Below are 57671 nucleotides of genomic sequence, written 5' to 3' on the forward strand. Positions count from 1 at the left end.
CTGCAAAACAACAGCTTTTTTTTCCCCTTTCCAAACTTATGCGTATTCTTTTTTGTTAAAAATAGTGACCTGTTTGTGTCTCAGACTATAAGAAATACAAATTTAGCAAAAAAGCTTCTACCGATAGATCCTAAAATTCGGAAACAGGAATTCAACAGAGCATGAAAAGGTATAAAATTTTCAATAAATTGGCAATGTATATTGTATCTTCGCACAGACAGAGCATAAAACCATCCATTAAAAACGACGAAACGTGACAAAAAACATTGTACTAATTCCCACATACAACGAAATTGAAAATATAGAAGCCATTGTTCATGCGGTAATGAAGCAACCAAATAATCTGCACTTGTTAATTATTGACGATAGTTCTCCAGATGGCACAGCTTCAGTCATAAAAAACATGCAGTCACAATTTCCCGACCGTCTTCACCTGCTTGAAAGAGAAGGAAAACAAGGCTTAGGAACCGCCTATATAGCCGGATTTAAATGGGCCCTGACCAAAGGCTACGATTACATTTTCGAAATGGATGCCGATTTCTCGCACAATCCTGACGATCTGACAAAACTTTATAACGCCTGCACCATTGAAAAAGCTGATTTAGCAATCGGATCCAGATACAAATCGGGCGTTAATGTTGTAAACTGGCCTATGGGGCGTGTGTTGATGTCCTATTTCGCCTCTATCTATGTACGAAAAGTAACAGGTCTGCCAATAATGGACACCACTGCCGGATTCAAATGCTATCACCGTAGCGTGCTTGAAACCATCAACCTTGACAAAATCCACTTCAAAGGATATGCCTTTCAAATTGAAATGAAATTCACCGCATGGAAATATGGCTTCCATATAATAGAAGTCCCCATTGTGTTTACCGACCGAAAGCAAGGCACTTCAAAAATGAGCGGGGGAATTTTCAATGAAGCAGTTTGGGGGGTTATAAAAATGAAATTAAACAGCTTGTTCAAATCTTACAAACGATAGCTATGGCGACTACACTGATCAAAAATGCATTAATTATTAATGAAGGTAAAACACTCAAAGGAGCTGTTCTGATAAATAATTTATTGATTGAAAAAGTCATTCTATCCGGTGAATTGCCAAAAGCGGAAACAACAATTGACGCCAAAGGTCAATATTTAATTCCCGGAGCTATTGACGATCAGGTCCATTTCCGCGAACCGGGTCTCACGCACAAAGCCACCATCGCATCCGAATCACGAGCTGCCGTAGCCGGGGGCGTGACATCGTATATGGAAATGCCCAACACCAACCCACAAACAATAACCATTGAGGCACTGGAAGCCAAATACGCAATTGGGAAAAAAAATTCGTATGCCAATTACTCCTTCTATATGGGGGCCACCAACGATAATTTACCTGAAGTTTTAAAAACAGACCCCAAACAAGTTTGCGGAGTAAAAATCTTCATGGGCTCATCAACAGGAAATATGCTGGTTGATAACGACACCGCATTAAACAATCTTTTCAAGGAAATTCCAATGCTTATAGCGACCCATTGCGAAGATGAACCTACAATACGCAAGAATCTGGAGATCTACAAAAATAAGTATGGCGATAATATGCCATTTAAATACCATCCACTCATACGATCGGCAGAGGCCTGCTACCGATCCTCATCAAAAGCAGTTGAACTGGCCGATAAATACAAGAGTCGCCTGCACATACTGCACCTATCAACAGCCAAAGAAATCGACCTGTTCAGCAATAAATTACCATTGGAAGAAAAAAAGATTACCGCTGAAGTGTGCGTTCACCATTTATGGTTTGAAGCGAAAGACTACGACCACTTAGGGGCCCGCATAAAATGGAACCCAGCCGTAAAAACCCATGAAGACAGAGAAGCACTTCGCCAGGCATTGAAAGACAATATTCTGGATGTGGTGGCAACAGACCATGCGCCCCATACGCTCAGCGAAAAAAACGGTAATTATTTCCAGGTACCGTCAGGCGGCCCACTGGTTCAACACTCAGTACCGGTGATGTTTGAAATGGCCCACAAAGGTATTTTCACAAAAGAGATGGTAATTGAAAAAATGTGTCATGCTCCGGCTACATTATTTAGAATCGAAAAACGAGGTTTCATTCGCGAAGGCTATTATGCTGATTTGGTTTTAGTGGACGCTGATGCGCCACAAAAAGTATCGGATGATAACGTGCTTTACCAATGTGGCTGGTCTCCATTTTCGGGAACAACGTTACAACATTCGGTGACTCATACGTGGGTAAACGGACAGTTAGTCTATAACAATGGCCGGATTAATGATTCGATTCGCGGAAAAAGATTAACCTTTAACATATAAATTACAAGCCATGAAACGAGTCGCAATTTTTATTGCAGCAGTTGCTCTATTGGCTGCATGTGGCACCAAGGAGCAAAAAACAATTATCATTTCACCTACCCCTCTTGATTCCGGCGACATCATTGCCGACACAATTATCTATAGTGTTTTGATTCGAAATTTTGAACCGTCAGACACCTGGACGTCACAACGACTTCAATATGTTAAGCCCGACACATTAATAAACCGCATCTTCGAAAGTGTTTATAAAGGCATAAATACGGCTTATGACTACTATACCAACAAACCGTTAACTTTGGATGAGATAAAAAAAATAGAAGCAACAGAAGGTTTTTCGCGCGACCTGATACAGGAGCTTCAATTTAAAGAAATCTGGTTTACAGCTAAAGATGCCACATGGTTTCACAAAGAAGTTCTTTCCGTCAATATGGGATATGGCATCTTTAATCAAGACGGCAGCCAGAGGGGGTTAAAACCGGTTTTCAGAATAAGGTTTGCCCCAAAGCACCCACTGCCTACTGCAGAATAAAGCGCGCCACTTTTCGTGTCACCTGCGAATCAAGAATCACGCGGCCCGTGGTCATAGAGGCAATTGCTTCGGGCGTATACTGACGTATGGTAATTAATTCTACAGCTTCATTATAACGCACCACAAATTGCGATTTCAAGGCATCAAATAATTCAGGCGTAGACCGATTGGCATCAAAACAAGCGGAAAAATTAAGAGCCGAATTCTGCATCAGATTCATTTTAATGCGATGGTGGTAAAACAGAGAAATAATTTCTATCAGTTTTTCTTCCATGATAAAAGAAAAATCGCGTGGAGAAATGGTCACAAATATTTGATTCGTTTTCCTTATATAGACAGGAATAGGTTGACTGATTCCAAGGCGTGAATGAATAACGGTTCCAACCTCCAATGGTTTAAGAAACGACTTAACCCATAAAGGAATCTCTTTGTTTTGAAGCGGCTTAAGTGTTTTGGGGTGTATAACCTGCGCTCCGTAAAACGACAATTCAATAGCTTCATTATACGACAACTCATCAATTTTAACGGCTTCATCATACCAACGAGGGTCGGCATTCAACACCCCAGGCACATCTTTCCAGATAGTAACCGATTTGGCATCCAAAACATGACCAAAAATAGCCGCCGAATAATCAGAGCCTTCCCGGCCCAATGTTGTAGACTTGTTATTTTCTGTTCCGCCAATAAAACCTTGTACCAAATAACAATCGGCTTCTTCAAAAGTCAACTTTTCATTTATCTTCTGAGTTGTTAAAGCCCAGTCAACATTTGCATCACGATATGTATCGTCTGTTTTTATCAGATCACGACCATCGACCCACTCACACAATAAACCCGACTTATTAATATAAGCAGCAACAATCGACGTTGACAATAATTCACCAAAAGGCACTATCTGATCGTACTCAAAATCGAAATGAGATGATGGGCCACATTTCAAACGCCGCTCAAGTAACGCAATAAAACCATTGAATCCCGGCACGGCATCAGCCTGTCCCATGAGTTCTTTGATCAACGTGCGATGAAACATTTTAATCTCTTCAAACAACTCTGCGACAATTTTTGTATCGCCATTATAATAAGCCTCGGCAAGCGCCTCAAAAGTATTGGTCATTTTTGCCATTGCAGAAACAACAACAATCTTTCGACCTTTACAACGGCTTATAATTGTCGTCACATTTTTAACAGCACTGGCATCTTTGACCGAGGCACCACCAAATTTATAAATCTTCATAATCTACCGGATAAACTCATTGCTCATTTTATATTTCCGACCACAAAAAAACTAAAACCCAACGAAAAGCAATCTTCTTTTCACAAAAAAAACACAAGTAGATGGATAATATCCGATTTTATTTCCTCCTGTAAAACATTTAAGGCTCATATACAGACTTTTATTCACTTTCTAAATTCACTTTGCGCCATGATATAAAAAAAGATGACTCAATATAAACTCAAAACCACTATTTTTGCACAAAAAAAATATGAGCACAACCAGCTCCATTCTCGACAGATATACGAATCACAGCAAAATAAAAGAATTAATACAACGAATTGAGAATGGCCCTGGCGTTATAACTCTGAAAGGCTTATCAGGCTCCGCTGTATCAGTCATTTCCGCTGCTCTTAAAGGAGAAGGTCCACAACTATTAATTGCCAATGACAAAGAAACGTCGGCCTATTTATACCATGACCTCACCCAACTATTCGATGAGACATCCGTTTTCTTTTTACCGTCATCATTTAAACGATCGCCGGAATTCGGGCAACCTGAAAGCAGCCAGTTAATACTCAGAACGGAAAGCCTTCAACAGCTGCGTAATGCCAAAACCGGACAATTCTTCATCAGCTACACCGAAGCATTAATGGAGAAAGTTCCAGGTGAATCGGTCATTAAGAACCAGACACTAACCATCCACCAGAATGAAAAAATTGATCTCTATTTTATTGTTGATTTCCTCAAAGAATTAGGATTCCGTTCCGCCGACTTTGTCTACGAACCCGGTTACTATAGCGTCAGAGGTTCCATACTGGATGTATTCAGCTTTTCGAATGAAGAACCTTTCAGAATAGATTTTTTCGGAAATGAAGTCGACAGCATTCGTTCTTTCGATATAGAAACGCAGCTTTCAAAACAATCCTTTGACGAAATAACCATCATTCCTGAATTGGAAGCCGACAACGAAAATGAATTCATAACGCTTCAGGAAATGATACCGCCACATGTTGTTGTATGGATGGATCAACCGACAGTTATTGCCGATAAAATGAACCAGATTTACAACAAAATAATAGAAAACCAATCGGCGGATAAAAACTTACGACTTCCCAAACCTGAACAACTAACCAATGGCTCTTTATTTCTAAAAAAAATAATAGAACAAACTCTCCTGGTATGGGAAAACGCACAGGGCTTAACGTCTAATTTAAGCATTGAATTCGCCACGGCACCACAACCGCTGTTTCACAAACAGTTTGCGCTGGTGGAACAAAATATAAAAGAACGGACAAACAAAGGCTACGAAATTATTATACTATCGGATAACCAGCGGCAGCTGGATCGGCTGAAGCAGATATTTGCCGACAGGGGTAGTGAACTAAATTACACGACAGCTGACCATGCTCTCCACGAAGGGTTTGTTGACCACGATTTAAAACTTTGCGTATACACCGACCACCAGATTTTTGACCGGTATCACAAATTTTCGCTCAAAACCGATAAAACCAAAGCAGCACGACAAAGCATATCTATAAAAGAATTGACTCGTCTTAACCCGGGCGACTATGTTGTGCATGTAGACCATGGAATTGGGCGCTTCGGCGGGCTTGTGACAGTGGAAGAAAATGGGCGCCGGCAGGAAGCCATCCGGCTGATATATCGTGACAACGATGTATTGCTGGTCAATATTCACTCACTGCACCGAATCAGCAAGTACAAGGGGCAGGAAGGCGAGCCTCCCAAAATCAACAAACTGGGAACCGCCGCCTGGTCGAAACTAAAGGAAAAGACCAAAAAGAAAGTCAAAGATATAGCCCGTGAATTAATCGCCTTATACGCCCAACGCAGGGCCGAACCCGGTTATGCTTTTTCAGCCGACTCATTCATGCAACAAGAATTGGAAGCGTCTTTCATGTATGAGGACACGCCCGACCAATACAAAGCAACACAAGCCGTAAAAGCCGACATGGAAACAAATATTCCTATGGACCGTTTGGTCTGCGGCGATGTAGGGTTCGGAAAAACAGAAGTGGCCATTCGTGCGGCCTTCAAAACCGTAGCCGACAACAAACAAGTGGCTATTCTGGTACCAACAACTATTTTGGCTCTACAACACTACAATACCTTTAAAGAACGTTTGGCCGATTTCCCGGTACGGGTTGAATACATTAGCCGGCTGCGCAAAACAAGTGAAATAAAAGAAACTCTAAAGGCTACAAAAGCCGGGCAGGTCAATATTCTGATCGGGACCCACCGTCTGGTAGGAAAAGATGTGGAATTTAAGGATCTGGGACTTCTCATCATCGATGAAGAACAGCGTTTCGGCGTGTCAGTAAAGGAGAAACTTAAGCGACTTAAAGTCAACGTAGACACCTTAACGCTTACGGCTACGCCCATTCCCCGAACCCTGCAATTTTCGCTCATGGGAGCGCGCGACCTGTCAATTTTGAATACCCCTCCTGTCAACCGTCATCCCATTTTCACAGAGTTACATACCTTTAATGAAGAAATTATTCGCGAAGCCATTCAGTATGAAACAGATCGTAACGGGCAAGTCTTCTTCATCAACAACAGGGTTCAAAACATCATCGAAATAGAGACTTTTATCAATCGTATAATGCCCGATATTAAAACCGTTGTTGCACACGGCCAAATGGAAGGGAACCATCTGGAAAAAATAATGATGGATTTTATTCATGGCGAATACGATGTGCTCATCGCAACCACCATCATTGAATCGGGATTGGATATTGCCAATGCCAATACTATCATTATTAACAATGCACATCAATTTGGCTTGAGTGAGTTACACCAGTTGCGCGGTCGCGTAGGACGTTCCAACAAAAAGGCTTTCTGCTATTTGCTGGCGCCTCCTGTAACCAGTTTAACAAACGAAGCCCGTCGGCGGCTAAAAATTCTGGAAGAATTCTCTGAGCTGGGTAGTGGCTTTAATATAGCCATGCAGGATTTAGATATTCGTGGCGCAGGAAACCTTTTGGGAGCCGAACAAAGTGGGTTCATTGCCGACATTGGTTACGAAACCTATCAACGAATTCTGGAAGAAGCCATGCTCGAATTACGTGAAACAGAATACCCTGAGCTCCTGAAGACCACAAACAACGATGCAATTAAGACCACCCGATTTGTTACGGATTGCCAGATTGAAACCGATCTGGACATTCGAATACCAGAGGCTTATGTGAGCAACGTCGCAGAACGAATGGATCTGTACCGTGAACTGGATAATACCAAAGAGCCCAACAAAATTGATATCTTCAGAAAAAATATGGAAGATCGCTTTGGCGAAATTCCAACTGAAACTGTTGATCTTCTGGAAATGATATTAATTCGTCTGACAGCCGAAGAGTTGGGAATAGAAAAACTGACCTATAAAAACCAAACACTGCGACTTCAATTTGTCAACAATCAGGACTCTCCTTATTATAAAACATCCACCTTTGGAAATATCCTCCAATGGCTGCAAAAACATCCACGCAAAGCAAAAATGGAAGAAAAACAAGGAAAACTATGGCTACTCATCCCCCATATTGATTCACTTAAAACAATTTCAACTATATTTACCGCTATGCAACAAGCACCTGAGAATGTTTAGTATTTCCAATTAATGCATTAATTTTGTATCTCAATTTAATTCAGCATGCTGAACATAGCCATCGATAGGGGCAACAGTTTTACCAAAACAGGATTATTTAAAAACGGAAAGTTGCTTGCATCGAATTTATTTCCAAATACCGAAACCAGCCAATTGATGCAATATCTCGGGAAATATCACCCCGATGCAATTATCATTTCATCGGTGGCTTTGGATGATGATTTGGATGAAATAAAAACCATGGCAGGGCAAGTGATGCAGTTAACCCATCACACAAACCTCCCGTTTAGCAACCTGTACAAAACGCCTGAGACATTAGGCAAAGACCGTATGGCAGCAGTGGCAGGCGCTCAGACATTAATAAAAAATGAAAATATTTTAATTATTGATGCAGGAACTGCTGTAACCTACGATTTTATTACCAAAGATAACCAATATTTAGGGGGAGATATTACACCGGGACTAAACATGCGATTCAAGGCGTTAAACACCTTCACCCACCAATTGCCATTGGTAAAAAAAGAAGAACCTGCCATTTTCCCCGGCCAACAAACAAATGGAGCCATTGCATCAGGTGTTATAAATGGAATGGTTTTTGAAATGGAAGGGTATTGCAGGTTTTGTGAAGAAAAATGGCACTCCGTTCAAACAATTATTACAGGAGGTGATTCAGATTTTTTTGTCAAAAAATTAAAAAGAAGCATCTTTGTAAATCCAAATTTAGTATTAATAGGATTAAACCGAATACTGGAACACAATGTATAAACCACTGAAACACCTGTTTACAGGACTTATTATTTTACTAACCATTAGCTCTGCTAGTGCTCAATCCAGAACGTATTCAACCTTCTCGAGATACGGATTTGGCGAACTCAACACCAGAGGTCTGGGCATTAACGATGCCATGGGAGGTTCCGGAATCGGTATAAGAACAAACGACCGACTTAATATTTTAAACCCGGCATCTTATACTGCCATGGATTCAATGTCATTCTTTTTTGATGTCGGACTCAGCAGTAATACGCAAACAATAAGCAACAGTCTTGAGTCAAACACCTTTTCGGATATAAATTTTGACTATTTTACATTAGGTTTCCCGGTTTCACAAAAAGTAGCCCTTGCTATTGGCGTTCGACCGGCAGCTCAGGCAGGTTACAACTATGAAAGCCCCGGAAAAATCACAGAACCGTCGCTAAACACAGCCATAGGAGCCGGCAATTTCACTAATTTATATGGTGGCATAGGAATAAAAGCAACACCCCAATTATCAATTGGCGCACATGCTTCATTTTGGTTTGGAGATATTTATCACAAATCATATGTCGACTTTATCGAAAGCCAGGCCGGGCCTTCATACGGCATCAAAAATGAACACACAATAAGCACCTTACTGCTTGACTTTGGAATGCAATACACCAAACCATTAGATGAAAACCAATCATTAACCGTTGGCGTTATTTTTTCTCCCCAAATGTCTCTCAACGGACAAACAACTTTGTTAACAGCAAACGGAAACCAATTTGGCACCGAAAAAATACTTTTTACAACCAACGACACCATTCAGGAAAAAACAAAAGAAACTGACTGGGCTGATGCCAATTTTAAAATGCCGACAAAATTCGGATTTGGACTTTCCTATCAAATAAAAGATAAACTTATTTTAGCCGCCGATTATTCAATGACCCAATGGGGTAGCGTTGACTTTCCGGATGACGTGACCGAAACGGCCGACGCTTCGAAGCTGGCTTTTGGAGCTGAATGGATTCCAAACCAAAGAACCGGAACTAAATATTATCAACGTATTCACTACAGAACTGGAATACACTACAACAATGATTACTTAAAATTTGAAGGTAACCAGCTAAAGGATTTCGGCATAAGTTTTGGTTTAGGATTACCATTGGGACGATCAAAAACGTCAATTAACATTGGTTATGAATATGGACAAAAAGGAACTTTTGAAACAGATGCATTAAAAGAAACTTATCAACGCATCTCGTTCAGCATGAACATGCATGAAGCATGGTTCTTTAAACGTAAAATTGAATAAAAAAAACCATTATAATCAACCAAACAAAGGCGTTTGCCTTTACAAAAAACTACAAAGATGAAAATTTATAAACTGATAGCGTTAGGATTGTTTATATCCATAACTGCAGCGGCCCAAACAGGGAGAGAAACCGGAACCAAGTATGGCACCGGGGAGGACAGTCTCGAATGTTTAAAAAATCTATCATTGTATTCGGAGGACCTTCGGAATAAAAACTACGATGCAGCCTATCCGGCTTGGGAGGCAGCTTTTAACAACTGCCCGGCCGCAACTGTAAATCTTTACATTGATGGCGCGACATTGCTCGAACATAAAATTAAAAAAAACAAAGATGCCGCAACATTTGAGGATTTGTATCAAAAACTGATGAAGGTGTATGACCAGCGGATGGAATTTTTTGGAGATAACAGACGTACGCCAACCCCAGAAATAAAAGGATTCAAGGCTCTTGACATGCTTAAATACAAACGCAATGATGCAGAAGTATTAGCTCAGGCCTATGCGCTTTTAGACGAATCGGTAAACTATTCAAAAGAAAAATCGCAGCTCGCCTTTTTGGCAACCTTCATGACAACGTCGGTTAACATGTATAAAATGGGCAAGATAGATGCCATGAAATTAGTGGAAGACTACACCCTGGTAACTGACGGCCTCGACAATCAGTTAAAAAATCCGGCACGCGCAAAATATCATGGACAAATAGAAAAAGTAAAAGGCAGTGTAGAAACGCTTTTTGCCAACAGTGGCGCGGCTAATTGCGAAACCATCGATCAAATATTTGCCCCGCAACTTGAAGACAAAAAATTTGATCTGGCCTGGTTAAAAATGGTCAGTCGTTTATTGGTTCGTGGTTTGTGCGATGACTCCGAACTCCTCTACAAAGTTTCTGAATATCAACACAACATAGAACCATCATCAGCTTCAGCTTATGGTTTGGCTAAAATGTATCTGAAATCAAACGATATGAACAGAGCCATTGACTATTTTAAAGAAGCCATTGATTTATGTGAAGATAACGATCAAAAAGGTGAATTCCTGCAACAGCTGGGGTTAGTATACCTTACACAGGAAAAATACAGTGCAGCCCGCGCCAGTGCTCTCCGGGCTATCGAATTACGGCCTAATTGGGGTGCCCCTTACATTGTAATTGGTAAAGCTTACGCCATATCGGCCAACACCATTGGCACCAAAGAACTTGAAAAGAAAAGTGCTTATTGGGCAGCTGTTGACAAATTTATGAAAGCCAAATCGGTAGACCCATCTGTTGCCAAGGAAGCCGACGAGCTGATTCGCACTTATTCGGTTCACTTTCCCGCCACCGATGAAATATTTTTTGAAGGCTATAAAAATGGTGAAACCTACACCGTTGGTGGCTGGATTAATGAAAAAACAACAATACGTGCAAAATAAATTCACTTGAAAACAGAATATTTTTTCACATCTCTAAAAAAAGTAACAAAGGCAGGCAGTATTGCGATACTGTCTGCCATTGTTGCTTTATCTTCATGCAAGCCCAATAAACCGGAAGAAATTAAAGAGCTCACCAATCGCGAGGAGCTCCCAAGCCTGACCATTGAAGACCTCACCACCACTATTACCGATTCCGGGAGAATCAAATATAGATTCATGACGCCCGAGATGAAGCAATTTGACAAACGCGAAAAACCAGCCATTGAATTCAATAAAGGATTACATCTGATTGTTTTTAACAGAGAAGAAGAAATTGATGCCCAAATAAAATGCAAACAAGCCATATATCACCAATCCGATGAACTTTGGGAACTTAGCAATGATGTAGAAGCCGTAAACACCACAGGCGATGTTATTAATACCGAATTACTTTTTTGGAATATCAAAAAGAAAACGATTTATTCCGACAAATTCATCAAAATTACCACACAAACAGAAATTATAACTGGTTACGGCTTTGAATCGGATGAGAAAATGGAAAACTACAAAATCAAAAACATAAGTGGCATCCTGAGCATCAATGAAACAACAGATTAACCAGCCTCAGTCAAAAAAGTCCAACTTCGCATTAAGTTTGCGCTCAAAATGGCCCTTTACATCAGTAAACTCTCATTTGTCAGGCTTCAAAACAAACCTGCAAAACAACAAATACCAATGAAGTTAAACATGGGAGGTTCAACCGACCTATAAAAAAGACTATTTATGCATGAAAAACCCAAAAATGAAGCCTTCTTAATATAGAACACTGGAATTTTCGGACGAGCATTAACAGTCATCTTTTCACCTCATAAAATAAATTGATGAACCCCAACCCAATAGTAATACCAATAGATTTCAAGGCAAACTGAAATTATTGCTACCTTTAACCTTCAGTTACAAACAGAAATCATACATGGATCAAATAACCATCATATTAATAACACTTATACTTTCAGCCTTTTTTTCGGGTAGTGAGATGGCCTTCCTCTCTACCAACAAGCTGATGATTGAACTCAACCGTACCAAACATCCCAGACTAAGTAAAATTACCGATATATTTCATCGCAACGCAGGAGTTTTCATTGCAACGATCCTCATCGGGAACAATGTTGTATTGGTTATTTATGGCCTTTATATGGGGCAAATCCTGGCATCGGAGATACAAGTTTTCTTTGATTCAGATGTTGCGATACTCCTTATTCAAACCATCATCAGCACCATCATTATTCTAATAACAGCCGAATTTCTCCCCAAAATAATTTTCAGGCTAAACCCCGGTACCAGTTTAAATTTACTGTCGGTGCCACTAATCATTTTCTATACCATTTTTTATCCCTTATCACGATTAACCATCACACTCTCAAATTTTTTGATACACAAAATATCAAGCGGACCAACCCGCCCCAAAAATGAAAACATTCTAATAGGCCGTGTTGATTTAGATTACTTAATTACCGACCAACACGAAAAAGCGCCCACCAACGAACCATTACCCGAAGAAATGAAATTCTTCAAAAATGCGCTCGATTTTTCAAACATAAAAGTGAGGGAATGTACCGTTCCTCGGCCCGAGGTTCAAGCGGTAGAGATAGATGAAGAGCTGGAAATTTTAAAAGACAAATTCATTGAATCCGGCTACTCTAAAATACTGGTTTACAAAGAAAACATTGACAACATAATAGGTTACGTACATGTCTCGGCCATGTTCCGGAATCCGAAAAAGTTACGAAATGTATTAAGCCCTATTTCGGTCGTTCCCGAGTCGATGCCCGCCAGCAAACTCCTTGAAATATTTACGAAGGAACACAAAAGTATCGTATTAGTGGTTGATGAATTTGGCGGCACCTCAGGAATTGTCACCCTCGAAGATGTGCTCGAAGAAATATTTGGAGAAATTGATGATGAACACGATATTTCAGATCTGGTAGAAAAACAAATATCAGACAACACCTATCAATTTTCCGGTCGTTTTGAAATCGATTATCTAAACGATAAATACCATTTGTTGCTTCCTGTATCAGACGAATATGAAACTCTGGCTGGTCTGATCCTCTTCCACAACGAAGCCATACCGGCAATTGACGAAGAAATAGAAATAGAAAACTTCCGTTTCAAAATAATGAATGCCACCAATGCTAAAATCGAGTTGGTTCAAATATCAGTCATTACCGAGTAACCATCGTTAAAAATAATAATCAGCCTATTAACCCTAAAATATATAATCAGAGGGTACCTAATAATGGAATAATACATTTTTTTGTATCTTCGTAACCGTTTTAAAAAGCTAAATATTAAATCTGTATTTCGAATGGCAACTTTAGAGAAAATACGTAGTAAAGGAGGAGTTCTTGCAGCCATCTTCATTGGTTTTGCCCTTTTTGCTTTTATCATGATGGACATGATGAGTTCGGGAAGTTCACTGTTTTCAGGCTCCCGAATGGAGGTCGCTAACATTAACGGTCAATCTGTTAACATTCAGGACTTTCAAAACAAGGTGTCCGAAATTGAAGAATTTAACAAACTGAATCAGGGGAGTAATTCACTGACAGAAGAACAGGTTAACACACTTCGCGATCAGGTGTGGAACCAAATGATCAATCAAACTCTTCTTCAAGAAGTTTATGACGAGTTAGGTCTGACCGTAAGTTCGCAAGAACTTAAAGATATGGTTTCAGGGAACAATATCCATCCAGCCATTCGACAACACCCGTTGTTTGTGAATCAGCAAACAGGTGTTTTTGACAAACAACAGGTTTTAAACTTCCTGATGGCCAAGGCTAAAGATCCAACAGCTAATTTTTATTGGTCGGTGATGGAAGACCAACTCATTAAAGATCAACTTTTCACCAAATATAAAGCCTTATTGAAAAAAGGGATGTATGTACCCACTGCCTGGGTTGATTCAGAAATGGCTTCCCGTTCAAAAAAGGTTGATTTTGACTATGTTGGCGTTCGTTTTAATACCGTATCCGACAGTTTGGTTGAAGTGACTGACAATGAAATAAACACCTACTACAAAGGACATCAAACACTTTTCAAACAAACGGCATCCAGGAGCATCGAATACATCACATTTGATGTCACTCCCACCGAAGGCGATCGTGAAAACGCATTAAAATGGGTCAATGATATGATGACTGATTTTACAAAACCAGACATAGACCCAATCCAGTTTGTTAATCTAAATTCGGATGAACAGTTTAACGAACGAAATTATCGTCCGGCTGAATTAAGCTCTGAATTAGCCAAATTTGTTACCAATGCAAAAGTTGGTGAGGTATATGGTCCCTACTTCGAAAATGAAGCCTACAAAGCGACACGTTTAGTGGCCATAAATGAATTGCCCGACTCGGTTCGTGCACGTCACATATTAATACAAGGAGCTTCAATGGAAGCTGCCAATAAAGAGGCTGACAGCTTAATGACACTCATTAAGAAAGGGGCTGATTTTGCAGAATTGGCCCGCAAATATTCAAAAGATCAGGGCTCAGCCATCAATGGCGGAGATTTGGACTGGTTTCGTGAAGGCATGATGGTTAAACCATTCAACGATGCCGCTTTTCAGGGTAAAAGAGGCGATCTTGTAAAAGTTGAAAGCCAATACGGCGTTCACATTATTGAGATTCAAGACCAAAGCAAACCTTCAGCAAAATATCAGATAGCTACGTTAGCCAGAAATATCACCTACAGCTCACAAACCTATCAGAATATATACACTGAAGCGACACGTTTTGCCTCGCAAAACAATACCGTAGAAAAATTCAATGCTGCAATTGCCGAAAATAACATAACCAAACGTTATGCCCGTAGCATTAAAGAAAACGACCGTAACGTTAACAATCTGGAATCGCCGCGTGAATTGGTTAAGTGGGCATTCGAATCACCAGCAGGTGCATTATCACCCGTATACGAATTCGGTGATCAATTTGTCGTTGCGCATCTCGTATCAATTACAGAAGATGGGGTTATGCCTCTTGAAGCCGTTGAATCAAGAATTAAAAGGGAACTTCTCAACGATAAAAAAGCAACATATCTGATAGCCCAGTTTAATGAAAAATTGGCAGGGAATTCAGACTTAGCCACGATTGCCACGCAAATGAAGAGCACCGTTCAAACGGCCAGCGACATCACCTTCGCTTCATACCAGGTTCCAGGAGCCGGCGTTGAACCAGCATTGGTAGCTTTAGCGGTTAACACCTCCGCCAATAATATTTCGAAACCTGTAAAAGGAAATAATGGCGTTTATGTAGTAAAAGTTAACAACGTAACCGACAACCAACCTAATGCAGAAAATGTAAAAATGGAATTGGCACAAGGTTCAACCATGAAAGTTGACTACCAATTGATAGAAACATTAACCAATCGCTCAGAAATTGTTGACCGAAGATCTCAATTTTATTAATAGAAATTAAGATTTCGAAATACCAAAAAGGCGGTGATTCAAAGATTGAATCACCGCCTTTACTTTTACAAAAAAAATAAAACTAAGCGCTTAACAGTTCCTTAACCACGCGCGAAATTTCCTTTCCTTCAGCTTTTCCGGCCAAAGCAGCCGAAGCCGCACCCATAACCTTACCCATATCTTTCATAGAAGAAGCCCCGGTAGATGCAACAATCTCTTTAACAGCTTTAACAAGCTCTTCAGGCGTCATCATAGCCGGCAAGTATTCCGAAATTATTCCAGCCTCTTTTAATTCATTATCGCCTAAATCGGCACGTCCTTGTCCATTAAAAATATCAGCAGCATCTTTACGTTGCTTCACCATTTTTTGAAGTATTTTCAACTCATCAGCATCAGAAACAACACCGCCAGCATTTTTAGCGGTACGTGCTTCCAGCAACTCTTTTTTGATGGACCGGAGTGTTTCCAGCCGGACATGATCACGAGCTTTCATGGCCAGTTTAATGTCTTCTCCTACTTTATCATATATACTCATAGCGGTAAATTTAGTCTACATTATCGTGAAGAAATCGATTATTGCCTGTAATCTTAGGCTTACCAGATCCATTGTCAGAAATAGTAAAACGTGAGATCTTAGACGCTAAAGGGGCATCCTCATCCTTTGCCCCACCCTTTAATTTCCGTCGCTTATAAGCCGGAACATTTTCCATTTCCTCAATGCGCTTCTCATCATTAAGTTCATCCACATCCACCTGCGGCTGATCATGCCCAATTTCTATTTCGTTGGCAAACACATCAGCCCCCGGCGAAGACAATCCGCCATCGGCATCAAAATCAGACTGTTTATCTTTGGAACCGTACAACAAATCAATTTTACGTTCTTTCTCTTTGCTTACATCATTAAAGGTAACAACGCGTGGCGGCAAATCTGACAAGTCGGCATTTTCCTCTTCAAATTCAAGTTCAATGTCAAAATCTTCTTCAGAAGGATGCACATTACCTTCCACATCCATTTCAAAACGGGTCACGGTATTTTCGGGCTCAGATGCTGCAGCCTCCATAACATTACTATAGGCAAAGCCGGTGGCAATAATTGTGACCACCACCTCGTCGGTCAGTGCTTCATTGGTTCCGGTACCCCAAATAATAGAAGCCGAATGGCCTACAACATCCTGCACATAGTCAGTTATTTTACCCACTTCGTCCATTCTGATTTCATCAACTCCGGAAGTAATATTAAGCAATATATTACGCGCGCCACTAATATTATTACTATTGAGCAAAGGCGACTCCAGTGCCGCCTGAATTGCATCGATAGCACGAAACTCGCCACTTCCTGTTCCTGAACCCATCACTGATACGCCACTGTCCTTCATCACCGTTTCAACATCGGCAAAGTCAACGTTAATATAGCCATGTACCGTAATGATTTCAGCGATACCTTTTGCTGCCGTCGCTAAAACGTTATCAGCTTTAGAAAAAGCATTACTAAGCTTCAGATCGCCGTACATATCACGCAATCTCTCATTATTAATAATCAACAACGAATCGACATACTTTTCCATTTCCGAGATGCCATCAATAGCCTGATTAATGCGCACCAAACCTTCAAATCGAAACGGAATGGTAACTATTCCGACCGTTAAAATACCCATATCCTTTGCGGCTTTGGCAATGACAGGTGCCGCACCGGTACCTGTACCTCCGCCCATCCCGGCTGTGATAAAAACCATTTTGGTATTATCCTCCAACACACGCGTCACATCCTGAATACTCTCGATGGCCGACTGTCGTCCTTTCTCCGGTTTATTACCGGCTCCCCTCCCTTCGGTCAGTGAGCTACCCAGCTGAACCTTTACTGGCACCGGGCTATTGGCCAAAGCCTGCGCATCGGTATTACACACCACAAAATTAACATCCTTAATTCCGAGGCCATACATATAATTGACAGCATTACTTCCGCCACCACCCACACCAATCACTTTTATGATAGATGAGCGAGTGCTCGGAATCTCAAAACTCATTAAATCGTCTGTCATAATTCTATCTTTTAGACACTTTTATATAATTTGTCTATAAAATTCTATTTTACGTTACTATGTGCTCTCAAAATAGTCGTCGACACCTGTAATCTCACTTTTTTTGATTTGCGTGAGCCTTAAATCTAAAATTTCTATCTCATGCTCCCGACTTCTTTATGCACAGCCACTATATCTTACATTTCAACATCCCGTTCCTCAAAAATACCGACAATTTTATTTTTCCAATTGCCAAACAAATCGCCTGTGCTATAGGTGCTATCCTTACTTCCTTTGCCTTTTGAAGCAGCTTTTTTAGTCTTTTTCCTAACCGGGCGCTGACGCGAAATATCATTATCCTCTTCTTCGGGGCTTTCAAACAACTTTTGTTCCACCACTTTTTGGGTTGTAAAAACCGATGAAGCCACAAGTAATCCAATCCCCGACGACAACAAAGGCATTTCGGCGGAAGAAACCTCCTCATTGGACAGAAAATTGACAGGCGACCCTATTTTGACATCCAGTCCCGTTTTTAGCTTTACCAATTGTGCCAAATGGTTTAGCAGAGCCCCGCCACCGGTTAACACAATCCCAGCCCCCAACTTTTCGTAGAAGCCACTTTTCCCGATATGATGTGCGACGTATTCCACAATTTCTTCCATGCGTGCCTGAATAATACAAGCCAGACTACGACATGATATTTCCTTTGGCTCCCAGCCTGGCATTCCCGGAATGGCAACCACCATGTCTTTCCGCGTCATTTCGCCCATAGCAGAGCCAAACTGAACCTTCAATGCCTCAGCTTGCTTCTGAATTACAGAACAACCTTCTTTAATATCAGAGGTAACCACATTCCCTCCAAACGGCACGACACCGGTGTATCGGACGACTCCATCGCAGAACAGAGCCACATCAGTGGTTCCTCCACCAATATCAACCACGACAACACCGGCTTCCATCTCCTCTTCGGATAGCACACCATAAGCCGAAGCCAGCGGCTCCAAAACCAACCCAGCCAAACTTAATCCGGCTCGGACTAAACATTTTTCAATATTCCGGATGGCATTAACGCGTCCAATAATCACATGAAAGATACCTTCCAAACGATGCCCGAACATACCCACAGGCCTCCCTTCTGCCAATTCATTATCCACGATATAATCCTGCGGAATCACATGAATAATTTTTTCGCCCGGCTCTAACGGCAGCCTATAGCTATCCTGACGCAGTTGCTCTATATCGAATGAAGTAATCTCTTTGTCTTCGTCAATAAAACGGTAGCAACGATTGGTAACGCTTTTCATAGAATAAGCAGACAACCCGACATACACTTCCGATATCCTTATCGACAATCGGTTTTCCAGGCTATCAATCACCTTACGAATGGCATTCACCGTCTCCTCAATATTTAATATCACACCATGCCGAACACCGGACGAAGGAGTTCTCTCGATCCCCAACACTTCAATTTGTCCGTCATTATATTTACGGGCCACCGTAGCCACTACTTTTGTTGTGCCAATATCAACTGATGCTAAAAGTCTAAAATTTTGATTCATCGCACTTAAGTTTTTACTTCTATGCTTAATATTTTAAAGAAAGATAACACAACTGTTACCAATTTCGGTTCCGTGAACAAAGAACCTGATTCTTATATTTCAAATTAATCCATTTATAATCATTCCATTCCGTTGGCGACAACCCCTGCTCATATAAAGCTTTTAAGTTTCTGAGCTTTTCAGCTACGCGAACCGGGGGGCCCAGCAAAATCTGATGGTCCCCCACACGGGGCACCAAAATATAATCGTTGTTACGTCGAATATAAATCTGCTCAAACTGCGCATTCCAAAAATCATCTTCGGTAATAATACGCCCCACATTCAGCAAATCATTCAAATCATGAGGTATTGTTCCGTTAACCACTAATGTACGGGCAGCATAACGCTTTGAAACCGGAATACGATCGCCTGCCTTATCAAGATAATAACTTCCATCCGAAGCAAACAACCGCAACATTGGCACATGTTGTTTTACCTCGACATGTACCACTCCTTTCAACGTTTCATAAACCTCGCAAGACTTTACTGCTTTATGTTTAGTCACATAATCCTCAACCTCATTAAAATTAATATGATTAAGCCCAAAGCCAAGCATCTCGGGATATTTCTTGATAAGTGAAGCCCGTATCTCCTCCGAATCAACAAACCGCATTGACAGGCTATCCTTAACCACCACTTTAATATCTGAACAAATTGTGGTCCGACGACTAAACGACACAAACGAAAGCATCACCGGAAAATAAGCCAGTAACAATACCCACTTTAATATGTTTGTCCATCTGTTCATCAATCAATGATCTATTAACAAATTGTAGAATTATGGTATCTGAATGAAAACGATATTTTTTTTGATGTCACCGTTTCAAACTTCACAAGTTCAAATATGAAGCTTTACTATCTACCACAAGCACTAAATATATTCTTTTTTATCCGACTGTTGAAGCCCAAAACAACTTATTTATCAACAGACGTGTTCATTACAATCATTCAATTCATATTTTATTAAACACCTGCCTGTAGCTTCGACCATTGCGTCAACGGGTGCACAAGCCGGTCAATATCACCGGCTCCCATACTTACCAATACCATTGGTGATCTGTATTTCAAATTCGTAATTAACTGATCACGTGAGCCATACCAAACCGGGATATTATGAATATATTGCCCTATCAACTTCGAATCGACACCGGGTATCGGTTCTTCACGCGCCGGATAAATATCCAATAAATACAACTCATCCAGCATGCTCAAAACCTGACCAAATGCCTCTGCAAAATCACGAGTCCGGGAATAAAGGTGTGGTTGAAAAACCCCAACCAACCGAAAATGATGATAAATAGCCCTAATGCTGTTAAGTGTGGCTCTAATTTCTTCGGGATGATGCGCATAATCGTCAATATAAACCAGATTATTGCTCTTAATATGGGTATCGAACCGCCGGGCTATTCCTTTAAACACCGGCAAAGCACGAGTCAGCTCCAAAGGCTTCACCCCCTTTAGTAACGCCAGAGCGCAGGCTCCCACAGCATTTTCAACATTGAGCATACCCGGAATTCCCATATTGAGGTCATTAATTGTCCCTTTAGGCGTTACCAACGAAAAAGAATAAGTCCCATCATTTTTCAGAACGATATTGGTGGCATAAAAATCAGCCTCATCTGTTGCCGAATAGGTAACCAATTCAACCCCGTCGTTCAACTGCCAGGTAATATCCAATCCGGCCTTCGCCACCAAAGTACCGCCTTGAGGAATACGTAAAGCAAAATCGACAAAAGCCTTTCTTACCTCATCACGATCGCCATAAATATCCAAATGGTCAGCGTCAACTGCTGATACCAACGCGATTGATGGTGTTAAATGTAAAAAAGAGCGATCGAATTCATCAGCCTCCAAAACGACAAAAGGCGATTTTTCGTCCAAGAGAAAATTGGTGCCAAAATTTTTCGAAATACCCCCTAAAAAAGCCGTACAACCATTAACACTGTCGCGAAACAAATGCGCGACAAGCGTCGATATAGTTGTTTTACCATGTGTTCCCGCTACACAAATAGCTTCAGAACCCCGTGTTATCAATCCCAATACTTCCGAACGCTTCTGAACAACAAAATTTTGTTCTCGAAAATAAAGTAACTGACGTTGCGAGGCAGGCACTGCTGGTGTATATATAACCAATGTGCCTGCCCTATTTCGAAAAGAATTTTGAATTAATTCCGGGTCATCAGAAAAAAACACTTCTATCCCCTCAGCCACCAAAGCATCAGTCACAACCGAAGGGGTGCGATCGTAACCAGCTACAGGCATCTGCATACGATGAAAATAACGAGCCAGGGCACTCATGCCAATTCCTCCAATACCCACCAGCCAAACACGTTTAAACATATCAGGATGAAACATTTCCGATTCTAATTAGTTTGTTTTTTGTCAATAATTTTCATCACCTCCAGGGCAATATCTCTGTCGGCAGCCGGACGGGCCAATACCCGCACATTCTTCTCCAACTTGGCACGCAAACCGTCATTATTAAGTATCCGCAAGGCTTCAGGCAATAGATTGTCGTCGGTCAAATCATCCTTCACCAACACAGCAGCGTTAACATTCACCAGTGCCATGGCATTTTTTGTCTGATGATCTTCCGATACATTAGGCGAAGGCACCAGCACGGCCGCCTTACCAAGCAGAGCCAACTCACTAATCGTACTAGCTCCGGCACGCGATACCACCACATCAGCAATGGCATAAGCCAGATCCATCCGCTTGACAAAGGCCATCATTTTCACATTTTCAAGCTCTTTTACGGCCATAGCAGCTTCAATATCGTCATAATAATACTTTCCGGTTTGCCATAACACCTGAACAGGTAATCCCTGTAATTCCTCTATACGACAGAGCAATCCCTGATTGATACTTCGGGCGCCAAGGCTACCGCCAACAACAAGAATAGTAGAAAATGCGGGATTCAAGCCAAAATATTTATACCCTTCATTTTTCTCAAGATTAGAAGATAGTATAGAACGCACAGGATTTCCGGTAAATACGATCTTCTCTTTTGGAAAAAAACGATCCATATCGGGATAAGCCACACAAATAGCCGCCGCCTTACGAGCCAAAATTTTATTGGTAACCCCGGGATAACTATTTTGCTCCTGTATCAAAATTGGCACTCCTTTAGCTGATGCGGCCCGCAGTACCGGGCCACTGGCATAACCGCCCACCCCAACTGCCACTAATGGTTTAAAACGACGAATAATACGCCACGATTGCCACATACTGGCCGCCAATTTGAAAAAGAAAGTAATATTTTTTAATGTGATGCGTCGTTGAAACCCGGCCACCGGCAAACCAACAATTTCATAGCCAGCGGCAGGCACCTTCTCCATCTCCATTCTTCCTTTAGCGCCCACAAAAAGAATTTTGCAATCGGGCATCTCCCGCTTCAGCGCATCGGCGATGGCAATAGCAGGAAAAATATGTCCGCCGGTTCCACCGCCGCTAATAATAATATGTGGTTGTTCAATCATCTTCTTAACATTTAAGCTTCCGGATTAATGGTCGCTGTTTCTGTATTTGTTTGTGTTTCCAATTCTTTCTGTTCCATATTATGGCGACTGACACTTAATATCAAACCAAAGGCCACACAGGTAAATAAAACCGAAGTGGTACCGAGGCTAACCAATGGCAATGGCTGTCCGGTAACAGGGAAAACACCAACGGCCACCCCCATGTTAATAAAAGCCTGAGACGCCAGCATGAGCCCTAACCCAAAAGCCATAAAAGCGGGAAAGGTACGCTTACTCGAACTTACCAGCACACCCACTCTGGCCAACAATAATACATAACAAAACATAATAATCAAGGCGCCAAACATGCCATATTCTTCGGCAATAATAGCATAAATAAAATCGCTGTAAGGATGGGGTAAAAAATTACGTTGAACGCTATTACCCGGCCCCTTACCAAAAAAACCACCCGAAGCGATGGCAATTTTACTTTGGTCGGCCTGATACGTAGAAGCGGGTCCGGCTAACTCCGGGTTAAAGAACTGTTCCACGCGTGAAGACCACGTTTTTGCCCGTGGCAGGAAATCAACATGATTGGCAAAAACCAGCACCAAAGCCACCAGACCAATAATGACGAACCCGGTGGCAAACAAATATTTAAAAGGCACACGCCCCACAAACATCATAGCTGCACTAACGGCAACAATGAGCAATGCCGTTGAAAGGTTCTCGGTAAAAATCAGGCCTGCCACCAGCCCCACATGGATCAATACCGGCCAGAAGGCTTCCCTGGCAGGCTCATCATCCTTTTGATAGCGTGACAGTATATTAGCCACATAAACAATTAATGTAAGTTTGGCCATTTCGGAAGGTTGAAATGTAATGCCAATTCCGGGGATGGTTAACCATCGGGATGCTTCATTCAGATTTACTCCCATAACCAACGTTATCAGTAACAAACCCACCGAAACATATAACGCCAAAGCCGATAACCCAGCCACCCAATTCAACTTAACATTCAGCATCAGGATAATAATACCAATACCTACCCCCAGAGATACAAACTGCTTAAAAAGATAATACGACGTATTACCCCCCTGCATTTTATAGGCCAAAAAACCTGTGGCACTGTATACCGACAACAGGGATGCAATGGACAGAATAATGATGATCCACCAAATAGCGGTATCACCCTTCATATATTTCCTGACAAATCCACTCATTTCAATTCTTTTGCATTATTCAACACCCATGTTTTAAACTGTTGTCCACGATGCTCATAATTATTAAACAAATCGAAACTGGCACAGGCCGGAGACAGCAATACCACATCACCTGGTTCCGCCAGACGTGAAGCTTCCTTCATCGCAGCATCCAATGATGCGGTATTTGCAACATACGACACTTCGCCGGAGAAAGCCTTCTCCAATTTTGAGTTATCAACGCCCATGCACACCAACGCCTTCACCTTTTGCCTGACCAACTCAAGTAACGTTGAATAGTCGTTACCCTTATCTGTGCCACCGGCTATCCAAATCACCGGTTTCGTCATGCTCTCCAAAGCATACCAGGTTGAATCAATATTAGTGGCTTTTGAATCGTTAATATAAGTCACCCCATTAACAACACCGGCCGGCTCCAGTCTGTGTTCAACGCCTTCGAAAGACATCAGCCCAGCGCGTACATCTTCCGGTGGAAGTCCCATACTAAAGGCCGCCAAACCAACGGCCATGGCATTATAAAGATTGTGACGACCCTTAAGCGAAATATCAGCCACCGGCATCACCAATGTTAACCCTTTAAAATTAAGCACCATATTTTCGCCCTGAACTTTTGCCGCAGCATCATTGGTCGCCGAAAAAGACAACCATTGAGAAACCGGCTTCACATCTTTTAGGTTAGTTTTAAGCACCGGATCGTCACCTCCAAAAATAAAAACATCATCAGGCGTCTGATTCCGAAGAATCCGTAACTTGGCGTTAATATAATTTTTAAATTTATGATCGTACCGATCCAAATGGTCGGGCGTAATATTTGTTAAGATGGCCGTGTTACAACGGAACCGAAACATAACGTCGAGTTGAAAACTACTCAGCTCAATAACAAAACACTGCGGGTCACGACGGGCCAGCGTTCGACAAGGACTAACACCCACATTTCCGGCCAAAACAGCATCAACACCAGCCTGTTTTAACGTATGATGCAGCCACATAGTGGTGGTGGTTTTGCCGTTGCTTCCAGTTATGCCGATCATCCGGGCCTTTGAATACCGCCCTGCCAGTTCAATGTCAGAAATAATTGGAATACCAATCTCTTTTAATGCCATTATCAACGGCGTACTTTCAGGTATCCCAGGACTTTTAACAACCTCAGCCGCCTTAAGAATTCGCGTCTGAGAGTGACCACCTTCTTCAAAAGGAATCTCATTTTGGGTCAATTCATCGCGATAATGATCAGATAAGGTCCCTTTATCTGACACAAAAACATCAATACCTCTGGCTTTTGCCAACAAAGCGGCGCCAACACCACTTTCCCCTCCTCCTAATATAACCAGTTCGTTTTGCATCATTACCTGATTTTAAGTGTTACAATAGTCAAGACTGCCAAAATGATGCTAACAATCCAAAACCGGGTTACAATTTTCGATTCAGGATAACCTTTCATTTGATAATGGTGATGCAAAGGTGCCATTTTAAATATGCGGCGACCTTCACCATATTTTCGTTTTGTATATTTAAAGTAAGAAACCTGCATCATCACGGAAATATTTTCAACCAAAAAGACACCGCAAAGAATAGGAATCAATAATTCAATACGAATCAAAATGGCAAATACAGCAATAATGCCACCCAAAGTAAGGCTCCCTGTATCGCCCATAAACACCTGTGCCGGGAATGAGTTGTACCATAAAAATCCGATCGTGGCACCAATAAAGGCACTCATAAACACCACCAACTCCTGCGATTCGGGGATAAACATAATTTGCAGGTAATCGGCATACACCACGTGACCCGACAAATAGGCAAAAATTCCCAGTGTCACCCCAATAATTGATGAAACGCCGGTGGCCAGGCCATCCAGACCATCCGTCATATTAGCACCATTGGACACTGCCGTGATAATAAAAATAACCACAAGGACAAAAATTACCCAGCCCCAACTTCTGGCGTGCTCGCCCAAAAATCCTACAATAGAAGTATAATCAAGACGATTATTTTTAAAAAATGGGACATTGGTTACCGGCGCATGAATGGTTTCCGTAACCACTTCCGGCATCTCACCTTCTGCCACTTCCACAATACCCGGGCCTTCTACCGGCGTAGAAATACGGGCAACCACCCCATCGTTAAAATAAAGCGTTAAACCAACAATCAAACCAAGCCCAACCTGACCTAAAATTTTAAATCTGCCCGCCAATCCCTCTTTATTCTTTTTGAAGACTTTAATATAATCATCTACAAAACCAATAATACCAAGCCACAATGTAGAAACAATCATTAAAATGATATACACATTATTAAGACGGCCAAACAACAATACCGGAATTAGAATAGAAACAATAATAATGATCCCCCCCATGGTTGGAGTTCCCTTTTTCTGGTATTGACCTTCCAGCCCCAGATCACGAACCACCTCTCCTACTTGTTGTTTTTGCAACAACCTGATAACACGTTTCCCAATCACCGTTCCTAAAAGAAGCGCAACAATAACGGCCAATCCTGACCGAAATGTGATGTATTGAAACATCCCGGCACCAGGAAAACTAAGTGATTGTAAATATTCAAAAAAAGAAAAAAGCATGGCAAAGAGTATTATTGATGTTCAAAAAAATCCTTAATAATTTCACGGTCGTCAAAATGGGTACGAACGCCTTTTACTTCCTGATAGGTTTCGTGACCTTTCCCGGCAATCAAAACCACATCGCCCTGACGGGCCATAGAACAAGCGGCCCTGATAGCTTCCTTACGGTTGGTAATTGAGATCACACGTGAACGGTCGGTGGGCTGAACGCCCTCAAACATCTGCTGAATGATGGTTTCCGGCTCTTCAAAACGAGGGTTATCGGAGGTCAAAATAACTTTAGAACTGGCTTTGACAGCTTCAGCCGCCATTACTGGTCGCTTAAACGGATCTCTGTTTCCACCGGCCCCCACCACCGTTATCAGTTCATTGTGGGGTTGGCGTATTTGATTCAAAGCTTCCAACACATTTTTTAGAGCATCGGGCGTATGGGCATAATCGACTACCGCGGTCACACCCTCTTTGCTTCTGAAAGTTTCAAACCGGCCATCAACCGGTTTCAGACGGCTCATTTGCGGCAATAAATCCTCGCTGTCCCATCCCAATAAAACAGCAGCCCCATAAACGGCCACCAGATTGGACGCGTTAAAACGACCAATAAAAGGCGTCCACACCTCCTTATTATTCAATTCAAGCTGCATTCCTTCAAACAGATTCTCAATCACCTTCACCCGAAAATCGGCCATTTCGCGAGCCGAATAATATTTCTTAACAGCCTTACAATTTTGCAGCATAACGGCCCCATTTTTATCATCCCGATTGGATAGGGCAAAAGCATCAGCCGGCAATGCATCAAAAAAACATTTTTTTGCTTTCAGATAAGCCTCAAACGTCTTATGATAATCCAGATGATCATGAGTCAGGTTCGTGAAAATTCCGCCGGCAAACTGAATACCATTAATACGTTTCTGAGCCACTGCATGAGAACTCACTTCTATGAAGCAATATTCACAGCCTACGTCAACCATCCTTGCCATCAACTCATTAAGCATCAAGACATCTGGCGTAGTATGCGTTGCTTCAACCTTTTCCTCAGCAATGCAATTAACCACCGTGGAACAAAGACCAGCTTTAAATCCCATATTCATAGCCAACCGATACAACAAAGAGGCAATCGTTGTTTTACCATTGGTTCCGGTAACACCAACCACTTTTAATTTTTCAGAAGGCCGGTTAAAATGACAAGCAGCCAATAAACCCAAAGCCTCAGCCGAATCATCGACCCGCACATAAATCACGTCGGGATCGACCGTTTCCGGTAACTCTTCACAAATCACAGCGCTACAACCTGCGGCCACCGCTTTTGAAATAAACTGATGGCCATCGACGGCTGTCCCCCGCATAGCGACAAAAACTGTATTGGCAGCAGCTTTCCTGGAATCAAAAACAATGGATTCGACCATTGGATTCCCATCTCCTACCATTTCATCCACCTTCAGCAGGTTTAAATACTCATCAAGATGCCTCATAAGCAATATATTTATAGCGACCCTCAGGTTCAACTTACATTAATCCAATTTCAAAAATATAGTGCCACCTCTACGGTATGGCGTCCCCGCTGCCATCGATTGCGAAACAACACGGCCTACCCCCTGTATATAAACATTCAATCCCACATTTTCAAGCACAGCCACCGCATCTTTGGCACCCATCCCTATAACGGAAGGAACAACACCCGACGGAATGGGCTTGGGTCGAAACACGACGCCGGTATCAACAGCCAACGTAGAGACCCATTCTTTGAGTGGACTTTTTTCAATTACAGGAAAATTAAGCGCATCAAAAATAAGTGACAAATCCTCTACCGGTCCGCCCTTTGAATATGGAAAAACACCCGTCGAAACAATCTGAGGGGCGTCACTCTTCTTTCTCAACTCATAATCGGCCGCATAAACACGATCGGCAATTTCACGAAAAACCGTTCCTGCTACTACATTGCCATAATACACATGATTCGACGGCGCATTTACAACAACAATACAAGAATACCGGGGTTTATCAGCGGGAAAATATCCTACAAACGAAGCCTGATATTCGACCCCGCCATTTTTATAACCTGAGCTCCCTTTTGCCACCTGAGCCGTCCCTGTTTTTCCGGCAATTGAATATTTATTGTTTCTGATATTTGTGGCGGTTCCACGTTCTACAACCCCTTCAAGTAACTGTCGTGCCTGTTCGATGGTTGTGAGAGAAGCAATCGATGGATTTAGCACCTTAGGCTGAAAACGATCGACCATTCGACCGTGCTTTGAAAGGCCCTCCACAAACATGGGCTTCACCATTTTACCCTTATTAGCTACCGCATTATAAAGTGTAAGTATTTGTAGCGGCGTCATCTTCACCTCATAACCAATAGACATCCAGGGTAAAGTAACCCCCGACCAGGAATTATCGCCCGGATACTTTATTTCAGGAATCCCTTCTCCCTTTATTTCAATGCCCAGTTTTTCATTGAGCCCCATTGCATATAAACGGTCAACGAAACGTCTGGGCTGACTTTTATACCGATCAACAATCATCCTCGACATACCGATATTCGACGACTTTTCAAACGCCTCTCTAATGGATATTTTTCCATACCCGCCACGATGGCTATCACGCATTACCCGGTCGTAGTATCGATATGCGCCATTCTCTGTGTCAACAGTGTCGGTTAAACGAACCGTGTGATCCTCCAAAGCCGCCATTATTGTAGCCAATTTAAAAGTCGATCCAGGTTCTGTTGACTCGCCAATGGCATAGTTAAAATAATCTTCTATATAAACACCCGATCCATTCCGGTGAAGATTTACAATAGCCCTGACAGCGCCGGTTTTTACTTCCATCAGTACCGCCACACCGTGATCGGCATCATGTTTATGCAACTGCTTACGCAACGCATGTTCAGCCACATCCTGAATGGCAATATCAATAGTTGTAACCACATCCAACCCATCAACGGGCGGAACAACCACTTCAGGTACCCAGCGACCAGAAATCCGCTTCATAGTGCTGGTTCCCGGCGTTCCCATGAGCTCATCATCATAAGCTCTTTCGAGCCCCAACATCCCGCCCTTGGAACTTTCACCATAAAGTTTTCCAATGGTTCGTGCAGCCAGCGAGCCAAAGGGTAACTGACGGGTATCATATTGTTCGGGAATAAATCCTCCTTTATTACGCCCCTCTCTGAATATCGGAAACTGCTTTACTTTTTGCAATTGGGTATAAGATATACGTCGGGGATTCACCCTGTAATAACGCGCCCCTTTCTGACGGGCCAATCGTAACTCCTGCTTATAACCATTCGCACTTTTATCCTTAAAAAAACGAGACAAACAAATGGCCAGAGAATCAACATTACGGTTAAACTTATCGTTGGTAAGCCCCTCGGCCAACATATCCATATAAAGCCTGTAGCTTGGAACCGAGCAGGCCAGTTTCATACCATTTTTATCAAGAATATCACCGCGGTTGGCAGCCACGATATTCTCAGATTGTTCAATGCTACGAACCTGTGACTTCCACTCATCGGCATTAATTACTTTTAGCCGAAACAATTCAACAATTAACCATAAAGCTAGCCCCAGAAAGAAGATATATACAATCCCCACCCTGAAAATAATACTTCGTCTTATGGTCATTTTATTCCTCCGATTTTATTCTTCAACTTTTAAAATTCGTGGCGGCGTTTTTAACACTTCCAACCCCAATCCGGCCTGCTCAACTTTGCTCAGCACTTCCGACTGCCGGCTCATCTGCATCAACTCCGAAGAAGTTGTTATAGCCTCATATTTAAGCTCCTTTAACTCATAATTAAGCGCAACCTGCTCCTTAAGCAATTTCTCAACCGCATAGTGATTATTGATATAAATCATGGCAAGAAACACGGCAAATACAAGAAAAGGCCAGTGATTCGACAAGGAACTTTTACTAAAAAAACTCCCATTAATAATGTCACGAAGTGTTATTTTCTTTTCGTCTAATTCTGTACCTGTTGTATCAAACTCTTTCATACCAGTTAACATTCAACTACCATCGTTCAGCAATTCGCAACCGGGCACTCCGGGCGCGCGGATTACCATTAATCTCCTGTTCTGAAGGAACGATCAACTTTCGTGTTATCACTTTAAAAGGAACCTCCGCATGACCGTAAATATTAGTTTCAGCCTGAGCTTTGGTGACATCGCCCGTTCGCATAAAATTCTTCACCATCCTGTCTTCCAACGAATGATACGACATAATAACCAACCTACCTCGGGGCCGTAAAACCTCGACCGTTTTCTGAAGCATTTCCCGCAAAGCATCCATTTCACCATTTACTTCGATACGCAATGCTTGAAAAACCTGCGACAAAAAACGAGCAGCATCCCTTTTAGGGGCGAACAAACCAGCTATTTCTTTAAGATCACCGGTGGTAGCAAACAAATGCGCCTCCCTGCTTTTCACAATTTGTGCTGCCAAACGGCGAGCCGACGTCACTTCCCCATAAAATTTAAACAATTCGGCCAGTTGTGCTTCGGCATAATTATTCAAAACATCAGCAGCCGTTAGCTTCATATTACGATTCATCCGCATGTCCAGTGCCCCGTCAAAACGGAACGAGAAACCACGTTCAGCCACATCGAAATGATGTGACGAGACTCCCAAATCGGCCAGTATACCATCCACTGGCATTAGATCAAGATATTTCAGAAAATGATACAGATACCGAAAATTATGTCTGACAAAAACCACTCTTTTGTCGTCTAAACGGTTAGCCCAGGCATCCTCATCCTGATCAAACACCACCAAGCGCCCCTTAGGCCCCAACTTTTCAAGAATGGCACGACTGTGTCCTCCACCACCAAAAGTCACATCAACATAAACACCCTGCGGGTTAATATTCAACCCATCAATGCATTGATGCAAAAGCACCGGTATATGATACATTTCACTCATGTCAACTATCTAAATTTTCGTCTGACCTCCCATTTTCACTCAAAAACAATTCAGCCTGTCCTGCCAGACGTTCAGACTCATCGCCCATAGATTGGTATATATCCAACGACCATAATTCAATACAACGATCAACTCCCACCAGAACGACTTCACGTCCGGCTTCCACCGAATCCATTAAACGTTTTGGAATCAGAATCCGCCCGTTGGCATCAAGCATTACTTCTGCCGACCCGCGAAAAAAATCACGCAAAAACTGTTTATGTGCCCGGTTGTATGAATTCAATCGACTGCGCAGCCTAACCAACTCTTCCTCCCAATAAGTATAAGGATAAATCACCAGGCATTTTTCAAATAAATCCTTACGCACCACGAAACGCGCATCATCAACACCCAGCGCTTTTTTAAAAGCAGCAGGCATCACGACACGTCCCTTGACATCGGCTTTACATTCAAAATCACCTATAAATGTGATCATTACCTTTTGTATGGTTTAGTTGGTAAAGGTATAATATTTTTACCCCACAATCAACCACAATGCCCCACTTTATTTTAAATCAAAGCCAATTTCAAAGCAATATAATTTTATTTTATTGGGATTTCTAAAAGAAATCCCAACTATCCAACAAATGGAAAACCAAAAATAAAAGGAAGAATATCCCAACTAATTGAGAAAAATCAATAGCAGAGAAACCATTTCTATAAAAATTCGTAATATTGTTGCCGACGAAAAAACAAAAAAGAAAGTGAATCAAGAAGCGAAAAATGAAGAGCAAGCTTTGCGCATAGACGTAGAAAAAGTGATTGCCGACAAAAACCCAAAACTTCTGAGAACTCTCCCCGGCTTTATTATCCGATATTTAAAACACATTGTTCATCAAAACGACCTAAACGGTTTTCTTGATCGTGCCAAAGGCAAAAAAGGCCTTGAGTTTTCAGAATTCATTTTGTCCGATTTCGAAATCAGTTATCAGACGAAGGGGCTCAATCAGATTCCTCAAAACGGCCGGTATCTTTTTGCCTCCAACCATCCGCTTGGCGGGATGGATGGCATTGCATTATTAACCGCAATTGGCACAAAATTCAAAGACATCAAATTCCCGGTCAACGACATTTTGATGAATGTAAAAGGTCTGAATACTATTTTTCTACCAATTAACAAACACGGTGGTCATTCAAAAAATGCAGCTCTCAAACTTGAAGAAGCTTACGCATCAGAGGCACAAATAATCATGTTTCCGGCCGGTCTGGTCAGTCGAAAACAAAACGGTAAAATTATTGATCTGCAATGGAAAAAGAATTTTGTAAAAAAAGCCATCCAGCACCAACGCGACATTATTCCGGTTCATATAACAGGACGCAACACCAACTTTTTCTATAATCTCGCCAATATACGCAAACGATTAGGCATAAAAATAAATATAGAAATGCTGTACCTCGCAGACGAAATGTACAAACAACGTGGAAAAAGCCTGACCATTCATTTTGGGACACCCATACCATGGCAACAACTTACAAGCAGCGGAACACATACCGAATGGGCTCAAAAAATCAAAGAAACAGCCTACCAATTAGCCAAAAACGATTAAATTTGCGCACTAATACTATAATTAAATGAGCAACATAAAACCTGTCATTCCCCCGGTACCACGTCATCTGCTTGAAGCAGAACTAAGCAAAGAAATATTTGTAAGAAAGACCAATAAGGGGGATAACCGTATTTATGACTTCTCAGTGCAGGAAGCGCCCAACCTCTTAAAAGAAGTGGGACGGTTAAGAGAACTGACATTCAGAGCTGCCGGCGGCGGCACAGGATTGGAAACTGATCTGGATGAATATGACACGTGCGAAGTTCCCTACCGACAATTAATTGTTTGGGATCCAAACGAAAAAGAGATATTGGGAGGCTACCGTTATATCATGGGCGACCAGGTCGGCTTTGACCAACATGGCGAACTGGGACTGGCTACGGCACACATGTTTAATTTTTCACAGGAATTTATAAAAAACTACCTCCCATACACCATTGAGTTGGGACGTTCATTTGTGCAACCCAATTACCAATCGAGCAAAATGGGAGCCAAAAGCCTTTTTGCACTCGACAACCTGTGGGATGGTCTGGGTTCTTTGATGGTCAACAACCCGCAAATGAAATATTTCTTTGGAAAAGTGACCATGTACACCCAATACAATCTGGAGGCCAGAGATTTAATCAGAGCTTTTATGGGCATCTATTTCAGGGATAAAAACAATTTGGTATATCCTAAAATACCGGTAAAATCGACCATCACACCCGAAGAAACTGCGACTATATTCACCGGCACATCCTTTGCCGAAGACTACAAACGCCTGAGTAAAAAAGTTCGCGAATTGGGGGAAAACATTCCTCCGCTGATCAACGCATACATGAATCTGTCTCCATCAATGAAAACTTTTGGAACGGCTGTTAACGATGAATTTGGCGACGTGGAAGAAACCGGCATCATCATCACCATAAAAGAACTCTATCAGGCTAAAATTAACCGACATGTGGATAGTTACAATCCTAACGACACACATGACTAATTAGCACCAGCAAGGAAACTCCATTTTTCTCGTTACGACTGCTTTCAAAATGGCCATTTACAGAAGTAAATTCAAATTTTTAAAGCTTCGAAAGTCTCAAAAATGAAGCTTTCTTAAACTGACTCAAGAGTTTTCTTGTAAGCACTAATTAGAGTTTGTTTATAAAGTTCAAATTTCTACTTTATGGACAAGCACTAATTATTCAACCACAATTAAAGGATCTGCGTTGTACTAATCGCTTCGTCAAATAAGCAACCTACATAACAATCCTTATCTCCAATAAACGAACATCACTTATTCTAAAACTTATCGTTCCATTCAACACGAATGGAAGGGACGTATCATGAATTTAGCTTCACTACTACTCATCTCAATTGGCTTAACATTCGACTCATTCGCGGTCTCGGTCACCACCGGTTTGGTTGCAAATACCATCAAATTTTGGCAAGCCACAAAAATTGCCATTGTTCTGGCTTTTTTTCAGGCACTCATGCCACTAATCGGCTGGTATATTGGCTCACAACTTATTAACATAACCGAAATTTTTCACCGCTGGATAGCCTTCGGTCTATTGACGCTAATAGGTATAAAGCTAATTTATGAAAGTCTGAATAAAGAAAAAAAACAACGTCAATTTGATCCGTTTAAACCCGGCATAGTGGTAGCCATTGCTATTGCCACAAGCATCGACGCACTGGTTGTTGGCCTTAGTTTTGCTTTTGTTGAAGTTAATATATGGCTTTCAATAGCTATCATTGGCTTCTTTACCTATCTTGCCGTCATGCTTGGAACTCTCTTCGGGAAAAAAGCAGGTAAATGGCTCGGTAAAGAAGTTGAAATTCTGGGGGGCCTTATATTAATAGGTATAGGGGTAAAAATATTGTTGGAACAAGGATAACGCCGGTCAATAAAATATAACCACATTGTGACGCTTGCACTCAAGATGATCAATTACGACAAAAACCTCAAATTTTCCGAACTGAACGAGCCTTTAATTTGATCTTTGCGACTCGAACTACTGACCTAAAACAGAAACTATCCCATCTATAAAATCAGATTTTTTAAAAGGCTGATAAATGCGGTTCAAAAATAAAATTTGCAAAATTTTTAAAATAAACAACGATTGGCCGCTCATCTTCTTAAAAACAGTATGGCTAGGTAAGGGTTTTTCATTAAATTAGACCCAGACTAAATAGAGTCTGTCTGTAAAGTCCTGCATTTGCATTACGCTAGCTTCAAAATATTTATTTTCGAGCGACGTAAACCTTAAAGTTGAACTTACCAGCTTAAATTCATGGTGATTATGGACAGACACTAAGTAATCAACTTATTTGAACAATCACTTTTGGTATGAAAGAATTTGATCTGGTAATTGTAGGAAGCGGTCCCGCAGGGTTTTCAGCAGCTGTAAGAGGCGTTGATTTCGGAATGGAGGTATGTCTCATTGAAGGCGGTCATTTGGGTGGCGCCGGAATTATGAATGGCGCTTTAACGTCGAAAACTATGTATGAGCTATCACTCGACTATTCCATTGCCGCCAGAATTGACAGGGGCTACCGCGCCAGCGGACTCACGGTCGATTACAAACAGGTTCTGAATACAATTATGCAAGCGGCCAAAGAAAAGCAATACCAGATGCGCAGCGAAATTGAAACGTTCATTCGCAATAAACAATCCAAAGGTTATATCGAATTAGTTAAAGGAATGGCCGAATTTGAGGATTCACACACTTTCCTAGTCAAAACCAGTGAGGGAGAACAAAGAATAAAGGGACGCCATATTCTTATTGCCACCGGAAGCAAACCGCGTGAATATACAGGTTTAGACATTGATGGGACCCGCATCATAAACTCCAATCATATTTTTTCGCTGAAAGAATTCCCCAAACGAATGCTCATAATTGGCTCGGGAATTATCGGTTGCGAATTCGCCACTATCTTTTCCAACTTCAAACAAACTGAAGTGCATTTATTGGACCGTGCCAACCGGGTATTGCCTTATGAGGATGATGATGTTAGCGATTATGTATCGGATAATTTAACCCACAACGGAGTTACCGTTCACCACACCGCACATTTAAGAACGATTAACAAACTCCCCGATTGTCTTGAAGTGATTATGGACTATGACGACGGGCATAGCAAAGTACTCGAAGTTGATGTGGCATTTATAGCCATAGGCCGAGAATCGAATCTATCTATGCTGAAACCAGAGAAAGCAGGCCTTGAGGCCACCAACCGGGGAACTCTCACCATCAATAGTAGTTGTCAGGTATTAATAAATGGTAAGCCGGGACACATCTATGCCGCAGGTGATGTTTCAGGACATGCTCAATTATACAGCGTGGCTGAGTTGCAAGGACGTAAAGCCGTTGAAAAGATGGTTGACAAAGCCGGCGATCCGCTGGACTACTCACATATGAGCACGCTGATGTTTTTCAAACCGGAGGTAGCAGCTGTTGGTGCCAACGAAAAGATGCTTCAGGAAAAAGGAATTCCTTATAAAGTATCATTTTATTCAAATAAATTTATTAATCGTGCCATTGCCATGCGAAGCACCACCGGCTTCATTAAAATACTGGTAAGCAAAGACGAAAACCAACGCATTTTGGGAATGCGTGCTTCAGGTCCGCAAGCCTCGGCTTACATCGTTTCGGTAGCCCACCTCATCAATCAGGGCGACAGTTTGCGCGAGGTTCTCAAAATATTTTACCCCCATCCAAGTGTGGCCGAAGGCATACAGGAATGCCTCAGAACTCTGGGAAACCGTTCTATCTATAAACCCGAAGCATTTCCCAAAGATATTCATATCAGAGAATGGGAACCTCCCAAACAAAAATAACAGATCTCTATACTAAATCGGACCTCAATCCTTTTAAAAAGAATTCATAGTTTCTCACAGAAAACAAAGCCCGATGAAAAAGAAAACCAAACAGATTGCAGGTTTACTCACACTTCTTATTCCACTGCTGTTATGGCTTTTTCTCCCACATTACTTAAAAAACGCTTTGGTTCATCAATTACCTGGAATTGAAGACCATAAAATATTCAACAACCGGGTAGTTACGAAATCGTCCAACTCTGAGCCATGGCCTTTCTCGGTAAAATACAATAAAAAACAACTTCAAAAAGAAATACAGGACTCACTTATAGCCTTAGAAACCACAGCTTTTACCGCAATCCAAAACGATTCACTCATATACGAATATTACGCCGACACCGCCGACACGACCCAACAAACCAACTCCTTCTCGATGGCCAAAAGCATCATCAGCCTCCTCATCGGTTGCGCCATTGACGACGGATACATCAACAGTGTTGATCAGTCCATTGAAAGTTTACTGCCTGAATTTACCCGTTTACATGGTCACGGCTTAACCCTCCGGCATCTGCTTACAATGAGTTCGGCATCAGATTGGAACGAAACCTACAGCTCACCCTTTTCAGTAACAACACAAGCCTACTACGGCGATAACTTAACAAAATTAATGCAAGGCGTAAAAATCGCCTCAACACCGGGGCAAACCTTTTCATACCGAAGCGGCGACACCCAACTTCTGGCATTCATTCTAAAACAAACAACAGGCTTACCGCCTGCTCAATACGCCGCCATAAAATTATGGCAACCTCTGGGTGCTGAATCAGATGCATTATGGTCACTCGATCATAAAAACGGAATGGAAAAAGCATACTGCTGTTTTAACAGCAATGCCCGTGATTTTGCCCGCATAGGACAATTAGTTTTAAACCACGGCAACTGGAAAGGCCAACAAGTAGTTGACTCAGCCTATATAGCAGAAGCGACCCATCCGGCCACGTATCTGAAGGACAAACAAAACAACACCGTAAATTATTATGGTTATCAGTGGTGGATTGTTCAAATTGATGGAGAATCGATTCCATACGCACGCGGCATTTTAGGACAATATATATTTATCATACCATCGAAAAATGCAGTCATCGTAAGGTTGGGGCACCAACGCTCAGACATCAAAACAGGTGTGCACCCGCAAGATGTCTTCACATGGTTAAAAGCCGGACTGTCAGTCATAGACTAATAAGCCCGCCCTTTATTACCTTCCACAAAATTAATAAATGCTGTATTAACGACTTTATTGCCGCCAGGCGTCGGATAATCACCTGTAAAATACCAGTCACCCAAGTCGTTAGGACAAGCTTTATGTAAATTCTCAACCGATTGATAAAGGATGTCCACTTCAGCATGAATACCTTCAGGCTTTAGCATCTCAGCAATTTTTGCAGAAATTTGTTCATCGGTAAAAGGACGATAAATTTCCTTGACATAATTTACAATCTCTTCCTTGGGCAAATTACGTTGTGCCAGACATTGAGCATACACTGAATCAATAATATCTTCACGGCCGGTATCTTTCAATAATTCAATGGCAGCCGAGAAAGCGCAAAAATCACTCATCCGTGCCATATCAATACCATAACAATCGGGATAACGAATTTGAGGCGCGGAAGAAATCACAATAATCCGCTTGGGATGTAAACGGTCGAGAATCCTCAATATACTTTTCTTCAGCGTTGTTCCCCGCACTATTGAGTCGTCAATAATCACCAACGTATCCACATTATTACGAACAATGCCATAAGTCACGTCGTAAACGTGCGCCACCAGGTCATCACGCGAAGAATCGGCGGTGATAAAAGTTCTCATTTTCACATCCTTGATGGCAATTTTCTCAACCCGGGGCTCAAGACTTAAAATTTCATCCAGTTTTTTAGGATCAGGATTAGGACACAGCGCCTTTACCTGTTCCATTTTCCAGGTGGTGAGCGTTGACCGAATGCCTTCCATCATTCCATAAAAAGCCGTTTCGGCTGTATTGGGAATATATGAAAAGACCGTGTCCTTCAAATTCCCATCAATAAGGTCCATGATCTTAGGCGCCAATAGTCGTCCCAGCTCTTTCCGCTCCCTATAAATAGTTTTATCGCTTCCCCGTGAAAAATAGATACGTTCAAAAGAGCACGATTTACGTGTCTGAGGCACGCTGACCATCTGTTCAGACACTTCGCCATTCTTTTTGATAATTAAAGCATGTCCTGGCTTCAGCTCTTTCACTTCCACAGCCCTAACATTGAGTGCTGTTTGAATAACAGGTCTCTCAGATGCCACCACTACGATCTCATCATCATAATAATACGACGCCGGACGTATACCCCACGGATCACGGGTTACAAATGCATCGCCATGGCCGATCAGGCCGCCAATAACATACCCGCCATCCCATCGTTTGCTTGACCGTTCCAAAATTTTCCTGACATCCAGGTTTTGTTCAATTGACCTCGATATTTCCCTATTCGAATACTTTTCATTTTTAAACTGACGAAAAAGCATCTGATTTTCTTCATCCAAAAAATGGCCCATATTTTCGAGCATCGAAACCGTATCGGTATAATCCTTGGGATGCTGCCCCAGCTCAATAAGCGCATTAAAAATTTCATCGACATTGGTCAGGTTAAAATTACCGGCCAAAACCAGATTACGTGACCGCCAGTTATTCTCGCGCATCACAGGATGAACGTAGTCGATAGAACTATTACCAAAAGTCCCGTAGCGAAGATGGCCCAGATAAAGCTCCCCTACAAAAGGCAAATTTTCTTTGGCCCAGGCCGGATTTTGAAACAAATCAGGATGGTGGTCGTCATCATATTCAAAATGGTTATAAATATGTTGAAAGACATCCTGAATAGGGTTGGATTGATTGGATCGTGCACGTGAGAGGTACTTTTTACCTGAAGGCTGGTCAATTTTCAGGCTAACCACACCGGCGCCATCCTGACCACGGTTATGTTGCTTTTCCATTAAAAGGTAAAGCTTATTCAATCCATAGCGCCAGGTACCATACTTCTCCTGATAATACTCCAAAGGCTTACGCAGCCTGATTAAGACGATACCACACTCATGCTTAAGCTGATCACTCATAATTGGGAACTATATTTATTTGCCGGGCAAATTTACCCTATTCTTGTTTTATTAGACCCATAAAAAACATTAAAAAAACACCTAAAAAAAGATGCATCTTACGACCTGGTGTCAAAAAAAAAAACCTGTCATTCAACAGGCTTCAGATTACTGCAACTCCGATAATTTTATGGCAGCATCCCGAACAATATAGCTATTGGGAAAACCCGGCTTTATCCTTTTTAAAAGAGGTAACGCTTCGTGTTTATGCCTAAAACTTCCGGTTCGCACTCGCCAAAAAGGGGCATTATATTCAACCGATACACTCACATCCGGAAAGCTGCTCAACATTTTGGTTTTTACCTCCTGCGCTTCCTGTCGCGCTTTGGCTCCGGTTCCTGAGTAAAGCTGAATACGAAACCCTTCAATCCTTGGATTCGCCTCATTGCTGGAAACATATCCCTGCATCAGGTGTTGCAAAGACGCTGGCTGATGCAAAACAATCTGCCCCTCTCCAAAAGCACGCTGCGCCACTTTATCGAATACCGTAGTCTCAACGTTTCCATCAGTATTCTGAGCTTTCATAAAAAAAGAGCAGAAAAGAAAGAAAACAAAAAGTAATCTCATCATAAAATCGGTCTTTTAATCATCAACAACCTTTTCATTACCAATCAGGTTAAAAAAAGAGTGACAAAGATAACGTATTATTCTTTTTCGGGCACAGCAAAAAGTGGCAAATCAGAAATATTCAGCAACTCATTGGCAAAAGGTTCAAAAATACTGCCAAAAGGATTGCCATCCTGTTTAACAGGCAATGCAACAATGGTAGCTCCTTTTTCATGGGCTAATTTCAGCATATAATCGGCTCCTTTATTGCCATCAACCACACAACTTTCGTATTTAATGTCAGGAATTTTTTTCAAAAACCGATCAACTTGCCGCACATAAGCTTCAATACGTCCGGGAATAAGCCAGCGCGAACGAAAAGAAACCCCCACTACCAACAACTCTGCATTAATGGCTGTTGCCAAACCAGCTACCTGAGGCACTATGCGACGACTAACTTTGGTTGAATCAACCGGGAGCAGTATTTTTTGGTGGCCGTGAAAAGTCATGCTATGCCGCACAGCCAGAACAGCACAAGGAGCATTGGCCACCAAACGGTAAGCATTACTTCCCAGCCAACGATCTTCAGCACCCGAAACACCATGGGTTCCCACCACTATCAAACTGGAATCATCGTAGCGTGCCTCGTTTCGTATCTCCCGCACCACATTACCTTCCCGAATCCGATAATCCAACTCCCCGTTGACGACCGTATATTTTTTTTGCCCCTGTTCCAACAGCTGCTTCATATATGTATCCTCAACATCAGATAAAAATGTCGACATATTGTCTTTCTGAAACTGGGGATGATAAGATTTTCCTGTCCGAACATGCATCAATCGAACTTTGGCTTTCAACATATTTGCCACTTGCACCCCTACTTCAATAGCAAACACCGAATCTTCGGAAAAATCCACCGGGATAAGTATACGTCTCATAATTTAATTTTTTAATAATGCCTGTCAGAAAAATCCAACTTCCGACTTTATGAACAATCTTCAGATAAATTAGTCGCAACGCGTTTATAAGTCGATTGCAATAGTAAATATAGTCAGATTTGTAAAATTGTACGATTAAATAATAAAAAAGATACTGCTACCTCTTCTGCTAGAAAATTAGTGATTGCAAGAAAAATCCAACTTCGGTGTTGCGCTTGTCCTCAAAAAAATTAATTACCCAATAAAACTCACCTTTTTCAAGCCAAACAAACCTTAAATTTGAACTTTATAGCTCAATCTCATTACTTAAAAAAACAGACACTACTAAAACCTTAAAATACGGAACCAAAAAATTTACCTTAATTTTGTTTCTAAAAATTAAAGCAATGTCGAAAGAAAAAATTAAAGAATTTGGTGAATACCGGGCAAAAATGAACGAAAGAATTCTGGCTCAGGACAACCTGGTTATTAAAAGACTTTTTAACCTTGACACCAACACCTACTCCGAAGGAGCGTTAAGCAGTAAGGTAAAAGAGATGTTGGGATTGGTCAGCTCGATGGTTCTGCGATGCGACGACTGCATCAAATACCATTTGGAAAAATGTTATGAACAAAAAGTTACCACCGCAGAAATTATGGAAGTCTTTGCTGTTGCTAACATTGTAGGGGGCACCATTGTAATACCTCATACACGCCGGGCACTGGAATATTGGGAACTTCTAATTAATTAATGTTTGTCTATAAAGTCAACTTCTGCGTTACGCTTGTCATAAAAACAGTCATTTACGAAAAGCAAACTCCTTGATTTCTATGACTTTGCAAGCCTTGGATTTGAACTTTATATTTCAAACACTTAGTTTATGGACAGACTCTAATTTAGTGCTTTCAAGAAAACTCTTTCCGCTATCCCCAAAAACTGCTATTAAAGCGACCCAGTAAAAGAAAGAGATCAGGGAAATTATCTGGATATATTTCATAAACTTGATTGATTAATGTAATTTTGAAGGCAATTAGATAATTTGTTTTAATGGAGAATCAGAAACAATTGGATTTTGAATCCATCAGACCATACGAGGATCACGAGATTCAAACTGTATTCAACCGTCTGAAAAAAGAGCAATCGTTCATGAACCTGTTGGGATTTTTGTATCCCGGGCAGCCTGCGGATGAATTTATGAACCGGTTAATGACCATGACTTCCATCCAACAATTTCAGGAAGAAGTGATCTCGGCTTATGTAAAAAAAGTATTGGAAAACACAACGCGTGGTGTAACCACCAATGGATTGGAAAAATTAGATCCCAAAGAATCCTACCTTTTCATATCAAACCATCGCGATATTGTGTTGGATCCTGCCATCCTCAATGTATTAATGGTAGAAAATGGTTTTAACACCACCGAAATTGCCATAGGTGACAACCTATTAATATTTCCATGGATTACCGACCTGGTAAAACTGAACCGCACCTTTATTGTAAAAAGGAATCTGCCGATAAAACAGATGATGGAGAGTTCCAGAACTTTGTCGGCTTATATCCGTCATACAATAACCCAAAAGCACAGAAGCATTTGGATTGCGCAACGTGAAGGGCGCTCCAAAGATGGCAACGACCGCACACAGATAAGCCTGCTTAAAATGCTCAACATCAGTGGGACCAATGCCATATCAGAAAACTTCAAAGAACTTAAGCTGGTTCCCGTATCCATATCATACGAATGTGACCCCTGTGATTATTTAAAGGCCAAAGAATTCTATGACAAGAAAGTCAATCCTGATTATGCAAAGACGCAGGAAGATGACCTGAAACATATGGCTACCGGTTTAAGAGGCCGGAAAGGACATATTCATTTTTCATTTGGCGAACCCCTAATTGATGAGATTTCGGCAATTGATGCACTGACCGTAAAGAACGACCAGTTTTCGGCTCTGGCAGGCATCATTGACAAACACGTTCATGCCAACTATAAGCTATGGCCGGCAAACTTCATCGCCTGGGATTTATTAAATGGCATACCAAAATACAAGGAGCAATACACCGAAAATGATAAAACCGCATTTGAAACATACCTGAAAGATCATCTGGCACGCACTAAAGGCGATCGTGAATTCATTTATCACAGTCTGCTCGAAATGTATGCCAATCCGGTCACCAATAAGTTAGAACAAGACTAAATCATATTTCTATTTCTTAAAAAAAGGCTGTCACGAAAATGACAGCCTTTTTTATTCATTCTTTCAAACCTCTCCAATTATTTTTTTGAAACAGGTTTCAAATCAATATAAAGCTCATCCAACTGTGCATCATGAATCGGCGACGGAGAGTCGATCATCACATCACGTGCCGCATTATTTTTCGGAAATGCAATAACGTCACGAATAGAATCGATGCCTGCAAACAACGACACCAAGCGGTCGAAACCAAAAGCCACGCCGCCATGCGGAGGCGCACCATATTTAAAGGCATTCATCAGGAAGCCAAACTGAGCCTGAGCCTCCTGCTCGGTAAACCCTAAGATTTTAAACATCTTATTCTGAAGCATATCGTTATGAATACGAATGGATCCGCCACCAACTTCCACGCCATTAATAACAAGGTCGTAAGCATCGGCACGCACCTGTGCAGGATCGGTCTCAAGCATCGGCACATCCTCCAGTTTGGGTGACGTAAAGGGATGGTGCATGGCAAAAAAGCGATTGGCCTCCTCGTCCCATTCCAAAAGCGGAAAATCGACAACCCATAACGGCGCAAACACCTCTTTATTGCGCAATCCCAGGCGGTTGCCCATTTCCAAACGGAGCTCGCCAAGTGCCGTCAGCGTTTTTTTACGGGGACCGGCCAAAACAAGGAGCAGATCGCCCGGCTTAGCGTCCAAAACTTCAACCCAACCTTTTAATTGACCTTCGTCAAAAAACTTATCAACAGACGATTTTAATGATCCATCTTCGTTGTATTTCACATAGATCAAACCCTGAGCCCCTACTTGTGGTCGTTTCACAAACTCCGTGAGTTTATCCAGTTCCTTACGCGTATAACCGGCACACCCCGTTGCACATATTCCACCCACGTATTCCGCGTCGTCAAAAACTTTAAAACCCTTACCCTGAACCAATGTCGTTAAATCTTCAAACGCCATTCCAAAGCGTATATCCGGCTTATCAGAACCATATTTTGCCATGGCATCGGCATAACACATACGAGGAAATTCATTTTTCATCTCCAGACCACGCAAAGACTTAAAAAGATGCTTGGCCAATCCCTCGAAGGTGGTCATTATATCTTCCTGATTTACAAAAGCCATTTCGCAATCAATCTGGGTAAATTCAGGCTGCCGGTCGGCTCTTAAATCCTCATCACGGAAGCATTTCACAATCTGGAAATAGCGGTCGTAACCGGCCACCATCAGCAACTGTTTAAACACCTGCGGCGATTGAGGCAGTGCATAAAACTGACCGGGATGCACGCGCGAAGGAACCACAAAATCGCGGGCACCTTCGGGTGTTGATTTAATGAGAACCGGCGTCTCAATTTCCAGAAAATTCAGATGATTCAAATAATTTCTGATTTCGATACCCATCTTATGACGCAACTCCAGATTACGACGAACCGGATTACGACGCAAATCAAGATAACGGTACTTCATACGCAATTCATCGCCACCATCCGACTCATCTTCAATGGTAAACGGAGGCACCTCCGACTTATTCAACACATTAAGCTTCGTGATAACAATTTCAATTTCGCCGGTCGATATTTTACTGTTCTTACTGCTACGTTCGGCAACAGTGCCTTCTACCTGGATCACATACTCGCGGCCCAGCTCACGAACAGCGGCACTTAAATCAGACTGTGTTTCGGTGTTCACCACCAACTGGGTTATGCCATATCGGTCACGCAGATCAATAAACGTCATTCCACCCAGGTTGCGCACCCGTTGTACCCAACCACTAAGGGTCACTGTTTTGTTGACATCCGAAAGTCGTAATTCACCACAAGTATGAGTTCTGTACATTGTAAAAAATTTTCTGTATTATTTTAAGATCGCAGGCATTTAAGTCAAATTTACCTGCTTCCATTTTTAATTAGAATATCTTTGCGAAATTAACAAGAAAAAAAGACTTTTAGACCAAAGACTAAAAGACAAAAACGAAAAGATAACGATGAACAGCGCCAAAAATTCAAAAGAGATCAATTTCAGCGATAACTATTTTATGCAGCAAGCGCTGAAAGAAGCAGAAAAAGCCGCCGAAAAGGATGAAGTTCCCATAGGCGCAATAATCGTCAGTGCGGGACAAATCATCGCACGGGCGCACAACCTCACCGAAACGCTCAACGACGTGACGGCCCATGCCGAAATGCTGGCCATTACAGCCGCCGCAGAAACACTGGGAGGCAAATACCTTAATAATTGTACCCTTTACGTCACTATGGAACCCTGCATTATGTGTGCCGGCGCCATTGGATGGGCACAAATGGGACGAGTGGTAGTCGGCGCACCCGACGACAAACGCGGCTTCTCTCGTCTGTCGCCATCACCTCTTCATCCTAAAACAGAATATATTACAGGTGTCATGGCAGACAAATGCAGCCAATTGGTCAAAGAATTCTTTAAGAAGAAACGCTGACTCGTACCTGTCCATAAAGTCAGAAGTCTGGCTATAAAATCCAACATCTGCGTTACGTTTGCTCTCAAAATGGTCATTTGCACCAGTAAAGCGGGTTTAAAACAAAGACATTTGTCCTTCATCCTTATTAACCCGTGAAGGCTTCGCAGGGTCCTTCGCGGCTTTCGTCAACAAATCCTGACCTATTTCATTAATAAAACGTGAAGGTTTCTGTTTTTGCTCACTGCCGTATATCATCCGGCTTGCCGAATTGGTGATATATAATTCATCCCGGGCCCGCGTCAATGCCACATAAAACAACCGTCGTTCTTCCTCGGTATCCGAATCGTTGTACACCGACGGCGAAATACCTTCTTCGGCACCGGCAATAAAAACGACCGGAAACTCCAGTCCTTTGGCCGCATGAAACGTCAGTAACCGCACGCCCTGAACCTTTGCCACCCCTTCATTGGTAAAATGATCGAGCTGTAGCCGCTGAAGAAACAGCCCGGCATCTTCGCCGGCATCCTCCGCCAACGTCAACAACAGCTCCCTTTTCATAGCCAACTCTTCATTTTTGTCGATAGCCGGCAACCACCGGTTCATCAATTCAGCAATAACCCCTTTAACGCCGGTTGATTTCAGGCGCTCTGCTGTCTCTTCATAAAACTTACGATATTCGATAAAAGCCGCATCCCGTTTCTCCGACCCGGAATTAACATCAATGGTAAGCCATGATTCTGTGGTTTCGCGCAAACGGGTCAGGAAATCACGTACCGACTGACGGTTCCAACCCGACAAGTGCGACAACACCCCTTCGAGGGCGATAAAAGCCTGCGGGTTATGTGAAAGTTGCAAGGCATGCGCCACAAAATCGAAGGGTGCCTGAGACAAAATATTAGACCCATCAACCAGCAATAACGGCATATTAACAGCCTTAAACGCCTTCAGCAGCTGTCGCCCCACAAGATGCGAACGGTAAAGCACCGCCACATCCGAATAGCCATAGTCACCCTCAAAAAAAGCTTTACCACCCGACAACAAATTGGTACCTCCCACTTTCTTCTCAATTTCAGCCGCAATAAAAGCCGCTTCCTGTTCGGGCGTCGGCGCACTAAAAAGCGTCACCTTATCGCGTCCGGCACGCTGGGGGGTCAGTAACAAATGACTGCGAAGGGCGTTATGGCCAATTACGCGGGCGGCCGCTTTAATCACACCCGGCACCGACCGGTAATTGCGTGTCAGCCCAAAAACCGCGGGTTTAAAAGCCGTCTCAAATTTAAAAAACAACCGCAGGTCAGAACCTCTAAAGCCATAGATCGACTGATCGGGATCGCCTATCGCCAAGAGGCGCTTATCAGCCCCAAGAAGTTCAATCAGGCGGTATTGCATGGGATTAATATCCTGAAACTCGTCAATGGCGATGACTTTTAGCGCGTCGCAACATACCGTCCGATACGTTGGTTTATTTTCCAACACCCACACCAGCTTCCCGATAATATCTGACAAATCAACGGCACCGCAACTTTCCAGATAATTACGATAGACGTCAACCGTCTGGTCAAAACCAACCATCTCCGAAGCCTTCGCCGTCTCCATAAAATCAGCCATTGCTCCAGCCAGCTTTTTACACGTCGCCTCATTAAGTCCGGGGTTCAGAAAACGAAGCACCGATAAACGCGAACCGGCATCATAAACAGTATTCAGGTTAGGACAAGCCGCTTTGAGCATATCCCATGCCAGGGCATGAAAAGTTCCAATACGCACCTCATCTGCCTTTGGGCCGGCGGCAGTCACCAGACGGGACTTTATTTCACCGGCTGCTTTACGTGTAAAAGTAATCGCCATTACTTCGCACGGCAAGGCCTGTCCCGACTGAAGGATGTCAGCCAGCCATTCGGTCAGGACCCTGGTTTTACCCGTTCCCGGCCCAGCTTTAACCAGTAGCATGGCCGCATCACTGTCAAGAACCGCCTGCTGTTGTTCATTCAAACCATGCGTTGAAAAAGAAGGTTCGGTTGCTGTGCCTGCATGGGGTTTAACAGACTCATAACTCTGAGCCGTTTCAGCAACCTGAACCAACGGCAGATCAAATAAATATTGCTCGCCACTCAATTTCCCGATCTCCCCCTCTTCAAACACCTTTATACGACCAAAAACCCCGTCGTAGCCGGCCGTGGCATTGATAGCACCGCAGCGCATACGTCGCACCGCTTCGCCCAAAAGGACGTCATATTTTTTAATATCTTCAACAGGAACATCGTTCAACAACGAAAACTCATTACCGAACTGCGACAACGCTTGTACAAAAGCAGCCTGCACGGCTTTACTTTCGGGTCCCAGCCCTTTTATCTCACCCAAAACTTCGGGCAACGGAATAATATAATTATAAGAAGGCTTTACGGCAGGCGGCATAGCCTCGTCGCGATCGGACAATGCTTCTACCCGGTTAAGAACACCCGCCGTGATGGGATGCCCACACACCGGACAAATTCCATTATAGCGCCGTGTCTCGGAAGGATCCCAAATGATACCACAATTGCGATGGCCATCCAAAAAGTATTTCCCCTCCTGGGGATAGAACTCATAAGTACCAACGAAACCTTCGCGACTCTTCATGGCTGAAAACATTTCGTCATAACTCAGTCCGGTATTAAAAAGAGTAGCCTCCCGCCCTATCTTACGGGGCGAATGAGCATCTGAATTGGAAATTAAGGTAAACCGGTCAAGGGCACTCCATCGCCAGTTCATCATGGGATCAGACGACAAGCCTGTTTCCAGAGCAAACACCAAAGGCGACAGATCACGAAAACACTCATCCACACTATCGTATCCGCCTTTTGATCCGAGTGTACTAAACCAGGGGGTCCAAACGTGTGCCGGGATAAGATAGGCCCTGTCAGAACACGATGTCACAATCTCCAACAAATCACGCGACGGCAGTCCCAGTATAGGACGCCCGTCGGCAGTTAAATTTCCGATGGCAGACAAACGCGCATTGATTCGCGCGACTGTTTCAAGATCGGGCGCAAATACCAAATTGTGATTTTTACGTACTTTATCACCATACTTATAAATACAGCTAATTTCGGACGATAAACAAAAGCGTACCTCGGTGTTCTTCACCTTCACGCCGGGCAATCCCGTCTCTTCAGGCGGATTTCGAAGCCGATAAAACCCTGTTCCGTCGGGCTCCAGCTTTTCACTTAACTCACGAAACCATTGAGGATGCGTAAAATCGCCCGTTCCTATAACATTAATACCCTTAATCTGTGCCCATTGATACAACGATTCCAGGTTCAACTGTTTACTGGTAGCCCTGGAAAACCGCGAATGAATATGCAAATCGGCAATGTAAAACATTAAATATAATTTAGGATCAAATGCCAAACGTTGAAACGCGCATTACACAGAAACAATAGAATTATCGTTGTAATGCGCACCTACAGCAAAATCTGACACCTCATCGTTATTCAGTTTTTCAGTAATATATAGCCATTCAAAGAAGTGGCAATTAAAAGCCAGATCACATAAGGAGCTATTAAAATTGATTTGAATTTCAATTCTGTCAGATAAAAAAACAGCATAAAAGTGACAAGAACCGTCAGCAGGGTAATTACAAACAAGCCTGCCCCAACATTGTGAAAGTAAAAAAAGATTGGATTCCAGGCGACATTCAAAAGCCATTGAACGGCAAACAGAAGGATCAAAAGCTTCTTGTTATCGATGGCCGGCCAGGCATAGGCCATATAAAAGCCGAAGCAAATCATGATGGTCGTCCAGGCAGCACCAAACATCCATCCGGGAGGCGTCCAGGGAGCTTTAACAATACCTGCATACCAATCGGAAGGCACACCAATGCGGGTAAATTGGCTTCCAATTGCCAACGCGCCAAAATTTAACACGAGAAACACTATAAGTCTGTAAATCATTTTATATCAATTTAGAGCCTGTCTATAAAGCCCAACTTCAGCATTACGCTGGCTCTCAAAATGGTCATTTACAGGAGTAAACTCACACTTTCTGAACTTCGCAAGCCTTAATTTTGAACTTTACAGCTCAACCGCCTTATGTACAGGCATTCTTTAATATCAGTTCATATTCTTTAAAACGATGCTCCCGGATAGGCCGGATCTTCGGCTCAGTAGAAAAATATAATAGCAGGCATGGGCTGATGGACTTATATTTATCCACATACTCATACCTTATTAACTCATTATTTTTAATCCGTTGTTTAATTTTATTGTGATAGGGATACATATTGTATAACGTTTAACAGGCCGGATGTGGTTTTAGAAACTCAGAAATAGTCAGCAATAAAAAATGTGACTGCTACCAAAGATAATCAAACTCAAAGAATTATCAGGCTTGCAGAAGTCTTTTCGTAAAATTACAACTTTGTTACAGGCACACGTAAAAGGCGCAATAATTGATGAAGCAGTTTACAATTAGTACTTCATAAAACAGTTAAAAGGGGAAATAAGACTACAAAAAAATAATTACAGATTGGCTTATTATCTATACTTTTAAGATCTGGGATATTCACAGGGGGGAGCCCTATATTGAGAACTTCACCATTACACCTTCTCTCAGAATAGTCATCTGCACCAGTCAACTCTAATTTTTCGAGTTAAGAAAGCTAGTTGAGAAATACTTTAGAATGCACCATAAAAAAAGACGACCCGAAATAATTCGAATCGTCTTTTTTGGTCGGTCTGCAGGGGCTCGAACCCTGGACCCGCTGATTAAGAGTCAGCTGCTCTGCCAGCTGAGCTACAGACCGTTTTTTTGGACGCGCTAAAGTACACATTTCGGCCAAAAAACTAAAAAAAATAACCTTTTATTTTTCACCCCTGATGCAAGTCAGCTCCCGACTATTTAATGAATAAACCATTACGTTTTAGCTTTAAGCCCAAGTCAAACCCTGACTATCAGCCAATCACAATTACAACGACCAATTTCAGGTAATAATCAGAAGCCGGTGCTATTTTTTCATTTATTGACGTCAGCCAGACGTAGCCATTATATGCATCGACTAACAAAAATCACATTTAAGCATCATCTTTTAGTGCAACCAATGATTCTTTTTGTAAAAAGAATACCCAAAACCAGATCACAATGAATCTGGCCCTGATAACAAATACAACGGTTACTTTATTCAATCACCTTCAAGTGTTCTCAGAAAGGATTAATCCTTTCTGAAAAAAGGATTGATCCTTTCAATAAAAAGGACTGGCCCTTTTGAGTAAAAGGACCGCTCCTTTTCAGTAAAAGGGCCGCTCCTTTTGGGTAAAAGGACCGCTCCTTTTTACCACCTCCTGAAAGGGTTATAAACAGTGGCTTCCAGAAAACTCAAAAAGACAAAAAAACAACAGCGCGTTTTTTTTAAAACCAAATGGCAAACAAACACAAAACAACAGTCCCAAAACCCAACAAACAACAAAAAAATAAATAACCATATCCCATAAAAAAGACACACTGGTAACTGATAACTATAAAAAGCCATATTAATCTTCAATTTTTATACTTTTATAGTTCAAACAGAAATCACAACTCATGAGTACCACCGTAACTGCCCATCCACAATTGGAGCTGGCGCGACAATTCATCGAAAAGACCGGCAAAAATCTATTCTTAACCGGGAAAGCAGGTACAGGCAAAACCACCTTTCTTCGGAATTTGCAAGCCACCTCACCCAAGCGCATGGTGGTTGTAGCGCCCACAGGAGTGGCTGCCATCAACGCCGGCGGTGTCACGATACACTCATTTTTTCAACTTCCTTTCGGGCCTCAGATACCCAATCATTATCTTCCCAAAGAACAACAACATGGCGAAAACACCTTTCGCTTTGGCCGTGAAAAGCTCAATATTATCAGAAGCCTCGACCTGCTGGTGATTGATGAAATAAGTATGGTACGTGCCGACCTGCTGGATGCCATTGACGGCGTGTTACGACGCTACCGTTACCGCTCCAAACCTTTTGGAGGCGTACAGGTTCTTATGATTGGCGACTTGCAACAGCTGTCCCCCGTCGTGAAAGACAATGAATGGCAATTGCTTCAGGCTTATTATAAAGGACCATTTTTTTTTCAAAGTAAAGTGCTGGAACAATGCCCGGCTGAAACCATAGAACTGAAACACATCTTCCGCCAAACCGAGGAAACCTTCATCAACGTACTAAACGAAATCAGGGAAAATAAAATTTCGCAAACAACGATAGATATACTCCAAAGTCGTTACATCCCCAATTTTGAAGCGCCCAAAGGCTATATCACGCTAACCTCCCATAACCGGCAAGCCGACCTCATCAATCAAAAAAAGCTGAAAGAGCTGCCATCGCCTTCGATGACGTTTAAAGCAACCATAGAAGACAATTTCCCGGAAATGATATACCCCAACGATGCCCGCCTGGTGTTAAAAAAAGGCGCTCAGGTCATGTTCATCAAAAATGACGCATCGCGCGACAAACTCTTTTTTAACGGCAAAATTGGGATGGTTGAATCCATACAGAAGGAATCGGTAACCGTTCGTTGCGACGATCTGGACGACCCCATTGTGGTGACGCCGGCCGAGTGGATTAACTACAAATACACGCTCAACCAATCTACCAATCAGATAGAAGAAACGCCGGTGGGAAAATTCATTCAGATACCGCTCAAAACCGCCTGGGCCATCACCATTCATAAAAGTCAGGGACTCACCTTCGAGCGGGCCATCATTGATTCAAACGCCGCATTTGCTCACGGACAGGTTTATGTGGCTCTTAGCCGCTGCCGGTCGCTGCAAGGATTAGTACTCGCATCGCCGGTGAACCCCAACAGCATCATATCAAGTCATGAGGTAAACAGCTTTATTCATGACGCAGCAACCAATCCTCCCACAAAAGAAAAAATAAAATCGTTTCAGTTAGAATATGAACGCGAACTCATCATTGAACTATTCAACTTCGAACGATTCAGACAACTGCTGGGGCGGTTAAAAATGGAAATCGACAAAAATAAAACATCGGTATTGGGAGCCGGCTGCGAGCAACTCGCACAGCTGCTTCCGGCAATGGATGAAAAGATAATAGAGGTGGCCCAATCGTTTCATCAACAGCTATTGCGCCTGTTAAACGAAAACCTGCCGGCCGAACAACACCGCCATTTACAGGAACGGATACAAAAAGGCTGCGCTTATTTTATGGCACAATTTCAGGAACTCCTTCCTCTCAAAAACCGGGAACTGGAATTTGAAATAGAAAGCGATAATAAAGAAATACGCAAAACCATAACAAAACTGCTTGATTACATTGACAAGAGCTATCGCACGCACCGCGACACACTCACCATTTGTCAGAAAGGTTTTTCCACCAGTCAATACCTGGCAGCTAAATCAGAAAGCAACATCGACAAAGCCGTTGCAAAAGCCAGAAGTAAATCCACGTCCACCTTCACCGCCTCTACGCGTCCTGACTTGTACTCGATACTACGCCAATGGCGCGACGCCCGGGCCGACGAACTCAACGTGGCTGTATATATGATTGTTTCCACTAAAACATTGGTTGCCCTGGCCGATAAAATGCCGTCGTCCTTCAAAGAATTGCTTACAATAAAAGGCCTTGGCAAACGCAAAGTGGAACAGTTTGGGAAAGAACTGCTGGAACTCATACAGACCTACCGCATCGACCATAATATGGCACCCGAAGAGCTGGACTTCACACAGGCGCCTGAAAAAAAGAAAGAAATAAAAAAACCGACGGCCGAAATCACACTCGATCTGTTCAGAATGGGATTATCACCGGCAGAGATAGCCCAAAAAAGAACGCTGGCGGTTTCGACCATCCAAAGCCATCTGGCTCAATGTATCGAAAAAGGTGATCTGGCCATAGAAAAAGTGCTCGACACCGAAAAAATAAAATCGGCCACACGGCTACTGGAAGGCCACAAGTTTAACTCCTTAACCGAGGCTAAAGAAATTGTGGGCGACCTCTTTTCATTCAGCGAACTTAAAATGATACTGGCGGCCATGAAACAAAACTAAAAATTACGACCACTGAAACGTGTTCATTAACAATAATACCAAACCATTAATAATGTCCTCAAAAAAAATCAATTTAGTTTATTTTTCGCCCACAGGCGGCACGCGTAAAATTGTTGAAACCATAGCCAAAGGATTAGCCATAACCCCCATCAACCTCATCGACCTCACAAAAAACGAAGCCCCCAAAACGGTGATAGACAATGATAGTGTCACAATCATCGGGATGCCGGTATATGCAGGCCGGCTGCCTGAAGTGGCCGTTGAACGACTACATCAACTAAGCAGCAAAGGCGGTTTTATTGTTCCCGTGGTAAGCTACGGCAATCGCGCCTATGAAGATGCGCTACTCGAATTACACGACCTGACCACCGCAGCCGGATTCAAAACTCTGGCCGCCGGGGCTTTCGTGGCAGAGCACAGCTTTTCGACCAAAAGCTATCCCATAGCCACAGGCCGCCCCAACCAGGCAGACAAAGAGGCCGCCTTCAAATTTGGACAGTCAGTCGCCGGACTTCTTAAATCACCTGAAAGTCACACCGTACCAGCCATCCCGGGACACCGGCCTTACAAACCACGTAAAGACAGCGCACCCCAGTCACCCGCGACAGATGCCGCCATTTGTACTTTATGCCGTCGGTGCGAAGAAGTGTGTCCCACAAACGCCATCACCATAAACAGCACGGTAGAGACCAACAAAGACCTGTGTATTTGGTGTTGCGCCTGCATAAAAAGTTGTCCTGAAGACGCACGTACATTCAATACCCCGACAATTCAGGAGGTCACCAACCGATTGTTTACCAACTGCCAGACACCGTTGAAGCCGGAAGTTTTTCTATAATTAGTGTTTGTTTATAAAGTCAACTACTTCGTTATGCTTGTCATAAAAACAGTCATTTACGAAAGGTAAACTCCTTGATTTTTATGACGTCGCGAGCCTCGTATTTGAACTTTATATTTCAAACACTTAGTTTTTGGACAGGCACTAATTAGTACCTGCAAAAAAACTCAAGTGCCTGATAAAAAATATTCAAATTTAAGGCTTGCAAAAGCCGACAAAATGTGAGTTTACTCCCGTAAATAACCATTTTGGGGACAAGCATAACGCAACAGCCGGACTTTTCTTGCAAGCACTCATTCCTTTTTGAACGGTTCTGTCATTGAATTGTTATAGGTAGTGTTTGTCTATGGACAGGCACCAGACTCGTTACGATTACTTTTAAAACGGCCATAAACATCAGTCAGCTCACCTTTTCAAGCTTCGTGAGCTTCAAAAAAGAGCTTCCTGATGTGTCGCAAAAGTTTTCGGGCAAACACTAAAACCATTAGCATGAATAGAAACACCGTAAAAAGAGCCGTTATAGCGGGCGCCACTGGTTTGGTAGGCAGCCATCTGCTTAAGCAACTGTTAAACGATCCCCGATATCTGGAGATTCATGTCCCGGGACGACGAGCACCAGCGCTCACCGACCCGCGGATTATATTTCATCCCTGTGATTTCGCGACCTTTGAATCACTGCCCACCCAAGGCATTAACGAAGTGTATTGTGCCCTGGGTACCACAATAAAAAAAGCCGGCTCACAGGACAAATTCCGTGATATAGACTTCGATGCTGTTGTTAACCTGGCTCGTTGGGCCGCCGGTATCAAATGCAGTCACTTCATCGTGGTCAGCTCCATGGGTGCCAACCCGCGATCGGGGAATTTCTATCTGCGTACCAAAGGTCAGATGGAGCAGGTTTTGAAATCCTGCGGCCTGGAAAATCTCACCATTATACGTCCATCTCTTCTTTTGGGCCACCGTCATGAATTCCGGCCGGGTGAAAAAATAAGTGAGTGGATTATGCGCCCCCTTCGTTATGTAATGTTTGGTCCCTTAAAAAAATATCGTCCCATAGAAGCCAGGCAAGTGGCTAAAGCCATGATAAACCTGGCTCAGATAAATATCGGCGATATCTTTATTGTGGAAAACAACGATCTGACCTAAGATAATAGCTAAAAAAATGACGTCATTATTTCACCCATTTGTTTAACCAATCCGCATAATCATTCAGTATTTTGGCAGGGGCATAAGTGTACCAGCCATAACCAGTACGACGTTCAAACCCCACTTCGGCCAGTGTGGATCGTTTAATACCATCGCGGTCACAAAAATAAGGCGTTTCCGTCTCTAAGTCGTAAAACCGTGCCCATACAGACGGCGCCTCCTGGTCATTGACAACCACACGGTCACGTTCCCCGTCTCTATTGGTCATCCATATTAACCGAACACCTTCAATCCGGTGCTTTTCGAACCATGATACAGCGCCCTTAACAGCCGCAATAACATCCGGCGTAGGCGAGTCAATATCCATTAACAATTTTACAATATCCGCCGATTCAGCGCCACTAAACGACGCCAACTCGTAAGCCCTCGCATTGGCAGGTTCAAAAGTATGCTCATCATGCTGAGCGCACCAAACCGTCGGCTCACCATCCACCCTGATTTGCGTTTTCAGAATACACATTACCCCCTTTTCAAAGGCTGCCCGTGCATCCTGCCGTAATGAGGAATCTGATTTCAAGGCCCTGAAACAGGCTGAATCTTCATACAAATCACGCAATACCAACATAACATTCACCATGGCATTGTCATTATAAGTGATATGGGATGAATAATGATCGACACTTTTTAGCGGATAGAACTGTGGCCATCCGCCATTTTCATACTGAGCCGCCAGGATATAATTAATACCCTTAAAAAAGGCATCCCGAAGCCGTTGGTCAGGCTGACAGGTATAAACCTTGGCCAAAAACCGCAACTCCATGGTTGTTGCCCCATTGTCGATGGTAGCTCCAACCTCGTTTCGCGTCGCCAGATACTTTGATTTATCGGCTTGACTTAACGGTTGATGATAAGGTATATTCTTCGCCCATCCACCAACCTCCTTCTGACAAATCAAAACATTCTCAGCCACCTGCATCGCCTCGGCCGTAGCGTACCACGCATCAGGCATTCGCATTGAAACCTCTTTCCAGCTCTTTTGCAAATAACTACCATCCTGGCCTTTAACCTCACTCAGTAACGCTGTTAAAACCAGCATTACAACTAAATAACAACTTTTCATACGTAAATAACTTTTTTTAAAGGTTCCAAAGCCTCACAATGAAGCTTTCTTATCACCCACTAAAAATTTCGGCCAAACACTAGAGTCTGTATATAAAGTCCAACTTCTGCGTTACGCTTGCTCTCAACATGGTCATTTACATCAGTAAACTCACATTTTTCGAGCTACGCAAGCCTTTAATCTGAACTTTACAGCTCAAACGCCCAACATTATGGACAGACACTAAATATAATTCACGAAACCGATCACGAAAAGTACATAAACATAAAAACTAACAGGTAGAAATAATGATGCGAAACAGTAGAGATATTGTTATAGCACTAAAATATATTAAATTTATAACCCAATAACACTTTCGGGTTAAATAAAAAAAAGCCTCCCACTTATGGTGGAGAGGCAAACCAAAATGTTTTCAAGGACGAAATAAAGATACATATTAAAAACAATTCACCCCCATCCACACGATCCTAAAAATGCATGACATTGTATCATCCAAAAAAACAACCGCAAAAACAGTTGATAA

Annotated in this window: 43 protein-coding genes and 1 tRNA gene; 21 read left to right on the top strand and 23 right to left on the bottom strand. The window is 42.4% G+C overall.

The window, feature by feature from the left end; all coding sequences use genetic code 11:
* Window positions 1-253 precede the first annotated feature (253 nt).
* The 3 genes from ACT3CD_RS13610 to ACT3CD_RS13620 are packed head-to-tail and all read left to right on the top strand — an operon-like array spanning window position 254 to window position 2854.
* Entirely contained in the window at window positions 254-985 is a 732-nt protein-coding gene (locus ACT3CD_RS13610) for a polyprenol monophosphomannose synthase (RefSeq protein ID WP_444646190.1), read from the top strand.
* Window positions 986-987: 2 nt separating this feature from the next.
* Complete coding sequence (locus ACT3CD_RS13615; RefSeq protein ID WP_444646191.1) at window positions 988-2325, top strand: dihydroorotase; 1338 nt, start codon at window positions 988-990, stop codon at window positions 2323-2325.
* Between the two features lie 10 nt (window positions 2326-2335).
* Entirely contained in the window at window positions 2336-2854 is a 519-nt protein-coding gene (locus ACT3CD_RS13620) for a hypothetical protein (RefSeq protein WP_444646192.1), read from the top strand.
* Here the strand turns inward: ACT3CD_RS13620 and ACT3CD_RS13625 are convergent.
* Window positions 2841-4088, bottom strand: coding sequence for an aspartate kinase (locus ACT3CD_RS13625; RefSeq protein WP_444646193.1), 1248 nt, complete (start codon window positions 4086-4088; stop codon window positions 2841-2843). The two genes, ACT3CD_RS13620 and ACT3CD_RS13625, sit on opposite strands and share 14 nt — an antisense overlap.
* Window positions 4089-4338: 250 nt before the next feature.
* On the opposite strand from ACT3CD_RS13625, the gene mfd reads away from it, so the two are divergent.
* The 7 genes from mfd (at window position 4339) to ACT3CD_RS13660 (ending at window position 15587) form a co-directional block, all read left to right on the top strand.
* Window positions 4339-7686, top strand: coding sequence for a transcription-repair coupling factor (gene mfd / locus ACT3CD_RS13630; RefSeq protein WP_444646194.1), 3348 nt, complete (start codon window positions 4339-4341; stop codon window positions 7684-7686).
* Between the two features lie 45 nt (window positions 7687-7731).
* Complete coding sequence (locus ACT3CD_RS13635; RefSeq protein ID WP_444646195.1) at window positions 7732-8451, top strand: type III pantothenate kinase; 720 nt, start codon at window positions 7732-7734, stop codon at window positions 8449-8451.
* On the top strand, window positions 8444-9736 hold the full coding sequence (locus ACT3CD_RS13640; RefSeq protein ID WP_444646196.1) for a hypothetical protein: 1293 nt from the start codon (window positions 8444-8446) through the stop codon (window positions 9734-9736). The genes ACT3CD_RS13635 and ACT3CD_RS13640 overlap by 8 nt, the downstream gene beginning before the upstream one ends.
* A gap of 57 nt (window positions 9737-9793) precedes the next feature.
* Window positions 9794-11146 carry a tetratricopeptide repeat protein gene (locus tag ACT3CD_RS13645; RefSeq protein WP_444646197.1) on the top strand — a complete coding sequence of 451 codons (1353 nt, stop codon included), beginning with the start codon at window positions 9794-9796 and terminating at the stop codon, window positions 11144-11146.
* Window positions 11147-11152: 6 nt separating this feature from the next.
* Window positions 11153-11743 (top strand): LPS export ABC transporter periplasmic protein LptC, encoded by a 591-nt coding sequence (lptC, locus tag ACT3CD_RS13650; protein ID WP_444646198.1) that lies wholly within the window; start codon window positions 11153-11155, stop codon window positions 11741-11743.
* A gap of 355 nt (window positions 11744-12098) precedes the next feature.
* Window positions 12099-13361 carry a hemolysin family protein gene (locus ACT3CD_RS13655; protein ID WP_444646199.1) on the top strand — a complete coding sequence of 421 codons (1263 nt, stop codon included), beginning with the start codon at window positions 12099-12101 and terminating at the stop codon, window positions 13359-13361.
* Window positions 13362-13493: 132 nt separating this feature from the next.
* Entirely contained in the window at window positions 13494-15587 is a 2094-nt protein-coding gene (locus ACT3CD_RS13660; protein WP_444646200.1) for a SurA N-terminal domain-containing protein, read from the top strand.
* A gap of 82 nt (window positions 15588-15669) precedes the next feature.
* On the opposite strand, the gene ACT3CD_RS13665 is transcribed toward ACT3CD_RS13660, so the two are convergent.
* From ACT3CD_RS13665 to ACT3CD_RS13730, 14 genes are all read right to left on the bottom strand, one after another.
* Window positions 15670-16122 carry a GatB/YqeY domain-containing protein gene (locus ACT3CD_RS13665; protein WP_444646201.1) on the bottom strand — a complete coding sequence of 151 codons (453 nt, stop codon included), beginning with the start codon at window positions 16120-16122 and terminating at the stop codon, window positions 15670-15672.
* Between the two features lie 10 nt (window positions 16123-16132).
* Window positions 16133-17626 (bottom strand): cell division protein FtsZ, encoded by a 1494-nt coding sequence (gene ftsZ / locus ACT3CD_RS13670; protein ID WP_444646202.1) that lies wholly within the window; start codon window positions 17624-17626, stop codon window positions 16133-16135.
* A 176-nt stretch (window positions 17627-17802) separates the two neighbouring features.
* Entirely contained in the window at window positions 17803-19164 is a 1362-nt protein-coding gene (gene ftsA, locus ACT3CD_RS13675) for a cell division protein FtsA (RefSeq protein ID WP_444646203.1), read from the bottom strand.
* Between the two features lie 55 nt (window positions 19165-19219).
* Window positions 19220-19951, bottom strand: a complete 732-nt coding sequence (locus tag ACT3CD_RS13680) for a cell division protein FtsQ/DivIB (protein WP_444646204.1) — start codon at window positions 19949-19951, stop codon at window positions 19220-19222.
* Window positions 19952-20166: 215 nt separating this feature from the next.
* Window positions 20167-21558: a UDP-N-acetylmuramate--L-alanine ligase gene (gene murC / locus ACT3CD_RS13685; protein WP_444646205.1), complete on the bottom strand. Its 1392-nt coding sequence runs from the start codon at window positions 21556-21558 to the stop codon at window positions 20167-20169.
* 8 nt (window positions 21559-21566) lie between these two features.
* Window positions 21567-22682: an undecaprenyldiphospho-muramoylpentapeptide beta-N-acetylglucosaminyltransferase gene (murG, locus tag ACT3CD_RS13690; RefSeq protein ID WP_444646206.1), complete on the bottom strand. Its 1116-nt coding sequence runs from the start codon at window positions 22680-22682 to the stop codon at window positions 21567-21569.
* Window positions 22683-22693: 11 nt separating this feature from the next.
* Window positions 22694-23884: an FtsW/RodA/SpoVE family cell cycle protein gene (locus ACT3CD_RS13695; protein WP_444646207.1), complete on the bottom strand. Its 1191-nt coding sequence runs from the start codon at window positions 23882-23884 to the stop codon at window positions 22694-22696.
* Window positions 23881-25230: a UDP-N-acetylmuramoyl-L-alanine--D-glutamate ligase gene (gene murD / locus ACT3CD_RS13700; RefSeq protein ID WP_444646208.1), complete on the bottom strand. Its 1350-nt coding sequence runs from the start codon at window positions 25228-25230 to the stop codon at window positions 23881-23883. The genes ACT3CD_RS13695 and murD overlap by 4 nt, the downstream gene beginning before the upstream one ends.
* A complete protein-coding gene (gene mraY, locus ACT3CD_RS13705) occupies window positions 25230-26462 on the bottom strand; it encodes a phospho-N-acetylmuramoyl-pentapeptide-transferase (protein WP_444646209.1) in 1233 nt (410 codons plus the stop codon). The genes murD and mraY overlap by 1 nt, the downstream gene beginning before the upstream one ends.
* Window positions 26463-26473: 11 nt before the next feature.
* Window positions 26474-27931 (bottom strand): UDP-N-acetylmuramoyl-L-alanyl-D-glutamate--2,6-diaminopimelate ligase, encoded by a 1458-nt coding sequence (locus tag ACT3CD_RS13710; protein WP_444646210.1) that lies wholly within the window; start codon window positions 27929-27931, stop codon window positions 26474-26476.
* 39 nt (window positions 27932-27970) lie between these two features.
* Window positions 27971-30082 (bottom strand): penicillin-binding protein, encoded by a 2112-nt coding sequence (locus tag ACT3CD_RS13715; RefSeq protein WP_444646211.1) that lies wholly within the window; start codon window positions 30080-30082, stop codon window positions 27971-27973.
* Window positions 30083-30097: 15 nt separating this feature from the next.
* On the bottom strand, window positions 30098-30454 hold the full coding sequence (locus ACT3CD_RS13720; RefSeq protein WP_444646212.1) for an FtsL-like putative cell division protein: 357 nt from the start codon (window positions 30452-30454) through the stop codon (window positions 30098-30100).
* 16 nt (window positions 30455-30470) lie between these two features.
* Window positions 30471-31379, bottom strand: coding sequence for a 16S rRNA (cytosine(1402)-N(4))-methyltransferase RsmH (gene rsmH / locus ACT3CD_RS13725; protein WP_444646213.1), 909 nt, complete (start codon window positions 31377-31379; stop codon window positions 30471-30473).
* 1 nt (window position 31380) lies between these two features.
* A complete protein-coding gene (locus ACT3CD_RS13730) occupies window positions 31381-31854 on the bottom strand; it encodes a division/cell wall cluster transcriptional repressor MraZ (protein ID WP_444646214.1) in 474 nt (157 codons plus the stop codon).
* 190 nt (window positions 31855-32044) lie between these two features.
* On the opposite strand from ACT3CD_RS13730, the gene ACT3CD_RS13735 reads away from it, so the two are divergent.
* The 5 genes from ACT3CD_RS13735 (at window position 32045) to ACT3CD_RS13755 (ending at window position 37998) form a co-directional block, all read left to right on the top strand.
* On the top strand, window positions 32045-32965 hold the full coding sequence (locus ACT3CD_RS13735; protein ID WP_444646215.1) for a 1-acyl-sn-glycerol-3-phosphate acyltransferase: 921 nt from the start codon (window positions 32045-32047) through the stop codon (window positions 32963-32965).
* Between the two features lie 25 nt (window positions 32966-32990).
* Window positions 32991-33941 carry a GNAT family N-acetyltransferase gene (locus tag ACT3CD_RS13740; protein ID WP_444646216.1) on the top strand — a complete coding sequence of 317 codons (951 nt, stop codon included), beginning with the start codon at window positions 32991-32993 and terminating at the stop codon, window positions 33939-33941.
* A 343-nt stretch (window positions 33942-34284) separates the two neighbouring features.
* Entirely contained in the window at window positions 34285-34839 is a 555-nt protein-coding gene (locus ACT3CD_RS13745; protein ID WP_444646217.1) for a manganese efflux pump MntP, read from the top strand.
* A gap of 452 nt (window positions 34840-35291) precedes the next feature.
* Window positions 35292-36782: a dihydrolipoyl dehydrogenase family protein gene (locus ACT3CD_RS13750; RefSeq protein ID WP_444646218.1), complete on the top strand. Its 1491-nt coding sequence runs from the start codon at window positions 35292-35294 to the stop codon at window positions 36780-36782.
* Window positions 36783-36855: 73 nt separating this feature from the next.
* Window positions 36856-37998 carry a serine hydrolase domain-containing protein gene (locus ACT3CD_RS13755; protein WP_444646219.1) on the top strand — a complete coding sequence of 381 codons (1143 nt, stop codon included), beginning with the start codon at window positions 36856-36858 and terminating at the stop codon, window positions 37996-37998.
* On the opposite strand, the gene ACT3CD_RS13760 is transcribed toward ACT3CD_RS13755, so the two are convergent.
* The 3 genes from ACT3CD_RS13760 to ACT3CD_RS13770 all read right to left on the bottom strand — a co-directional run bounded on the left by ACT3CD_RS13760 (window position 37995) and on the right by ACT3CD_RS13770 (window position 41419).
* Window positions 37995-39896, bottom strand: coding sequence for an amidophosphoribosyltransferase (locus ACT3CD_RS13760; RefSeq protein ID WP_444646220.1), 1902 nt, complete (start codon window positions 39894-39896; stop codon window positions 37995-37997). The two genes, ACT3CD_RS13755 and ACT3CD_RS13760, sit on opposite strands and share 4 nt — an antisense overlap.
* 147 nt (window positions 39897-40043) lie before the next feature.
* Complete coding sequence (locus tag ACT3CD_RS13765; protein WP_444646221.1) at window positions 40044-40505, bottom strand: SPOR domain-containing protein; 462 nt, start codon at window positions 40503-40505, stop codon at window positions 40044-40046.
* 74 nt (window positions 40506-40579) lie between these two features.
* Window positions 40580-41419, bottom strand: coding sequence for a universal stress protein (locus ACT3CD_RS13770; RefSeq protein WP_444646222.1), 840 nt, complete (start codon window positions 41417-41419; stop codon window positions 40580-40582).
* Window positions 41420-41805: 386 nt separating this feature from the next.
* Here ACT3CD_RS13770 and ACT3CD_RS13775 point away from each other — a divergent pair, with 386 nt between their 5' ends.
* Window positions 41806-42150: a carboxymuconolactone decarboxylase family protein gene (locus ACT3CD_RS13775; RefSeq protein WP_444646223.1), complete on the top strand. Its 345-nt coding sequence runs from the start codon at window positions 41806-41808 to the stop codon at window positions 42148-42150.
* 296 nt (window positions 42151-42446) lie between these two features.
* Window positions 42447-43592, top strand: a complete 1146-nt coding sequence (locus ACT3CD_RS13780) for a 1-acyl-sn-glycerol-3-phosphate acyltransferase (protein WP_444646224.1) — start codon at window positions 42447-42449, stop codon at window positions 43590-43592.
* A 77-nt stretch (window positions 43593-43669) separates the two neighbouring features.
* Here ACT3CD_RS13780 and aspS read toward each other — a convergent pair whose 3' ends face one another.
* On the bottom strand, window positions 43670-45430 hold the full coding sequence (aspS, locus tag ACT3CD_RS13785) for an aspartate--tRNA ligase (RefSeq protein WP_444646225.1): 1761 nt from the start codon (window positions 45428-45430) through the stop codon (window positions 43670-43672).
* A gap of 148 nt (window positions 45431-45578) precedes the next feature.
* Between aspS and ACT3CD_RS13790 the strand changes: the two genes are divergently transcribed.
* A complete protein-coding gene (locus ACT3CD_RS13790; protein ID WP_444646226.1) occupies window positions 45579-46043 on the top strand; it encodes a nucleoside deaminase in 465 nt (154 codons plus the stop codon).
* Window positions 46044-46139: 96 nt separating this feature from the next.
* On the opposite strand, the gene ACT3CD_RS13795 is transcribed toward ACT3CD_RS13790, so the two are convergent.
* From ACT3CD_RS13795 to ACT3CD_RS13805, 3 genes are all read right to left on the bottom strand, one after another.
* Window positions 46140-49385, bottom strand: coding sequence for a UvrD-helicase domain-containing protein (locus ACT3CD_RS13795; RefSeq protein ID WP_444646227.1), 3246 nt, complete (start codon window positions 49383-49385; stop codon window positions 46140-46142).
* A gap of 110 nt (window positions 49386-49495) precedes the next feature.
* Complete coding sequence (locus tag ACT3CD_RS13800) at window positions 49496-49954, bottom strand: TspO/MBR family protein (RefSeq protein ID WP_444646228.1); 459 nt, start codon at window positions 49952-49954, stop codon at window positions 49496-49498.
* A 775-nt stretch (window positions 49955-50729) separates the two neighbouring features.
* Window positions 50730-50805, bottom strand: a tRNA-Lys gene (locus ACT3CD_RS13805).
* Between the two features lie 773 nt (window positions 50806-51578).
* Between ACT3CD_RS13805 and ACT3CD_RS13810 the strand changes: the two genes are divergently transcribed.
* The 3 genes from ACT3CD_RS13810 to ACT3CD_RS13820 all read left to right on the top strand — a co-directional run bounded on the left by ACT3CD_RS13810 (window position 51579) and on the right by ACT3CD_RS13820 (window position 56028).
* Window positions 51579-54044 (top strand): helix-turn-helix domain-containing protein, encoded by a 2466-nt coding sequence (locus ACT3CD_RS13810; protein ID WP_444646229.1) that lies wholly within the window; start codon window positions 51579-51581, stop codon window positions 54042-54044.
* A gap of 52 nt (window positions 54045-54096) precedes the next feature.
* On the top strand, window positions 54097-54882 hold the full coding sequence (locus ACT3CD_RS13815; protein ID WP_444646230.1) for a 4Fe-4S binding protein: 786 nt from the start codon (window positions 54097-54099) through the stop codon (window positions 54880-54882).
* A 489-nt stretch (window positions 54883-55371) separates the two neighbouring features.
* Window positions 55372-56028, top strand: a complete 657-nt coding sequence (locus ACT3CD_RS13820; RefSeq protein WP_444646231.1) for an NAD-dependent epimerase/dehydratase family protein — start codon at window positions 55372-55374, stop codon at window positions 56026-56028.
* Window positions 56029-56053: 25 nt separating this feature from the next.
* Here the strand turns inward: ACT3CD_RS13820 and pelA are convergent, their stop codons facing one another.
* Window positions 56054-57148, bottom strand: a complete 1095-nt coding sequence (pelA, locus tag ACT3CD_RS13825) for a pectate lyase (protein ID WP_444646232.1) — start codon at window positions 57146-57148, stop codon at window positions 56054-56056.
* Between the last annotated feature and the right edge of the window lie 523 nt (window positions 57149-57671).

This window comes from Geofilum sp. OHC36d9 (assembly GCF_052400685.1).
Taxonomy (GTDB): domain Bacteria; phylum Bacteroidota; class Bacteroidia; order Bacteroidales; family Marinilabiliaceae; genus CAZHHH01.

Coding starts and splice junctions, on each gene's coding strand:
- ACT3CD_RS13615 (WP_444646191.1), top strand. CDS start 988: ATGGCGACTACACTGATCAAAAATGCATTAATTATTAATGAAGGTAAA.
- ACT3CD_RS13620 (WP_444646192.1), top strand. CDS start 2,336: ATGAAACGAGTCGCAATTTTTATTGCAGCAGTTGCTCTATTGGCTGCA.
- ACT3CD_RS13625 (WP_444646193.1), bottom strand. CDS start 4,088: ATGAAGATTTATAAATTTGGTGGTGCCTCGGTCAAAGATGCCAGTGCT.
- mfd (WP_444646194.1), top strand. CDS start 4,339: ATGAGCACAACCAGCTCCATTCTCGACAGATATACGAATCACAGCAAA.
- ACT3CD_RS13635 (WP_444646195.1), top strand. CDS start 7,732: ATGCTGAACATAGCCATCGATAGGGGCAACAGTTTTACCAAAACAGGA.
- ACT3CD_RS13640 (WP_444646196.1), top strand. CDS start 8,444: ATGTATAAACCACTGAAACACCTGTTTACAGGACTTATTATTTTACTA.
- ACT3CD_RS13645 (WP_444646197.1), top strand. CDS start 9,794: ATGAAAATTTATAAACTGATAGCGTTAGGATTGTTTATATCCATAACT.
- ACT3CD_RS13655 (WP_444646199.1), top strand. CDS start 12,099: ATGGATCAAATAACCATCATATTAATAACACTTATACTTTCAGCCTTT.
- ACT3CD_RS13660 (WP_444646200.1), top strand. CDS start 13,494: ATGGCAACTTTAGAGAAAATACGTAGTAAAGGAGGAGTTCTTGCAGCC.
- ACT3CD_RS13665 (WP_444646201.1), bottom strand. CDS start 16,122: ATGAGTATATATGATAAAGTAGGAGAAGACATTAAACTGGCCATGAAA.
- ftsZ (WP_444646202.1), bottom strand. CDS start 17,626: ATGACAGACGATTTAATGAGTTTTGAGATTCCGAGCACTCGCTCATCT.
- ftsA (WP_444646203.1), bottom strand. CDS start 19,164: ATGAATCAAAATTTTAGACTTTTAGCATCAGTTGATATTGGCACAACA.
- ACT3CD_RS13680 (WP_444646204.1), bottom strand. CDS start 19,951: ATGAACAGATGGACAAACATATTAAAGTGGGTATTGTTACTGGCTTAT.
- murC (WP_444646205.1), bottom strand. CDS start 21,558: ATGTTTCATCCTGATATGTTTAAACGTGTTTGGCTGGTGGGTATTGGA.
- murG (WP_444646206.1), bottom strand. CDS start 22,682: ATGATTGAACAACCACATATTATTATTAGCGGCGGTGGAACCGGCGGA.
- ACT3CD_RS13695 (WP_444646207.1), bottom strand. CDS start 23,884: ATGAGTGGATTTGTCAGGAAATATATGAAGGGTGATACCGCTATTTGG.
- murD (WP_444646208.1), bottom strand. CDS start 25,230: ATGATGCAAAACGAACTGGTTATATTAGGAGGAGGGGAAAGTGGTGTT.
- mraY (WP_444646209.1), bottom strand. CDS start 26,462: ATGCTTTTTTCTTTTTTTGAATATTTACAATCACTTAGTTTTCCTGGT.
- ACT3CD_RS13710 (WP_444646210.1), bottom strand. CDS start 27,931: ATGAGGCATCTTGATGAGTATTTAAACCTGCTGAAGGTGGATGAAATG.
- ACT3CD_RS13715 (WP_444646211.1), bottom strand. CDS start 30,082: ATGACCATAAGACGAAGTATTATTTTCAGGGTGGGGATTGTATATATC.
- ACT3CD_RS13720 (WP_444646212.1), bottom strand. CDS start 30,454: ATGAAAGAGTTTGATACAACAGGTACAGAATTAGACGAAAAGAAAATA.
- rsmH (WP_444646213.1), bottom strand. CDS start 31,379: ATGAGTGAAATGTATCATATACCGGTGCTTTTGCATCAATGCATTGAT.
- ACT3CD_RS13730 (WP_444646214.1), bottom strand. CDS start 31,854: ATGATCACATTTATAGGTGATTTTGAATGTAAAGCCGATGTCAAGGGA.
- ACT3CD_RS13740 (WP_444646216.1), top strand. CDS start 32,991: ATGAGCAACATAAAACCTGTCATTCCCCCGGTACCACGTCATCTGCTT.
- ACT3CD_RS13745 (WP_444646217.1), top strand. CDS start 34,285: ATGAATTTAGCTTCACTACTACTCATCTCAATTGGCTTAACATTCGAC.
- ACT3CD_RS13750 (WP_444646218.1), top strand. CDS start 35,292: ATGAAAGAATTTGATCTGGTAATTGTAGGAAGCGGTCCCGCAGGGTTT.
- ACT3CD_RS13755 (WP_444646219.1), top strand. CDS start 36,856: ATGAAAAAGAAAACCAAACAGATTGCAGGTTTACTCACACTTCTTATT.
- ACT3CD_RS13760 (WP_444646220.1), bottom strand. CDS start 39,896: ATGAGTGATCAGCTTAAGCATGAGTGTGGTATCGTCTTAATCAGGCTG.
- ACT3CD_RS13765 (WP_444646221.1), bottom strand. CDS start 40,505: ATGATGAGATTACTTTTTGTTTTCTTTCTTTTCTGCTCTTTTTTTATG.
- ACT3CD_RS13770 (WP_444646222.1), bottom strand. CDS start 41,419: ATGAGACGTATACTTATCCCGGTGGATTTTTCCGAAGATTCGGTGTTT.
- ACT3CD_RS13775 (WP_444646223.1), top strand. CDS start 41,806: ATGTCGAAAGAAAAAATTAAAGAATTTGGTGAATACCGGGCAAAAATG.
- ACT3CD_RS13780 (WP_444646224.1), top strand. CDS start 42,447: ATGGAGAATCAGAAACAATTGGATTTTGAATCCATCAGACCATACGAG.
- aspS (WP_444646225.1), bottom strand. CDS start 45,430: ATGTACAGAACTCATACTTGTGGTGAATTACGACTTTCGGATGTCAAC.
- ACT3CD_RS13790 (WP_444646226.1), top strand. CDS start 45,579: ATGAACAGCGCCAAAAATTCAAAAGAGATCAATTTCAGCGATAACTAT.
- ACT3CD_RS13795 (WP_444646227.1), bottom strand. CDS start 49,385: ATGTTTTACATTGCCGATTTGCATATTCATTCGCGGTTTTCCAGGGCT.
- ACT3CD_RS13800 (WP_444646228.1), bottom strand. CDS start 49,954: ATGATTTACAGACTTATAGTGTTTCTCGTGTTAAATTTTGGCGCGTTG.
- ACT3CD_RS13810 (WP_444646229.1), top strand. CDS start 51,579: ATGAGTACCACCGTAACTGCCCATCCACAATTGGAGCTGGCGCGACAA.
- ACT3CD_RS13815 (WP_444646230.1), top strand. CDS start 54,097: ATGTCCTCAAAAAAAATCAATTTAGTTTATTTTTCGCCCACAGGCGGC.
- ACT3CD_RS13820 (WP_444646231.1), top strand. CDS start 55,372: ATGAATAGAAACACCGTAAAAAGAGCCGTTATAGCGGGCGCCACTGGT.
- pelA (WP_444646232.1), bottom strand. CDS start 57,148: ATGAAAAGTTGTTATTTAGTTGTAATGCTGGTTTTAACAGCGTTACTG.